The 57671-nt window shown below is 77.1% G+C and carries 55 protein-coding genes (1 of these 55 running past the window's edge); 8 read left to right on the top strand and 47 right to left on the bottom strand.

The annotated features are described in order from the left end of the window. Positions 1-812, top strand: the end of a protein-coding gene (locus WDZ17_RS02155) for a glycoside hydrolase family 35 protein (protein ID WP_339573491.1). It extends 952 nt beyond the left edge of the window; 812 of the gene's 1764 nt are visible here — the last part of the coding sequence; the start codon falls outside the window, past its left edge; it ends in the stop codon at positions 810-812. A 150-nt stretch (positions 813-962) separates the two neighbouring features. Continuing rightward, positions 963-3962: a glycoside hydrolase gene (locus WDZ17_RS02150; RefSeq protein WP_339573490.1), complete on the top strand. Its 3000-nt coding sequence runs from the start codon at positions 963-965 to the stop codon at positions 3960-3962. Positions 3963-4065: 103 nt separating this feature from the next. Here WDZ17_RS02150 and WDZ17_RS02145 read toward each other — a convergent pair whose 3' ends face one another. Then, positions 4066-5136 (bottom strand): iron-siderophore ABC transporter substrate-binding protein, encoded by a 1071-nt coding sequence (locus WDZ17_RS02145; protein WP_339573489.1) that lies wholly within the window; start codon positions 5134-5136, stop codon positions 4066-4068. Between the two features lie 172 nt (positions 5137-5308). Between WDZ17_RS02145 and WDZ17_RS02140 the strand changes: the two genes are divergently transcribed. Beyond that, on the top strand, positions 5309-6304 hold the full coding sequence (locus WDZ17_RS02140; RefSeq protein WP_339573488.1) for a pyridoxal-phosphate dependent enzyme: 996 nt from the start codon (positions 5309-5311) through the stop codon (positions 6302-6304). Positions 6305-6569: 265 nt separating this feature from the next. After that, the gene (locus WDZ17_RS02135) at positions 6570-6869 is read left to right on the top strand and encodes a hypothetical protein (RefSeq protein WP_339573487.1); all 300 of its coding nucleotides are present in this window, start codon (positions 6570-6572) and stop codon (positions 6867-6869) included. 15 nt (positions 6870-6884) lie between these two features. Here the strand turns inward: WDZ17_RS02135 and WDZ17_RS02130 are convergent, their stop codons facing one another. The 13 genes from WDZ17_RS02130 to WDZ17_RS02070 form a co-directional block, all read right to left on the bottom strand. Then, the gene (locus tag WDZ17_RS02130) at positions 6885-7907 is read right to left on the bottom strand and encodes an NHL repeat-containing protein (RefSeq protein WP_339573512.1); all 1023 of its coding nucleotides are present in this window, start codon (positions 7905-7907) and stop codon (positions 6885-6887) included. A 116-nt stretch (positions 7908-8023) separates the two neighbouring features. Next, positions 8024-8881, bottom strand: a complete 858-nt coding sequence (locus tag WDZ17_RS02125) for a thioredoxin-like domain-containing protein (protein ID WP_339573486.1) — start codon at positions 8879-8881, stop codon at positions 8024-8026. A 42-nt stretch (positions 8882-8923) separates the two neighbouring features. Continuing rightward, positions 8924-11104, bottom strand: a complete 2181-nt coding sequence (locus WDZ17_RS02120; protein ID WP_339573485.1) for a S9 family peptidase — start codon at positions 11102-11104, stop codon at positions 8924-8926. 383 nt (positions 11105-11487) lie between these two features. Further along, the gene (locus tag WDZ17_RS02115; protein ID WP_339573484.1) at positions 11488-13560 is read right to left on the bottom strand and encodes a bifunctional copper resistance protein CopD/cytochrome c oxidase assembly protein; all 2073 of its coding nucleotides are present in this window, start codon (positions 13558-13560) and stop codon (positions 11488-11490) included. A 59-nt stretch (positions 13561-13619) separates the two neighbouring features. Further along, the gene (locus tag WDZ17_RS02110; protein WP_339573483.1) at positions 13620-14423 is read right to left on the bottom strand and encodes a nitrilase-related carbon-nitrogen hydrolase; all 804 of its coding nucleotides are present in this window, start codon (positions 14421-14423) and stop codon (positions 13620-13622) included. Positions 14424-14511: 88 nt separating this feature from the next. Next, on the bottom strand, positions 14512-15891 hold the full coding sequence (locus WDZ17_RS02105) for a dihydrolipoamide acetyltransferase family protein (protein WP_339573482.1): 1380 nt from the start codon (positions 15889-15891) through the stop codon (positions 14512-14514). A 119-nt stretch (positions 15892-16010) separates the two neighbouring features. Beyond that, positions 16011-16985, bottom strand: a complete 975-nt coding sequence (locus WDZ17_RS02100; protein WP_422631786.1) for an alpha-ketoacid dehydrogenase subunit beta — start codon at positions 16983-16985, stop codon at positions 16011-16013. A gap of 32 nt (positions 16986-17017) precedes the next feature. Continuing rightward, positions 17018-18244 carry a pyruvate dehydrogenase (acetyl-transferring) E1 component subunit alpha gene (gene pdhA, locus WDZ17_RS02095; RefSeq protein ID WP_339573480.1) on the bottom strand — a complete coding sequence of 409 codons (1227 nt, stop codon included), beginning with the start codon at positions 18242-18244 and terminating at the stop codon, positions 17018-17020. A gap of 176 nt (positions 18245-18420) precedes the next feature. After that, a complete protein-coding gene (locus WDZ17_RS02090) occupies positions 18421-19503 on the bottom strand; it encodes a histidinol-phosphate transaminase (RefSeq protein WP_339573479.1) in 1083 nt (360 codons plus the stop codon). A 69-nt stretch (positions 19504-19572) separates the two neighbouring features. Further along, a complete protein-coding gene (gene galE, locus WDZ17_RS02085) occupies positions 19573-20562 on the bottom strand; it encodes a UDP-glucose 4-epimerase GalE (protein WP_339573478.1) in 990 nt (329 codons plus the stop codon). Between the two features lie 137 nt (positions 20563-20699). Next, positions 20700-22460 carry a hypothetical protein gene (locus WDZ17_RS02080; protein WP_339573477.1) on the bottom strand — a complete coding sequence of 587 codons (1761 nt, stop codon included), beginning with the start codon at positions 22458-22460 and terminating at the stop codon, positions 20700-20702. Next, positions 22457-23026 (bottom strand): hypothetical protein, encoded by a 570-nt coding sequence (locus WDZ17_RS02075; RefSeq protein ID WP_339573476.1) that lies wholly within the window; start codon positions 23024-23026, stop codon positions 22457-22459. The genes WDZ17_RS02080 and WDZ17_RS02075 overlap by 4 nt, the downstream gene beginning before the upstream one ends. A 232-nt stretch (positions 23027-23258) precedes the next feature. Continuing rightward, complete coding sequence (locus WDZ17_RS02070) at positions 23259-23528, bottom strand: hypothetical protein (RefSeq protein WP_339573475.1); 270 nt, start codon at positions 23526-23528, stop codon at positions 23259-23261. 88 nt (positions 23529-23616) lie between these two features. On the opposite strand from WDZ17_RS02070, the gene WDZ17_RS02065 reads away from it, so the two are divergent. Next, positions 23617-24261, top strand: a complete 645-nt coding sequence (locus WDZ17_RS02065) for a molybdenum cofactor biosysynthesis protein (RefSeq protein ID WP_339573474.1) — start codon at positions 23617-23619, stop codon at positions 24259-24261. Positions 24262-24271: 10 nt separating this feature from the next. On the opposite strand, the gene WDZ17_RS02060 is transcribed toward WDZ17_RS02065, so the two are convergent. Beyond that, positions 24272-24454, bottom strand: coding sequence for a hypothetical protein (locus tag WDZ17_RS02060; protein ID WP_339573473.1), 183 nt, complete (start codon positions 24452-24454; stop codon positions 24272-24274). A 322-nt stretch (positions 24455-24776) separates the two neighbouring features. On the opposite strand from WDZ17_RS02060, the gene WDZ17_RS02055 reads away from it, so the two are divergent. After that, complete coding sequence (locus WDZ17_RS02055; RefSeq protein WP_339573472.1) at positions 24777-25823, top strand: NAD(P)-dependent alcohol dehydrogenase; 1047 nt, start codon at positions 24777-24779, stop codon at positions 25821-25823. 122 nt (positions 25824-25945) lie between these two features. On the opposite strand, the gene csrA is transcribed toward WDZ17_RS02055, so the two are convergent. The 19 genes from csrA to WDZ17_RS01960 all read right to left on the bottom strand — a co-directional run bounded on the left by csrA (position 25946) and on the right by WDZ17_RS01960 (position 42499). After that, positions 25946-26227 (bottom strand): carbon storage regulator CsrA, encoded by a 282-nt coding sequence (gene csrA, locus WDZ17_RS02050; protein ID WP_339573471.1) that lies wholly within the window; start codon positions 26225-26227, stop codon positions 25946-25948. Positions 26228-26251: 24 nt separating this feature from the next. Next, positions 26252-26536 carry a hypothetical protein gene (locus tag WDZ17_RS02045; protein WP_339573470.1) on the bottom strand — a complete coding sequence of 95 codons (285 nt, stop codon included), beginning with the start codon at positions 26534-26536 and terminating at the stop codon, positions 26252-26254. Next, entirely contained in the window at positions 26533-28302 is a 1770-nt protein-coding gene (locus tag WDZ17_RS02040; protein WP_339573469.1) for a hypothetical protein, read from the bottom strand. The genes WDZ17_RS02045 and WDZ17_RS02040 overlap by 4 nt, the downstream gene beginning before the upstream one ends. Before the next feature lie 4 nt (positions 28303-28306). Further along, positions 28307-30379, bottom strand: a complete 2073-nt coding sequence (gene flhA / locus WDZ17_RS02035) for a flagellar biosynthesis protein FlhA (protein WP_339573468.1) — start codon at positions 30377-30379, stop codon at positions 28307-28309. 225 nt (positions 30380-30604) lie between these two features. Next, on the bottom strand, positions 30605-31483 hold the full coding sequence (locus WDZ17_RS02030) for an SDR family oxidoreductase (protein WP_339573467.1): 879 nt from the start codon (positions 31481-31483) through the stop codon (positions 30605-30607). Positions 31484-31595: 112 nt separating this feature from the next. Next, positions 31596-32780, bottom strand: a complete 1185-nt coding sequence (locus WDZ17_RS02025; RefSeq protein WP_339573466.1) for a glycosyltransferase — start codon at positions 32778-32780, stop codon at positions 31596-31598. A gap of 44 nt (positions 32781-32824) precedes the next feature. Beyond that, on the bottom strand, positions 32825-33913 hold the full coding sequence (locus WDZ17_RS02020; protein ID WP_339573465.1) for an EscU/YscU/HrcU family type III secretion system export apparatus switch protein: 1089 nt from the start codon (positions 33911-33913) through the stop codon (positions 32825-32827). A 42-nt stretch (positions 33914-33955) separates the two neighbouring features. Next, positions 33956-34735, bottom strand: coding sequence for a flagellar biosynthetic protein FliR (locus tag WDZ17_RS02015; RefSeq protein ID WP_339573464.1), 780 nt, complete (start codon positions 34733-34735; stop codon positions 33956-33958). 4 nt (positions 34736-34739) lie between these two features. Continuing rightward, the gene (locus WDZ17_RS02010; RefSeq protein WP_339573463.1) at positions 34740-35018 is read right to left on the bottom strand and encodes a flagellar biosynthetic protein FliQ; all 279 of its coding nucleotides are present in this window, start codon (positions 35016-35018) and stop codon (positions 34740-34742) included. Beyond that, the gene (fliP, locus tag WDZ17_RS02005; protein ID WP_339573462.1) at positions 35018-35866 is read right to left on the bottom strand and encodes a flagellar type III secretion system pore protein FliP; all 849 of its coding nucleotides are present in this window, start codon (positions 35864-35866) and stop codon (positions 35018-35020) included. Before fliP ends, WDZ17_RS02010 begins: the two co-directional genes overlap by 1 nt. Further along, positions 35863-36375, bottom strand: a complete 513-nt coding sequence (locus WDZ17_RS02000) for a FliO/MopB family protein (RefSeq protein ID WP_339573461.1) — start codon at positions 36373-36375, stop codon at positions 35863-35865. The genes fliP and WDZ17_RS02000 overlap by 4 nt, the downstream gene beginning before the upstream one ends. 184 nt (positions 36376-36559) lie before the next feature. After that, entirely contained in the window at positions 36560-37282 is a 723-nt protein-coding gene (gene fliN / locus WDZ17_RS01995) for a flagellar motor switch protein FliN (protein WP_339573460.1), read from the bottom strand. Beyond that, on the bottom strand, positions 37279-38223 hold the full coding sequence (locus WDZ17_RS01990; protein WP_339573459.1) for a flagellar motor switch protein FliM: 945 nt from the start codon (positions 38221-38223) through the stop codon (positions 37279-37281). Before WDZ17_RS01990 ends, fliN begins: the two co-directional genes overlap by 4 nt. 99 nt (positions 38224-38322) lie before the next feature. Continuing rightward, positions 38323-38778 (bottom strand): flagellar basal body-associated FliL family protein, encoded by a 456-nt coding sequence (locus tag WDZ17_RS01985; protein ID WP_339573458.1) that lies wholly within the window; start codon positions 38776-38778, stop codon positions 38323-38325. A gap of 67 nt (positions 38779-38845) precedes the next feature. Then, complete coding sequence (locus tag WDZ17_RS01980) at positions 38846-39847, bottom strand: flagellar motor protein MotB (protein ID WP_339573457.1); 1002 nt, start codon at positions 39845-39847, stop codon at positions 38846-38848. Then, complete coding sequence (locus WDZ17_RS01975) at positions 39844-40614, bottom strand: motility protein A (protein WP_339573456.1); 771 nt, start codon at positions 40612-40614, stop codon at positions 39844-39846. The genes WDZ17_RS01980 and WDZ17_RS01975 overlap by 4 nt, the downstream gene beginning before the upstream one ends. Beyond that, positions 40614-40925, bottom strand: a complete 312-nt coding sequence (locus WDZ17_RS01970) for a flagellar FlbD family protein (protein ID WP_339573455.1) — start codon at positions 40923-40925, stop codon at positions 40614-40616. The genes WDZ17_RS01975 and WDZ17_RS01970 overlap by 1 nt, the downstream gene beginning before the upstream one ends. 156 nt (positions 40926-41081) lie before the next feature. Continuing rightward, positions 41082-41957, bottom strand: a complete 876-nt coding sequence (locus WDZ17_RS01965) for a flagellar hook-basal body complex protein (RefSeq protein WP_339573454.1) — start codon at positions 41955-41957, stop codon at positions 41082-41084. Positions 41958-42022: 65 nt separating this feature from the next. After that, positions 42023-42499: a flagellar hook assembly protein FlgD gene (locus WDZ17_RS01960; protein WP_339573453.1), complete on the bottom strand. Its 477-nt coding sequence runs from the start codon at positions 42497-42499 to the stop codon at positions 42023-42025. A 303-nt stretch (positions 42500-42802) separates the two neighbouring features. Between WDZ17_RS01960 and WDZ17_RS01955 the strand changes: the two genes are divergently transcribed. After that, a complete protein-coding gene (locus WDZ17_RS01955; RefSeq protein ID WP_339573452.1) occupies positions 42803-43885 on the top strand; it encodes a GGDEF domain-containing protein in 1083 nt (360 codons plus the stop codon). A gap of 264 nt (positions 43886-44149) precedes the next feature. Here WDZ17_RS01955 and WDZ17_RS01950 read toward each other — a convergent pair whose 3' ends face one another. Further along, on the bottom strand, positions 44150-44665 hold the full coding sequence (locus WDZ17_RS01950; RefSeq protein ID WP_339573451.1) for a flagellar hook-length control protein FliK: 516 nt from the start codon (positions 44663-44665) through the stop codon (positions 44150-44152). Positions 44666-44972: 307 nt separating this feature from the next. Between WDZ17_RS01950 and WDZ17_RS01945 the strand changes: the two genes are divergently transcribed. Next, on the top strand, positions 44973-46784 hold the full coding sequence (locus tag WDZ17_RS01945; protein ID WP_339573450.1) for a hypothetical protein: 1812 nt from the start codon (positions 44973-44975) through the stop codon (positions 46782-46784). Positions 46785-46941: 157 nt separating this feature from the next. Here the strand turns inward: WDZ17_RS01945 and WDZ17_RS01940 are convergent, their stop codons facing one another. The 12 genes from WDZ17_RS01940 to fliD form a co-directional block, all read right to left on the bottom strand. Next, complete coding sequence (locus WDZ17_RS01940) at positions 46942-48090, bottom strand: transglycosylase SLT domain-containing protein (RefSeq protein WP_339573449.1); 1149 nt, start codon at positions 48088-48090, stop codon at positions 46942-46944. Next, positions 48087-48527: a flagellar FliJ family protein gene (locus tag WDZ17_RS01935; protein ID WP_339573448.1), complete on the bottom strand. Its 441-nt coding sequence runs from the start codon at positions 48525-48527 to the stop codon at positions 48087-48089. Before WDZ17_RS01935 ends, WDZ17_RS01940 begins: the two co-directional genes overlap by 4 nt. Beyond that, a complete protein-coding gene (locus WDZ17_RS01930) occupies positions 48524-49885 on the bottom strand; it encodes a FliI/YscN family ATPase (RefSeq protein ID WP_422631785.1) in 1362 nt (453 codons plus the stop codon). Before WDZ17_RS01930 ends, WDZ17_RS01935 begins: the two co-directional genes overlap by 4 nt. Before the next feature lie 245 nt (positions 49886-50130). Further along, positions 50131-50787: a FliH/SctL family protein gene (locus tag WDZ17_RS01925; RefSeq protein WP_339573446.1), complete on the bottom strand. Its 657-nt coding sequence runs from the start codon at positions 50785-50787 to the stop codon at positions 50131-50133. Continuing rightward, the gene (gene fliG / locus WDZ17_RS01920) at positions 50771-51805 is read right to left on the bottom strand and encodes a flagellar motor switch protein FliG (RefSeq protein WP_339573445.1); all 1035 of its coding nucleotides are present in this window, start codon (positions 51803-51805) and stop codon (positions 50771-50773) included. The genes WDZ17_RS01925 and fliG overlap by 17 nt, the downstream gene beginning before the upstream one ends. Next, positions 51802-53445: a flagellar basal-body MS-ring/collar protein FliF gene (fliF, locus tag WDZ17_RS01915; protein ID WP_339573444.1), complete on the bottom strand. Its 1644-nt coding sequence runs from the start codon at positions 53443-53445 to the stop codon at positions 51802-51804. Before fliF ends, fliG begins: the two co-directional genes overlap by 4 nt. Continuing rightward, positions 53445-53795: a flagellar hook-basal body complex protein FliE gene (fliE, locus tag WDZ17_RS01910; RefSeq protein WP_339573443.1), complete on the bottom strand. Its 351-nt coding sequence runs from the start codon at positions 53793-53795 to the stop codon at positions 53445-53447. Before fliE ends, fliF begins: the two co-directional genes overlap by 1 nt. Then, a complete protein-coding gene (locus WDZ17_RS01905) occupies positions 53792-54202 on the bottom strand; it encodes a flagellar basal body rod protein FlgC (RefSeq protein ID WP_339573442.1) in 411 nt (136 codons plus the stop codon). The genes fliE and WDZ17_RS01905 overlap by 4 nt, the downstream gene beginning before the upstream one ends. Next, positions 54199-54552 (bottom strand): flagellar basal body rod protein FlgB, encoded by a 354-nt coding sequence (locus WDZ17_RS01900; protein ID WP_339573441.1) that lies wholly within the window; start codon positions 54550-54552, stop codon positions 54199-54201. Before WDZ17_RS01900 ends, WDZ17_RS01905 begins: the two co-directional genes overlap by 4 nt. Positions 54553-54967: 415 nt before the next feature. Then, positions 54968-55321, bottom strand: coding sequence for a hypothetical protein (locus WDZ17_RS01895; protein ID WP_339573440.1), 354 nt, complete (start codon positions 55319-55321; stop codon positions 54968-54970). 190 nt (positions 55322-55511) lie between these two features. Next, positions 55512-55967 carry a flagellar export chaperone FliS gene (gene fliS, locus WDZ17_RS01890; protein ID WP_339573439.1) on the bottom strand — a complete coding sequence of 152 codons (456 nt, stop codon included), beginning with the start codon at positions 55965-55967 and terminating at the stop codon, positions 55512-55514. 66 nt (positions 55968-56033) lie between these two features. Then, entirely contained in the window at positions 56034-57407 is a 1374-nt protein-coding gene (fliD, locus tag WDZ17_RS01885; protein ID WP_339573438.1) for a flagellar filament capping protein FliD, read from the bottom strand. Positions 57408-57671 lie beyond the last annotated feature (264 nt).

The following is a 57671-nucleotide window of genomic DNA, read 5'->3' as shown; positions in this document are numbered from 1 at the left end:
TCCGGGAGGTCGTCTCACGGTACGCACCGGTCCCCGCGGACCTCCCGCCGGAGCGGCGGCCCGCGCCGGCGCTCGACGTCGCCCTCGACCGGCGCCTCGACGCGACCTCGGCCACCAGTGTCCTGGGGCCGTGGAAGGAGTGGGACCACCTGCCGACGACCGACGAGGCGGAGCAGTGGACCGGTCTCGTCGCCTACCGCACCGACGTCACCGCCGACGACGGCGTGCTCGTGCTCGACGAGGTCCGCGACCACGTGGTCGCCCGCCTGGACGGCCGCCCGATCGGCGTCCTCGACCGCTCCCGCGGCGACCGCGTGCTGCCGCTGCCGGCCGCGGACGGGGTCCTCGAGCTGCTCGTGGAGGACCAGGGCCGCGTCAACTACGGGCCACGGATCGGCGAGCCGAAGGGGCTGCTCGGCCCGGCGCGGACGACCGCGCGCGAGGTGACCTCCTGGCGCACCGCGCCCCTGCTGCTCGACGACGTGACCGCGCTCGCGGAGGAGGTGCGCGAGCAGCCCGACCAGGACCCCGCCGCCCCCGTGGCCGGCCCCGCCTTCTGCGCCGGGACCTTCGCGAGCGAGCCCGGCGCCGACCACTTCCTCGCCCTGACGGGATGGGGCAAGGGCCTTGTGTGGGTGAACGGCTGGTGCCTCGGTCGCTACTGGTCCGCCGGACCGACCCGGACCCTCTACGTGCCCGGGCCGCTCGTACGGGAGGGCGCCAACGACCTCCTCGTGCTCGAGCTGCACGGCGCGGCGCAGGCCCGGGCGGGCTTCGTCGCCGCACCGGACCTGGGGCACACCGAGGACTGACCGCAGCCGCGCGCCCGACGGGGCGGCACGCAGGAAAGGGGGTACGGGGACCGGCCGGCAGAGGCCGGTCGGGCACGCACCACCGCAGCCACGCCGCCGGTCCAGGACGGCCGGGGCGGACGCGACGACGACGACGCGAGAGGACCGGACGTGGACGACACCCGCGCACGGCAGGAGGGGCCGAGCAGGCCCGGAGCAGGACGACGGACGACGGCCAGCAGGGCGACCCGCGCGGTGCTGGGCGCAGGACTGGTGCTGGCGCTCGGCGCCGGCGCGGTCCCCGCCGGTGCCGCGACGGCGACGGCGACGGCGACGAGGGCCCTGCCCTCGGTGACCGTCCGCCTCGACCCCGCCTACCAGGGCCAGGAGTTCGAGGGCTGGGGGACGAGCCTCGTCTGGTTCGCCAACGCCACCGGCGACTACCCCGACGAGATCCGCGACCGTCTCGCCGACCTGCTGTTCGGCCAGGACGGCCTGCGCCTGAACATCGCCCGCTACAACATCGGCGGCGGCAACGCCCCGGACGTGCCCGACTACCTGCGCCCCGGGGGTGCCGTCGAGGGCTGGTGGGAGGCCCCCGAGGGGACCACGCGCGAGGACGTCGACTGGTGGGACCCCGAGGACCCGGAGGACTGGGACCCGGACGCCGACGCCACGCAGCGGTGGTGGGTCGAGCGCATCAAGGACGACGTCACGCACTGGGAGACCTTCAGCAACTCGCCGCCGTGGTTCCAGACCGTCAGCGGCTACACCTCCGGCGGCTTCGACAGCTCGGCCGACCAGATCCGCGCCGACCGGGTCGACGACTTCGCCGCCTACGTCGTCGGCGCCACCGAGCGGCTCGAGGACGCCACGGGCATCGACGTCGACACGATCGACCCGTTGAACGAGCCGAACACCCCGTACTGGGGCACCCAGCTCGGCCCGGACGGGAACCCGACCGGTGGGCGGCAGGAGGGCGCGCACGCGGGTCCCGCGCTGCAAGGGCAGGTGATCTCCGCGCTGGACGACGCGCTCGAGGGCGCCGACACCGACGCCGTGGTCTCGGCCATGGACGAGACCAACCCCGGCACCTTCGCGACGAACTGGTACGCCTACCCGCCCGAGGTCCGCGAGGTCGTCGACCAGCTCAACGTCCACACCTACGGCACCGGGCAGCGGCCCGTCGTCCGCGACATCGCCAAGGGCTTCGACAAGCCGCTGTGGATGAGCGAGGTCGGCGGGTCCTGGGGCGACGGGCAGGACTTCGAGTCCATGGAGCCGGGCCTCGGCATCGCCGACCGCATCGTCGACGACCTGCGCGAGCTCGAGCCCACGGCCTGGGTGTTCTGGCAGCCGGTCGAGGACTACGACAACATGAAGCCGGGCGGCGAGAGTGCCGCGGGGGCGAACTGGGGCAGCATCCAGCTCCCGTTCGACTGCACCGCCGAGGACACCCTCGAGACGTGCCCGATCTACACCAACACGAAGTTCGGCACGGTGCGGAACTTCACGCACTACATCGCGCCGGGTGACCACCTCATCGCTACGGACGACGCCTCGACCGTGGCGTCGGTCAGCCGTCGTGGCCCGCAGGCGTCGGTCGTCCACGTGAACGAGTCGGACGCCGCGCGCGCGGTCGACCTCGACCTCTCCGGGTTCCGCCTCGTGCAGCGCGGCGCCACCGTGACGCCGGTCGTCACCGACGCGTCCGGTGCCCTGCAGGAGGGCGACCCCGTGGCGGTCACGGACGACCACGCCCGGCTCGTCGTCCCCGCCGAGTCCGTCACCACCTTCGTCGTCGACGGCGTGAGGGGTGCCGACGCCGGCGAGGCGAGCATCCAGGACGGCCACGTCTACGCGCTCGACGGGGTGCAGAGCGACCGGGTGCTGGCCGCCGCCGCCGACGGCGCGGTCCTCGGCGCCGACGACGTCACCGCCGAGGACGAGCTCTGGCGCCTGGACGCCGTGCACGGCAGGGGCAACCGGACGGCGTACACGGTCTCGAGCGTGGTCGACGGCCGTGTCCTCACGGACACCGGGGACACCGTCCGCCTGGCCGAGAAGACCGCGGACGTGCCGCTCGCGGCGCAGTGGGTCGGCTCGACCACGGGCGACGGCGTCTGGACCCTCGTCAACCGTGGGACGACGAGGCTCCTCGAGGTGGGCGGCCAGGCGACCACCGAGGGTGCTCCCGTCGGCGCCTACCGGGCGAACGGCGGCGCGAACCAGCGGTGGGAGCTCGCCGACCGGACCGTGGAAGGGGCTCAGGAGGTGCAGGTCTTCACCGAGGTGGGGACGGCACCCGATCTTCCCGAGACGGTGAGCAGCACCGTCTCGGACGGGACCGGCTACGCGATGCCGGCGACGTGGCGCCTGCCCCAGGGCGATCACGCCTGGAGCCGCCCCCGGGAGGTCGTCGTGCGCGGCACCGCGACGGACCTCACGGGCACGACCCACCGGGTCACCGCGACCGTCGTCGTGGACCGCCTGACCACGACCGAGCCGGTGCGGGTGCGCACCGTCCCGGGCGAGGTCCCGGAGCTCCCCGCCACGGTGACCGCCACCGGGCAGCTCGACGTGGCCGTCCAGGTGCCCGTCACCTGGGCGGAGGTGAGTCCCGAGGACGTCGCCGCGGTCGGCACGACGACCGTGGCCGGCACGGCGGTCACCGCGGCCGGCCGGACGCTGCCCGCCACGGCGCAGGTCGAGGTGGTGCCGGGTGAGCCCGGCGTCGTCTCCGAGGACGAGGGCGTGAGCATCTCCGCGTCCTTCACCGAGCCGGGCTACTCCACCGCCGGGCTCAACGACGGCGACCTCACCGACAAGGCCTGGTCGACGTGGGTGCCGGGCGACAAGCGGCCCGGGGACTCGCTCGTCGTGGACCTGCCGGGAGCGCGGTCGGTGACGGGTGTCCGCGCCGAGGTCTACCAGGAGGACGACACGTCGCCGCGGACCGCGCAGCTCCAGGTCCGTGGTGCGGACGGCGCCTGGGTCGACGCCTCGGCCGTCCTCGACGTGCCCGCGGGCAGCGAGGTCGTGGAGCTCGACGTCGCCGACGGTCCTGTGCGGACCGACGGCGTGCGCCTCGTCCTGCAGGCGCGGCAGGGCGGCTACCTCGTGATGAGCGAGCTGCAGGTGCTCGCGCTCGTCCCGGGCGAGGAGGGGTGAGACGTCCCGACGCGTGAGGTGGACGCACGAGGCCCCCGAGCACCGCGGTGCTCGGGGGCCTCGTGCGTCGATGACCTCGTGCGTCCGGCCGGGCCGGGCGACGTCAGCTCGCGGGCACGGCCTCGGCCAGCAGCGGCGTGATGTTCTCGGCCGCGTACTCGGTGCCCAGCGCGCTCGCGCTGGAGAAGGCGTTGAGCAGCGTCGTGTCCTCCAGGACGACGGACCGCCCGTCCTGGACGGACGGGATCGCCTGGTACAGCGGGTTGTCGGTGATCTCCGCGGCCTCGACGAAGATCGGGAAGACGACGGTGAGGTCGGCGTCGAGGAGGTTCAGCTGCTCGTCCGAGACCGGCACGTAGAAGCTGTCGCCGCCGAGCTCCTCGACCTGGGGGCTCTGCTCGAAGCCTAGCGACTCCATGAGCTGCACGCGGCTGTCGCCCTCGGTGTAGGCGCCCCACTCCTCCGCCGTACGGGCGCCGACGGCCACGGTCTTGCCCTCGAACTGCGGGTTCGCCGCGGCGGCGTCGTCGAGCGTCTGCTCCACCTCGTCCTCGAGCTGGTCGGCCTCGTCCTCCCGGCCGAGCGCCTCCCCGACGAGGTCGAGCTGCTCCTCCCACGTCGTCGTGTAGCTCTCGGCGCCCTCGGGGATGCCGACGGTGGTGGCGATCTGGCTCAGGGCGTCGTAGCGCTCCTGCGTGCCGTCCGAGCGCGTGTCGAGGATGAGGTCGGGCTGCAGGGCGGCGATCTGCTCGAGCTCCGGCTCGAGGGTGCTGATGATGGTCGGCGACTCGTCGTAGAGCCCCTCGGCCCACGGGCCGACGCCGTCGCCGCCGAAGCCCAGCCAGTCGCTGGCCCCGACCGGCTGGATGCCGAGGGCGAGCGCCGTCTCGGCGTCGGACCACCCGAGGGCGACGACGCGCTGCGGCTCCTCGGGGATCTCGATCTCGCCGAAGGCGGTGTCGACGGTGACGGGGAAGGCCGCCGAGGAGCCCGCGCCGGTCGTGGAGCCCGCGTCGTCCGTGGAGCCGGGACTGCTCGCCGACGCGGCACCGCCGGAGGGCTCCGCGTCCGGCGTCCCGCCGGACGGGGCGTCGGAGCCGCAGCCCGCGGCGAGGAGGGACAGCGACAGGGCGACGGGCAGGACGGCGACGCGGCCGAGGAGGGTCGTGCGCACGGGGACCTCGTGGTCTCTCGGAGGGGCAGGAGAGGGGAGCCTAACCTGACTCGGCACCCCTCGGGCTCGGCATCGGTCCGGCCCAGCACCGCCCCCGGTCGGTGCGACGGCCGTGGTCGTCGGGGGCAACGCCCGCCTCCCGCCTCCGGCCGTCCGCCGTAGCGTGCGGTCCGTGACGACGCCGCAGGCCGACGCCCCGCTGCTGCGCCTCGGCACCTGGCCGACGCCGGTCGAGCCCGCGCCCCGGCTCGCCGAGCACCTCGGCCTGGGCCGGGACGACCTCCTGCTCAAGCGCGACGACCTCTGCGGCCTGGGCGGGGGCGGCAACAAGGTCCGCAAGCTCGAGCGCACCGTCGGTCGGGCGCTCGCCGAGGGCGCCGACGTCCTCGTGACGACGGGCGCGGCGCAGAGCAACCACGCCCGCGCCACCGCGGCCGCCGCACGGCGCGCGGGCCTGGGCTGCGTGCTCGTGCTCGCCGGCTCGGCCCCGGGACGCGCCGCGGGCAACCTCGTCCTCGACGAGCTGCTCGGCGCGCAGCTGGAGTGGGTCGGCGACGTCGCGCTCGGCGACCTCGACGCCGCGGCCGAGCAGGTGTGCGCCCGGTTGCGAGCCGAGGGCTCGCGCCCCTCCCGTGTCCCCTACGGCGGCTCCGACGCCCTCGGCGTGCTGGGCTACGTCGAGGCGGCCGCCGAGATCGCGGCGCAGGTCCCTGACGTCGCGCACGTCGTGACCGCCGTCGGCTCCGGCGGGACGATGGCCGGGCTCGTCGCGGGCCTGGGGCCCGCACGCGTGCTGGGCGTCGACGTCGGTGCGGTGCCCGACCCGGTCGAGCGGGTGGTGGGGCTCGTGCGCGGCGTCGCGGCCGCGCAGCCGGACGCCCTCCCCGACGCCGCCGCGGCGTCCACGGTCCGAGCCGGGGACCTGCGCCTGCGCCGCGACGAGGTCGGCGAGGGCTACGGGGTCCCGACGCCCGGCAGCACCGCTGCGCTGGAGGCCGCGGCGCGCACCGAGGGCGTCGTCCTGGACCCCGTCTACACCGCGAAGGCGCTGGCCGGCCTGGCGTCCGCCGTCCGCCGCGGCGAGGTGCGCCCGGGCGGTCGGACGGTCCTCGTCCACACCGGCGGGCTGCCGGGGCTCTTCGGGCACCCCTCGGTCACCGGGGCCTGAGCGCGACGGCCCCGCGCCCGCGCCGTGAGGGCCATGCTCGGCCCGTGGGCAGGAGCTCGGTGGAGGACGTCGCGGATGCGGGCCTCGACGACTGGCGGCTGCGTCGTGGACGACACGCAGGCCCCGGCCTTCCCCGTCCTGGCCGACGCCGAGGGCCGCGCCTGCGTGTGCACGGCGCTCGGGCGCTGAGCCGTCGCGGGGTGCCGCTCCGGTGCGGGGAAGCGGCTCCGCAGCGGACCGGTGGCGCCGCGGCTAGCGTCGGCGCATGAGCGCTGACGCCGTCGGTCCCGACCGCGGGACCGTGGTCCCGGACGTCCCCGGCCCGCTGGGCTGGTGCTCGCCGTGCCTGGGCGCCCGCACCCGGACCCCGGCCGCCGTCCTCCTCGAGGGCACCGGCGTCTGCGAGGACCACCACGGCGAGCTCCTCGCCGGCCGCGCGCAGCAGGGCGACCAGATGGCCGCCGCGGCCGCCCAGGCGCAGGAGCAGCTGCGGGCCCTCGTGGGCGGGACGCTCGGCGGCGCGCCGGGCGCGGACCCGGGCGGCCCTCGTCGGGCGGGCTTCTGACCGACGAGGGCGACCTCAGACCTCGCGAAGGTCGAGGACCAGCTCCGAGGGGCCGTCCTCGGTCACCACGACGGGGATGCCCCAGTCCTGCTGGTAGAGGTGGCAGGCGGCGTGCTCCGGCACCTCGCCGTCCGCCGGTGACGGGGCGTCGCAGGCCGCGGCCTGCGCCGAGACGTGCAGGACGCCCGCCTCCCCCGCCGCGCCGCGCAGGACCAGCGGACGCCCGAGCGCGGTCCGCGTGCCGGCGCCCTCGGCGAGCAGGCTCGCCGGCGTGGACGAGACGACGACCCGGACCGGCGAGCCGAAGCGGTCGTCGAGGTGCTGGCCGGCCGGCGGCGAGAAGCGCACGCGCAGGTCGACGAGACCGGCGGCGAGGGCGGTCGCCGGCCGCTCGACCCGCCCCGTGGCGCTCCCGAGGGCACGACCCGCCGTGAGCGGCAGTCGCAGCACCCGGTGCGCCCGGGACTCGACGACGAGCAGCTCCGCGGCCGCGCCCGAGCCGACGACCGCCACGCCGGTCGGCTCGGCCAGGTCGGCGACCAGGGTCGTGACCGCCGGCACCCCGGCCGGCGCCGCGGGGTCGTACCGCCGCACCGCCCCGTTGTAGGTGTCGGCGACGGCGACGGAGCCGTCGGGCAGCACGGCGGCGCCGAGGGGGTGCTGCAGCAGCGCCTCGGCCGCCCCGCCGTCCCGGTCCCCGAAGTCGAACAGCCCTGACCCCACGAGCGTCTCGACCCGGTAGCCGGGTGCGGCGACGGGCGCCGCGTTGGCCAGGCGGGTGTCCTCGACCACCGGGACCGAGCGGTCGGCGGCGGCGCCGGTGCGGACCAGCCGCCGCAGCGCCGAGGTCTCGGCGTCCACGACCCACAACGCCCCGCCGTCGACGGACGGCACGAGGCGCGACGTCTGCGCGAACCACGCCTGCTCGGCGTCGCCGTCGCGCAGGCCCTCGGCCGAGGTGCCGGCCAGCACGCGGACGACGCCGTCCCCCGGGTCCGCGGCCGGCTCCAGCGCCCACAGCTGGTGCACGCCCGCCATGGCCACGACGACCTGGTCGTCCCACCAGGCGACGTCCCACGGCGTCGAGAGGTGCTGACGCAGCGCCGGCCCGCCGCCCTCGCGACGGCGCAGCTGCTCGCCCGTGCCCGCCAGGGTCACCACGCGGGCGGCGCCGCCCCCGAGCCGGACGCCGCGGACGGCGTGGTTCGCGCTGTCCGCGACGACGACGTCGACACCCAGGCGCGCGGCCACGTCGTCGGGCAGCAGGCACAGGCCCTGCGGCTCCGCGAAGGACGCGGTCGCGGCGTCGCCGTCGACGAGGCCGCGGGCCCCCGAGCCGACGGTCCGCAGCACGGCGAGGTCGTCGTCGAGCACCGCGAGGCGGTGGTGCCCGGTGTCCGTGACGAGGACCCCGCCGCCGAGGCGCTCGGGCAGGACGAGAGCGCTGCTGGGGTAACGCAGGCCGTCGTCCGTCGCCGCCTCGGCAGCGGGGTGAACAGCCGCTCGCCGCGCACGAGCGTGCCGCGCTCGTCGTGCTCGGCGACGAGCTCGGTGAGCAGCGCGTCGAGCCCGTGCGCGTGCCCCTCCCCCGAGAGCGACGCGACGACGTACCCGGTGGGGTCGACGAGCACCAACGTCGGCCAGGCCCGCGCCGCGTACGCCTGCCACGTCGCCATGTCGGCGTCGTCGAGGACGGGGTGGTGCACCTCGTAGCGGCGGACGGCGTCGTCGAGGACGTCCGGCTCGGCCTCGTGCGGGAACTTCGGCGAGTGCACGCCGACGACGACGAGCTCGGCGGCCCACCGCTCCTCGAGGTCGCGCAGCTCGGACAGGACGTGGAGGCAGTTGACGCAGCAGCTCGTCCAGAAGTCGAGAAGCACGAAGCGGCCGCGCAGGTCCGCCAGCCGCAGCACCCGCCCGTCGGTGCCGACCCACCGCCGGCCGACGAGCTCGGGGGCGCGGGTGCGGGGGGTCCTCGCGCTGCGGGCGGTACCGGCGGTGCGCGTGCTCACGGGTCGATAGTCGCACCGGCGTGGCGGGACTCCGGCAGCGCCTCAGCCCAGGTGGTCGGGCTGCACCCATCCCTTCCCGAGCACGTGCTGGTCGAGGTAGCCCAGCACCGACTGGTACCAGACGACGACGCCGCCGGGCGAGAGCACCCAGTGGTTCTCGTCGGGGAAGTACAGGAAGCGGTGCGGCGTCGAGCCGTCCTCGGCGGTGCTGCGCGAGAGCAGGTCCCACCACAGGCGCAGGCCCTCGCCGACCGGCACGCGGTAGTCCTTGTCCCCGTGGACGACGAGCACCGGCGTCGTGATGGCGTCGGCGCTGCGGTGCGGGCTGTTCTCCTGCGCCATCGCGGGCGTCATCTCCCGCCCCCAGAAGTACGCCGCGTCGGTCGTCGGGCCGAACTGGTCCAGCGCCCACAGGCTCGCGTGCGTGACGACGGCGTCGAAGCGGTCGGTGTGCCCGGCGATCCAGTTGGCCATGTAGCCGCCGAAGGAGCCGCCCATCGCGGCGGTGCGGGTCTCGTCGACGTCCTCGCGCGCCTCGGCGGCGTCCGTGGCGGCCATGAGGTCGGTGAAGGACGCGGCACCCCAGGCGCCCCAGCCGCGCTGGACGAAGTCCTGGCCGTAGCCGGTGGACAGCGCGGGGTCGGGCAGGAGGACGGCGTAGCCCCGGGAGACGGCCAACCACGGGTTCCAGCGCCACGACCAGGCGTTCCACGAGCCGAGCGGCCCGCCGTGGACCCACAGCAGGAGCGGCGCGGGCGCGTCGGGCGACGCGCCGTCCGGCAGGCAGAGCCAGCTGCGGACCTCGGTGCCGTCCGCGGCGGTCGTGCGCAGGTCCTCCAGCCGGCCCGGCAGGGACAGCGGCGCGACCGGTGAGGGCAGGTGCTCGACGTCGCCGTCCCGGAGGCGGACGCGGACGGGCGCCGGCGCGGCGTCGTAGGCCGAGCGCAGCGCGTACGCCCAGCCGTCGGGCGAGACCTGGACGCCGGCGTAGGCGCCGTGGTCGGCGGTGAGGCGGCGGACGTCGCCGGAGGCGGCGTCGACGAGGAAGAGCGGGGCCGCGCCGCCCTCGTCCGCCTCGACGACGAGCGAGCGCCCGTCGCGCGTCCAGGACACGGCGGACGGCCACCGGTCCCAGCCGGCGGTGAGGTCGCGCCGCTCGCCCGCGCCGACGACGCCGCCGGAGGCGTCCCGCTCGAGGTCGACGAGGGCCAACCAGGACCGCGGCGCCCGCTCGGGGGTCGAGACACGCGTCGCGACGAACGCCGCGGTGGCGCCGTCGGGCGAGAGCACCGCCCCCTCGTGCTCGAGGCCGGGGTCGTCCAGCAGCACCGTGCGGTGCCCCGTCGCCACGTCGACGGCGACGAGCTGCAGGGACTGCTCGCCGTGGGCCCGCAGCACCGTCCAGGTACCGACGGCGGTGCGGCCGTCGTCGGAGAGGTCCCAGGCCGCCCCGTGCAGCGCGGGGCCGACGTGGCCGGTGAGGTCGCGCAGCGTGTACCGCGAGTCGGGCGTCCCGGCGGTGCCGGCGACGTCGTCGAGCGCGTCGGCGGCGAGCAGGCGGTCGCGGTCGGGCCCGAGGTCGTGGTCCCAGAACCGCACGGGGTAGGAGTCGTGGAGGACGGCGGTCACGCCGGCCTCCGTGCGCGCGCGCCGGACGGAGGCGTCGTCGCCGTCCTGCGGCGCCGACGGCATCGTCGGCGACGTCGCGAGCAGGGCCCCGGTGCCGCGGGCGACGGCGGCGACCTGCAGGCCGCCCGGCCGCGAGGCGACCGGCCGTGGCTCGCCGGTCCCGCCGGGCAGGCACCACAGCGCGGGCGGTGCGTCGTCCCCGGTGCGACCGCCCACGCCGGGCTGCCCCGGCTCCCCCGCCGGGCCGGGCTGCGCACCGGGCCGGGGGCGCCCCCTCGCGGAGGACGCGGGCGGCTCCGGCCGCTTCGCGGTGAAGAGCAGGTCACCCGCCGGTGTCCACACCGGCGCGGCCTCGCCCGTCGTGCCACGGGTGAGCCGGCGGCACGCACCGCCGTCGAGGGGTGACTCCCACAGGCTCGTCACGTACCCGGTGCCCTCGCCGTCGAGGCCGGCGACCGCGAGCGCGAGGCGCCGTCCGTCCGGGCTCAGCGCGAGCCCGGTCACCCGGGGCTGCGCGGCGTAGGCGTCCAGGTCCCCGAGCGGGTCGCCGGAGGAGCTGTGGTCGGGGCGGGCGTCGTCGCCGTTCGTCGTCACGGCTCCGTGCTACCACGCCCGCCCGCCGACCCGCGCCCGGCAGTCACGTCCTGCCCTCCGAGCACGACGTCGTCGACGTGCGCGCGAGACGGCACCGCGAACGCACGAAGTCGTCGAAGTGTTCGCGAAACGGCACCTTGAGCGCAGGAAGTCGTCGAAGTGCTCATGAAAGGGCGCCCTCGGCGCGAGAAGTCGTCGAAGTGCGATAGATGCGGCCCCCTGAGCGCACGAAGTCGTCGAAGTGCATGAGATGGGGCCCTCCGAGCGCACGAAGTCGTCGAAGTGCGCGAGATGCGGCACCCTGAGCGCAGGAAGTCGTCGAAGTGCGAAGACGCGGCACCCCGGGGGGGCTGGACGTCGTCGACGTGCCGGGGGTGGGGCGGTCAGGGACGGCGGGCGGGGTCCTGCCGGCCGCGCTCGGCGAGCATCGCGTTGTACGCGGCGAGCTGGGCGTCGCCGTCGCGGTCCGCGGCGCGGTCGGTGCGGCGTGCCTCGCGGTCGTCGCTGCGCGACCACTGGACGGCGACGACGACGAGCAGCAGCAGCGTGGGGATCTCGCCGATGCCCCAGGCGATGCCGCCGCCCACCTTCTGGTCGGCCAGCGCGTCGATCCCCCAGCCGGTCGAGGAGAACCAGCTGTTCGCGAGCAGCGCCTCGCTCGACATGACCCAGATGCCGAAGAACGCGTGGAAGGCCATCGTCGCCAGCAGCAGCACCAGCCGCAGGGGGTACGACGGCCGGTTCGGGCCGGGGTCGACGCCGACGAGCGTGTTCGCGAAGAGGTACCCGACGGCGAGGAAGTGCACCATCATCAGCTCGTGGCCCACGTGGGTCGACAGCGCGAGCTCGAACAGCGGCGAGTAGTAGAAGACGACGAGGCTGCCGGCGAACAGCACCGCCGCGACGACGGGCTGCGAGACGACGCGCAGCCAGCGCGACTCCGTCAGGGCGACGAGCCACTCCCGCGGGCCCCGCGACCCGTCCTTGCGCCGCGGCAGGGAGCGCAGCGCCAGCGTGATCGGCGCCCCGAGCACGAGCAGCACGGGGATCCCCATGCTGAGGACCATGTGCTGGATCATGTGGGCGCTGAAGACCGTGCGGCCGTACGCCGCCGGCGCCCCGCTCGTGATGTAGACGAGGGCGAGCAGGCCCAGCGCCCACGAGACCGTCCGCCCCACGGGCCACCGGTCCCCCCGGCGGTGCAGCCGCACCACGCCGCGGGCGTAGGCGACGGCCAGCCCCGCCGCGATGGCCACCCACAGGACGTCCGTCTGCCACTGCGTGACGATGCTGGCGGTGCTGAACGGCTCCGGCAGCGCCTCGCCGGTGAGGATCTCCGCGGGCGTCGGCGCGGGGGGCAGCTCCTGCGGGACCGGCGGCGGCGTGAGGGAGAGCGCGGCCGCGACGCCGGACACCGCGCCGAGCAGGACGACCTCGCCGCCCACGAGGCGCCAGAACGGGCCGCGGGCACCGGCGCCGGTCGCGGTCCGGACGTCGATGCCGGCGAGCAGGCGGCGGCGGTGCAGGTACCCCGCGAGGCCGAGGACCACGCTCGCGCCGGCCTTCGCCAGCACGAGCTGCCCGTAGGCGGTGCCGACGAGGTCGCCGACCCCCGCGACCCGCAACGACGCGTTGGCGACGCCCGAGGTGACGACGAGCACGAAGCCGACGAGCGCCAGCGCCGAGTACCGGCGGGCCACGACGGGGAGCTCGGCGCCCGTGCGGCGGGCGATCGCCACGAGGGCCATCAGCCCGCCGAACCACACGGCGACGCCGAGGACGTGCAGCCCCCACGAGCTGACCGCCGTCTCGTGCCCGCTCGTGCCCGTGGAGTGGGCGTTCAGCGCGAGCGGCACCAGCGCGAGGCAGGCGACGACGGCGGTCCACCCCGCGCCCGCCGGCGTCCGGACCCCCACCGCCGCGGTGGCGACGAGCGCGACGACCGCGGCGGAGACGAGCAGCGCCTGGCCCTGCGTGATCTGCGTCGCGACGGTGGCGAGCTGACCGCCGAAGGCCGGGTCGGACAGCGCCGTGCCGGAGAGGTTCGCCGCCGTCAGCACGAGGACGGCGAGGCTCGCGACCGTCCAGACGCCGGACGCCACCGCCCCGGTCCGGGCCGCGACCGACCACGACGGCGCCCGCGCGGGCACCACGCCGGCGGCCAGGACCAGGGACCCGAGCGTGAGGGCGAGCGACAGGTCCCGGACGAGCGTCGCGAAGGGCAGCCCGTAGCGGACGAGCGCGCCGGGGTCGCGCACCAGCTCGGGGGCCGCGGCCCCTCCGGTGGCCAGGGCCCACGCCGTCCCGAGGAGGACGGCGACCGGCGTCAGCGCGAGGACGACGAGCCACCACACCGGTGCGACGTCCGCCGCCGCGCCCCCGCCCCGCACGGGCGGCCGGGTCGCGGAGGCGCCCTCGCCCGTCGCTCGCGCCCTCGGCGCCGTCCCTGCGCTCACCCCCCGAGGGTAGGCGCCCGGGGAGGCCGGTCCGGCGCCGCCCGGCGACGGACCACCCGTCAGAGCCGGCGGTCGGCGAGGACGGGGAAGGCGACCCGGGCGTCCTCGACGACGCCCGGGTCCACGTCGACGACGAGGACCTCCTCGTCCGCCCCCGCCTCGGCCAGGACGACGCCGTCCGGGCCGACGACGGCGCTGGCCCCGGCCATCGGGGTCCGCGCGTGCGTCCCGGCGGTGCCGCACGCGGCGAGCAGCACCTGGTCCTCCAGCGCGCGGGCCCGCACGAGCAGGCGCCAGTGGTCGGCGCGCGCCGCCGGCCACGCCGCCGGGAGGAGCACCAGCCGGGCCCCGCCGTCGAGCAGGCGGCGGAACAGCTCGGGGAAGCGCAGGTCGTAGCAGGTGGCGAGCCCGGTCGGCAGCACGGTCCCGTCGCGCAGCGGCACGTCGGCGACGACGACCTCCTGCCCCGGCGTCATGAGCTCGGACTCGCCGCGGCCGTGGCCGAAGCGGTGCACCTTGCGGTAGCGCGCGAGCAGGGCGCCGTCCGGCCGCAGGACCAGCGACGTGTTGTGCAGCCGGTCCGGCCCGCCGGCGGTCCCGGGCACCCGCTCGACGACCGACCCGCCGTGCACGACCGCCCCGCACGCGCGGGCCGCGTCGGCCAGGGCGCGCGCCGTCGGCCCGTCGAGCGCCTCGGCGCGCTCGCCCCACGTCCCCGACGCGAACCCCCCGTGCGCCCACAGCTCCGGCAGGACGACGACGTCGGCACCCTCCTGCGCCGCCACCAGGGCGGCGACGCGGTCGCGGCGCGCGGCCACCGGCTCGTCGTCGCCGTACCCGACCTGCAGCAGGTGCAGCCTCACCCGCGCGCCCCCCGCACCAGCACCGGGTCCACGACCACCGGGCCCACGACCACCGGGCCCACGACCACCGGGCCCACAACCACGGGGCTCACGACCACACGAGGGCCTGGGACGGCCGCTCCAGGACGGCGGCGACGTCGGCGAGGAAGCCGCCGGCCTGGGCGCCGTCGACGACGCGGTGGTCGACGGTCAGCGAGAGCGTCGTCGTCCACCGCGGGCGGACGCGGTCGCGGTGGACCCAGGGCCTCCGCGCGACCGACCCGACGCCGAGGATGCCGGTCTCGCCGGGGTTGAGGATCGGGGCGCCGGACTCGATGCCGAGGGCCCCGATGTTGGTGACGGTGAAGGTCCCGCCCGTGAGCGCGGAGGGCGGCGTCCGCCCCTCGCGGGCCGTCGTCGCGAGCTCGGTGATGGCGGCCGCCAGGTCGTGCAGGCCGAGCGCCTGGGCGTCCCGGACCACGGGGACGACCAGCCCGCGGGGGGTCGCGGCGGCGATGCCGAGGTGGACGTGCCCGGGCACGACGAGCTCGCCGGCCGCACCGTCCCAGCGCGCGCCCATCTCGGGCGTGCGGGCGAGGGCGAGGACGACGGCGCGCGCGGCGACGAGCAGCGGCGAGACGCGGACGTCCCCGAAGCCGGTGTCCTGCTTGAGCCGCTGGACGAGCCTGACCGTCCGCGTGACGTCGAGCGTGTGGAAGAGGGTCGCCTGCGGGGCCTCGGTCGTGCTGCGGACCATCGCCTCCGCCATGGCGCGGCGGACGCCGCGGACGGGGACGCGCACCTCGCCGTCGGCGGCGGGCGCCGGGGCGTCCCCCGCGCCGGTCTCCTCGTGCGCGAGCACGTCGCGGCGCGTGACGTTGCCCCGCGGGCCGCTCGGCACGACCTCCGCGAGGTCGACCCCGCGGTCGCGGGCGAGCTTGCGGACGGGGGGCGTGGCGAGCGGGCGTGAGGAGGCGCCGTCCTGCGCCGCCGCGGCGCTGCCGTCCTCCGCCCCGGCGCCGGCGTCCCCCGCCGCGGGGCTCGTGCCGGGCGAGCCCGCTGCGTCCGCCGGCGGCCGGCGGCGGGAGGCGCGGCGCCCCGGCCCGTACCCCACGAGGACGTCGCGGCGGTCGTCGGCGCCGTCGGGGTCGACGACGTCCCCACCGCGCGCGCCCCCGCCGGGCCCGTGGTCCGGGCCCGAGGCGTCGACGTCGCGGCCCTCCGCCCTCCCGTCGGACCCCTGGGCGCCCGTCACCTCGACCGCGACGATCGGCGTGCCCACCTCGACCGTCAGCCCCTCGTCGACGAGGAGCTCCCGCACGACGCCGGCGAAGGGCGACGGGAGCTCGACGAGCGACTTGGCCGTCTCGATCTCGACGAGGACGGCGTTGACGTCGACGCGGTCGCCGACGGCGACCCGCCAGGCGACGACCTCGGCCTCGGTCAGCCCCTCGCCGACGTCGGGGAGCCGGAACTGCTGCAGCGCCACGGCGGGCCTCCTGGGGGTGTCTCGGCGCGTCGGCCGGTCGGGTCGTCGGTGCGGCGGGGGCGCCGGGTGTCTCGGCGCGGCAGGTCGGTGGTGCGGCGGGTGGGTCCTGAGGGCGTACGTCAGTGGTCGAGGACCCGGTCGACCGCCTCCAGCAGCCGGTCGGCGTCGGGCAGGTACTCCTCCTCGATCCGGGCCGCCGGGTAGGGCACGGAGAAGCCGCCGACGCGCAGCACGGGCGCCTCGAGGGAGTAGAAGCACGACTCGGCCACCCGCGCGGCGACCTCGGCCCCGATCCCGAGGAAGACCGGCGCCTCGTGCGCGACGACGAGGCGTCCCGTCCGGCGCACCGACTCCTCCACCGGCCCGAGGTCGAGCGGGGAGATGGTGCGGAGGTCGATCACCTCGAGGCTGCGGCCCTCGGACGCCGCCGCCTGCGCGGCCCGCAGCGCCACGGGCACGCTGGGACCGTGCGCGACGACCGTCACGTCGGTGCCCGTGCGGACGACGCGCGAGCGGTGCAGCGGGTAGGGCTCGGCGTCGAGGTCCACCTCGGCCTTGTCCCAGTAGTGCCGCTTGGGCTCGAAGACGACGACCGGGTCGGGCGAGGCGACGGCCTGCTGGATCATCCAGTAGGCGTCGACGGCGTTGGACACGCTGACGCAGCGCAGGCCGGTGACGTGGGCGAAGAGCGTCTCGGGCGACTCGCTGTGGTGCTCGACGGCCCCGATGCCCCCGCCGGACGGGATGCGGATGACGACCGGCATGGGGGTCGCCCCCCGGGTGCGGTGCGTCATCTTGGCGAGCTGGGTGACGATCTGGTCGTAGGCGGGGAACACGAAGCCGTCGAACTGGATCTCGCAGACGGGCCGGTAGCCCCGCATCGCGAGGCCGATCGCCGTGCCGATGATCCCGGCCTCCGCCAGCGGGGTGTCGACCACGCGGTCCTCGCCGAAGTCCTTGGCCAGCCCCTCGGTGACGCGGAAGACGCCGCCGAGGGCCCCGACGTCCTCGCCCATGACGAGGACGCGCGGCTCGGCGTCCATGGCGGCGCGCAGGCCGAGGTTGAGCGCCTTGGCGACGCTGAGCCGCTGCACCCGGTCCACCGCGCCGTCCGGCGCCGACGGGCTCACCGCGCGCCCCCGTCGGCGTCGCCCTGGCCGCCGTGCAGGCCCGCCGTGTACTGCGCGTACCAGGCGCGCTCCGCCTCGACCTGCGGGTGCTCGGCCGCGTAGGCGTGGTCGAACATCGAGCCGGGCTCCGGGTCGGGCATCTCGAGGACGCCGCGGCGCAGCCGGGAGGCCAGGGCGTCGCCCTCGCGGGCGAGATCGGCGAAGGCCTCGTCGCCGACGCCGTGGTCACGTCGCAGGTGGGCCTCCAGCCGGGCGATCGGGTCGCGGGCGCGCCACTGGTCCACCTCGACCGACGGCCGGTAGCGCCCCGGGTCGTCCGACGTCGTGTGCGCGCCCATCCGGTAGGTGAAGGCCTCGACCAGCGTCGGTCCCTGGCCGGAGCGGGCCCGCTCGAGCGCCGCGCGGACGACGGCGTAGCAGGCGAGGACGTCGTTGCCGTCGACGCGGACGCCGGGGAAGCCGAAGCCGCTGGCGCGCTGGGCGATCGGCACGCGCGTCTGGCGCTCGGCGGGGACCGAGATCGCCCACTGGTTGTTCTGGCAGAAGAAGACGACGGGCGCGGTGAAGGTGGCGGCGAAGACGAAGGCCTCGTTGACGTCGCCCTGGCTGCTCGCACCGTCCCCGAAGCAGGCGAGGACCGCGGTGTCGCGGGCCGGGTCGCCCGTGCCGACGGCGCCGTCGCGCTGGACGCCCATGGCGTAGCCGGTGGCGTGCAGCGTCTGGCTGCCGATGACGAGCGTGTAGGGGCTCACCCCGGTCTCGGCCGGGTCCCAGCCCCCGCGGTCGACGCCGCGGAACAGGGACAGGACGTGGAGCGGGTCGACGCCGCGCACGAGCGCGAGCGCGTGCTCGCGGTAGGTGGGGAACAGCCGGTCCTGCGGAGCCGTGGCCCGGGCCGCGCCGACCTGCGCGGCCTCCTGGCCGAGCAGGCTCGCCCAGAGCCCGAGCTCGCCCTGGCGCTGCAGCGCCGTGGCCTCGGTGTCGACCCGTCGCGCCAGCACCATGTCGCGGTGCATGCCCCGCAGGTCGTCGGTGGTGAGCGCCTCGGCGAGCGCGACGACCTCGGGGTCCTCGCCCTCCTCGACGCGGCGGCCGTCGGGCGTCAGCAGCTGGACGGAGCGCAGGGGGCCGGACCCGGCGCCGGCCGCCGGGACGGGCGCCTGACCCGACGCCGGCGGCCGCTCCGCGGTCGCCGCACCTCGCCCGGTCGTCGTCGGCGTCACGGAACCTCCTCGGACGGCCCCTGGGGGAGCCGGTGCGTCACGGTCCCCGGGGTGGCTTCCCGGGAGTCGGCCCGGGAGTCAGCGAGGGGCGACTGGACGGGCACGGTACTCGCCCGGAGGACCCGTGCCCGGCCGCCGCCCAGCGCGCCGCGGCAGCGGTCGGGGCGGACCCGTCGTCAGGACCGCAGGAAGCGGGCGGCCACCTCGAGGAACCGGTCGTCGGCCTCCGGCTCGGCGACGGTGACGCGCACGCCGTCCCCGGGGAAGGCGCGCACCGACAGCCCCACCGCCCCGCAGGCCTCGGCCAGCTCGGTCGCGCGCTCCCCCACCGGCATCCAGACGAAGTTGGCCTCCGTCGCGGGCAGGTCCCAGCCCTGCCCGACGAGCGCCGCGACGACGCGCTCGCGCTCGTCCACGATGGCCCGGACCCGCTCGAGCAGCTCGTCCTCGGCCTCCAGGGAGGCGACGGCCGCGGCCTGCGCCACCGTGCTGACGCCGAAGGGGATCGCCGTCTTGCGCAGCGCGTCGGCGACGGCGGGGTGCGCGAGCCCGTAGCCGACGCGCAGGCCGGCGAGCCCGTAGGCCTTCGAGAACGTCCGCAGCACGACGAGGTTCGGGTGCGCGAGGTGCAGGGCCACGGCGTCCGGCGCGCCGGCCTCCGGGCGGACGAACTCCCGGTAGGCCTCGTCGAGGACGACGACGACGTCGTCCGGGACCGCGGAGAGGAAGGCGTCCACCTCCTCGGCCGTGACGACCGGGCCGGTGGGGTTGTTCGGGCTGCAGACGAGGACGAGCCGGGTCCGGCCGGTGACGGCCGCCGCCATCGCCGGCAGGTCGTGCCGCCCGTCCGGCCGCAGGGGGACGGCCACCGACCGCGCGCCGGAGAGCCGCACGACGATCGGGTAGGCCTCGAAGGAGCGCCAGGCGTGGACGACCTCGTCGCCGTCGCCGGCCGTCGCCGTGAGGACCTGGGAGAGGACGCCGACGCTGCCGGGCCCGGCGACGACGTGCTCCGCCGGGACGCCGTCGTGCGCGGCGACCGCCGCGGTCAGCTCGGTGCTCAGCAGGTCCGGGTAGCGGTTGGCCTCCTGCGAGGCGCGCGCGACGACCTCGAGCACCGACGGCAGCGGCGGGTACGGGTTCTCGTTGCTCGCGAGCTTGTACGGCGTGACGCCCTCGAGCACGGCCGGCCGACGGCCGGGGACGTAGGAGGGCACGTCCGCCAGCACGTCGCGCAGGCGGGGGCTCGGCGAGGTCATGCCCGGCAGGGTAGGACCGTCGCCGCGGACGCCGCCGCCCCGCCGCCCGCCGTCCGGCCGTGCGCGGGGTCAGCCCGCAGCGCCCTCCTGGGCGCTCTCCCGGGCACGCTTCTCGGCCGCCCAGGCGCCCGCGACCATGTCGTCCAGGTCGTGCCGCATCGCCCAGTCGAGGTCCCGGGCGGCGAGGTCGCCGCGGGCGACGATGCGGGCCGGGTCGCCGGGGCGGCGCTCCGCCTCCTCCGGCGTGAAGTCGACGCCGGTCACCCGGGCGACCGCGTCCATGATCTCGCGGACCGAGACGCCGTCGCCGCTGCCGAGGTTGTAGACGGGCTCGACGTCCTCGCCGGCCTCCAGGCGCCGGGCCGCCGCCACGTGGCTGCGGGCCAGGTCGGCGACGTGGACGTAGTCGCGCACGCACGTGCCGTCCGGCGTCGGGTAGTCCGTGCCGTTGATGCGCGGCGTGCGGCCCTCGGACAGGGCGGACAGCACGAGGGGGAACAGGTTGTGCGGGCTGGCGTCGTAGAGCTCGGGTCGGCCGGAGCCGACGACGTTGAAGTAGCGCAGCGCGGTGCCGCGCAGGTCGCCCGCGCGCTCGACGTCGCGCAGCAGCCACTCGCCGACGAGCTTGCTCTCGCCGTAGGGCGACTCCGGCCCGGTGGGCGTCTGCTCGGTGACGACGTCTCCGGGCGGGGTGCCGTAGACCGCTGCGCTGGAGGAGAAGACGAGGCGGTCGACGCCGACCTCACCCATCGCCCGCAGCAGGCCGACCATCGCGGTGACGTTCTGCGAGTACGTGTGCAGCGGCCGCTGCACCGACACCCCGGCGTACTTGAAGCCGGCCAGGTGCACGACGCCCGTGACCTCGTGCTCGCGCAGGGTCCGCTCCACCGCGACGGTGTCGAGGAGGTCGGCCCGCACGAAGGGCACGTCGTCGGGCACGAACTCCGCGATCCCGCTCGAGAGGTCGTCGAGGACGACGCAGGGGAGGTCCGCCGCGCGGAACGCGTCGACGACGTGCGCCCCGATGTAGCCCGCTCCCCCGGTGACCAGCCAGCTCATGCGCCCCGCTCCTCGTCCTCCGCCGTGCTCCCCGCAGCCGCTGCGCCGCGCTCGTCCCGGTGATCCTGCCAGCGGGGCGCCCGGGAGACCGCCGACCGGAGCGTCGCCGGACGGGCGCCGCCCCGGCCACCGGCCTCTCATCCGGCGGGCACGCGCTCGGCGAGGAAGGTCTGCCTCGTCGCGGTCGTGCCCTCGGCGTCGAGGTAGGGCGCGACCCGCTCGCGCCAGGCGACCAGGGAGGGGTCCTCGGAGGCGTCGACGAGCGCCGCCGTCTCGGTGTACCGCGAGAGGTCGTGCCCCGACATGCCGTCCCGGCGCAGGTCGGCCCCGGTGAGGTCTCCCGCGTCCGTGAGGTCGCGGGAGACCGTCGTGCGCCCCGGCGTGGCCGGGCTGCGCTCGCCGTCGAGCCGGTGGATCCAGTCCTCCTCGTGCTCGAGGGACAGGACCGCGACGTCGTCCGGCACGTCGTAGCCGCCCGAGGGGGCACCGGCGGTGAGGACGGCGTCCACGCGCGCGACCGAGCGCAGGTGCGGGTCGGCCGCGAGCTGGGCGGCGACGATCCCGCCCTGGCTGTAGCCGACGAGCAGCAGCGGGTCACCGGGGCGGGCGCCCGCCTCCTCGAGGGCTCGGACCGCGGCCCGCGAGGCCGCTGACGGGACGTGGCCGACGGCCCGCAGGTCCGAGCCGAGGTCGGCGGGGTTCGTGGTCGCGGAGGACCGCGGGTCGGCGGTCGTCTGCGTCGGGGGAAGGACGAGGACCCACCGCCGCGTCCCCGCCGCGTCGACGACGCCCTCGACCAGGACGGGCGCCGCGCTGCGCCCCCGGCCGCCGGGGCTCAGCGCCCCACCTCCCGCCAGCGGGGCGGCGCGCGCGAGCAGGTCGGCCACGCCGGTCGCCGGGGCCACCGCGGCGGGCGGGCCCGCCGGTCGCACGCGCACGCGCGTCGGGCGCAGCGCCCCGTCCTGCGTCGCGAGGACCGAGACGGCCGCCGACAGGTCCGCGACGTCGGCGGGCGGCCAGACGAGCCGGTCCCCACCGGGGAGGTCGGCGCGGACCGCCCGCCGGGCCGTCGGCCCCCCGGCGACGCCGACGGCCGCCGCGAGCCCGACCGGCAGTCCGCCGACGAGGGCCTCGAGCAGGAGGGGGTGCTGCGCCGCGGCACCGGAGAGCCCCGCGGCGGCCGACGCCCCGGCCGCGGCCAGGTCCGCCCCGGCCAGCGCCTCCAGCCGCACGGGCACGTCGCGGACCGCGTCGGCGACGAGGCCCCGCTCGCGGACGTCGAGCCGGCCGTCCGCCAGGTCGGCCACGAGGTCGTCGCCCACCTCGCCCACGAGCCCGCCGCCGCGGACGGCGACCCACACGAGACCCCCCGCCGTCACGGCCGCCAGCACCGCGGCCGCGCCGGGCACGACGACCTCGGGGCTGCGCACGAGACCGCCGACCGCTCCTCCGGCCGCCCGCGCCACGGCGTCGCGGGCGCCGTCGCCCGCACGGGCGGCGACCTCCTCGGCGTGGGCGTACGCGAGCCCGGCCGCCGTCAGGAGCGCCGAGAGACGGGCGCAGCCGGTCGCGGTGCGCGCGAGCCGGGCGAGCGCCACGACGGTCGCCTGCTGCACCCCGGCGGCGCCCGCGGGGTCGAGGACGGCGGCCGCGGGGCCGCCCGCCGCGCCGGCGGTCGCGGTGGCCGCGGTCACGACCAGGAGGCCCTCGCCCGTGCGCGCGAGCGACCGGGCGGCGTCCTGCATCGCCGTCCCCTCGACGACGAGACCGCCCGCGCCCCCCCGCACCCGGAGCCCTCCCCCGGCCTCGCGACCGGCACCGAGGACCTCGTCCAGCGCACCGGGCAGCAGCGCACCGGCCCCCCTGCCTCCGGGCGCGGCCGACGCCTCCCCGGTCACCGGACGGACCCGTCCCGCACCGCGGCGACGGACGACGCCGCACCGATTGGAACGACCTCGCGCAGGGCGCGCTCGCCCGCAGCGGCGAGGGCGGCCACCTCGTCGGCGGCCGCGGACACCGCCCGGGCCGGACCGCCGGCGCGCACGAGCTCCGCGCCGCGCCCGAGCACGTGCGCCCCCAGCGCGAGCGCGCTCCCGGCCGCGTCCTGCAGGGCGGCGGCGCGCACCTCGACCTGCGCGGCGTGCCGCCGCAGCGCCGCCGCGAGGGCGGACAGGGCGGCGGCGTCGACGTCCACCTCGTGCGCCAGCGCGTCCAGCCGCAGGCGGTAGAGCTCCGCCGCGCGCGAGCGCCACGCCGCTGCCCGGGCGGCCCGCAGCACCCGGGCGCGCCCGCGCACCTCCTGCGCCAGCTCCTCGGCTGTCCTCGCGGCCCGGCGCACCTCGACGGCCGCCGCGACGCCCCCGGCCGCCAGGGGCAGCAGGACCCCCGAGGCGACGGCCTCGACCTCCTCGACCGTGCGCCGCGCACGCGCGAGCGGCTCCGCCACCGAGGACGGCGGCGTCACCGCCGACCCCCCCGCCCATCCCCCCGCCGACGATCCCCCCGCCGCCGATCTCCTGGCTCCCACCGGCCGCGCCTCCCGTCCGGGACCCCTCGGTCCCACGGGCTCGGACGCTAGGGACGCCCGTCGCCGCGGCCGCGGTGGCGGGGCGGACCTGGGGAGCAGCGGCCGCACCGGGCACCTGTGGACGCCGCCCCGACACCGGTCGGCTCCCCCGGCGGGCCGGCGAGGCCGCTCAGGCCGGGCCGAGGTCCTCGACGTCCTCGACGGCGAGCGGCGGACCCTGCTGCGCCGTCGTCATCACCCCGAGCCGCTCGGCGGCGACGAGGCGCACGCGGTGGCCGAGCAGCTCGCGGCACGCCCGACCCACGAGCCAGGTCCCTCCGTCGTCCTCGCGGAGCACGACGGCGCCGGCCTCGACGCCCTCCTCGACGACGCCCTCGAGGCGTCGACGCGGTCCCCGTCGCCCGTCCCGGTCCGTGCGGAGTCCTGAGTGGTCGGCCATCCCGACTGCCTACCACCACGGTGCCCGGACCGAGACCGAGACCGAGACCGAGACCGAGACCGAGACCGGGGCGGCGCACCATGGGCGCGTGAGCGAGCGCACCGACGACGACCCCGAGGACCTCGAGGACCTCGAGGACCTCCCCGAGCGCACCCCCGTCGAGGTCGTGCTCCTGCTGGCCTCGCCGGAGCACCACTACTTCGGCCGTCCGCGGGACGGGTCGCCGCACCCGCCGTCGCCCGCCCTGCCGCGCGTCGACGTCGTCGCCGGCAAGGGCGTCGTCGGGGACCGCTTCTTCGGCCGGGCCGCCCACATGGACGCGGCGGTGACGCTCATGGCCGTCGAGCAGCTGGAGGCGGTGGCCGCGGGGCTCGGCCTCGCCACCGACGCCGACCCGCTCGGCGGTCTCGACCCGCGGCGCGCCCCCCGCAACGTGGTCCTGCGGGGTGCTCCCGTCGACGCGCTCGTCGGCCGGGACCTCGCCCTCGACACGCGCGCGGGAGGCGGCGACGTCGTGCGCCTCGCGGGACGTCGTCCCGCCGCGCCCTGCGCCTGGATGGACGCGGTCCTCGCCCCGGGGGCCCACGCCGCGATGCGCGGCCGGGGCGGCCTCCGGTGCGTCCCGACGACGAGCGGGGCGCTGGTGCCCGGCCCGGCGGTGCTGCGCACGGCCGAGCCCGTGGACGTGCGAGAGGCGGGTGTCCCCGTGCTGCGGCGCGGCCGGCTGCCCTAGCCGGCCGACGTCAGCGCGGGCGGCGCCCCGGTCGGTGGCGGACCTGGGGGGACGGGGAACGGTCCGCGCGCCGGCGCCTGTCGCGCCGGTCGGCGGCGGCGTCCGAGGTCCCGCCGTCGACGGCTCCGTCCTCCTGGGCCTCGTCGACGTGCTCGTCGCCGAGGTCGCGGTCGTCCGGGGCCGGGACGTCCACGGCACCACCTCCCGACCTCCGCCACGACGCCGCGACGACGTGACCGGCCGCCCCCTGCGACCTCCGGGCCCCATGCGATCACGCTGCGTGCGCTGCGGCGACGACCAGGAGGGTCACACCCTCAGACGGACTACGCAGCGTCACCCTTCGGGTCAAGGACGACGTCGCTCGGGACGTCCGTCCGGCTCGGCCGGCGGCCGGCCGGCGGCCGCGACGGAACATCGGCGACGACGACGTGGTTGCCGCCGACCGTGCCGACGGGACCCCGCCACGGGTGCCCCGTCGAGCGGACGCCGACCAGCGACGAACAGGAGCACCGACCGTGCAGACCGTGAACGCCCGTTCCACCGCCGGCCCCGGCCAGCCCTTCCAGGCCACGACGATCGAGCGCCGCGACGTCGGCCCGGCCGAGGTCCTCATCGACATCGCCTACGCCGGCATCTGCCACTCCGACATCCACACCGCCCGCGGCGAGTGGGGCGAGACCCTCTTCCCGCTCGTCCCGGGCCACGAGATCGCCGGTGTCGTCTCCGAGGTCGGCAGCGACGTGACCAAGTACGCGGTCGGCGACCGCGTCGGCGTCGGCTGCTTCGTCGACTCCTGCCGCGAGTGCGAGAACTGCCGCGCCGGCGAGGAGCAGTACTGCCTCAAGGGCGAGACCGGCACCTACAACGCGATCGGCAAGGACGGCCGGCCCACCGACGGCGGGTACAGCGAGAAGGTCGTCGTCGACGAGAACTACGTGATGGGCATCCCCGAGGGGATCGACCTCGACGTCGCCGCCCCCCTGCTGTGCGCCGGCATCACGCTCTACAGCCCGCTCAAGCACTGGGGCGCGGGCCCCGGCAAGAAGGTCGCGATCGTGGGCCTCGGCGGCCTCGGCCACATGGGCGTCAAGATCGCCAAGGCCCTCGGCGCCGAGGTGACCGTGCTCTCCCAGTCGCTGAAGAAGCAGGAGGACGGCCTGCGGCTCGGGGCCGACCACTACTACGCGACGGGCGACGAGGGCACCTTCGAGTCCCTCGCGGGCAGCTTCGACCTCATCGTCAGCACCATCTCGGCCAACGTGGACTTCAACGCCTACCTCGGGCTGCTGAAGCTCGACGGTGCTCTCGTCCAGGTCGGCGCCCCCGAGAAGCCGCTCGACATCGCGGCCTTCTCCCTGATCCAGGGCCGCAAGACGCTGGCCGGGTCGAAGATCGGCGGCATCCGCCAGACGCAGGAGATGCTCGACTTCTGCGCCGAGCACGGCATCGGCGCCGAGGTCGAGGTCATCGGCGGCGACCAGATCGACGAGGCCTACGAGCGCGTCGTCGCGAGCGACGTCCGCTACCGCTTCGTCATCGACACGGCGCGGCTGGCCGGCTGACGCAGGCTCTCGTCCACGACGCCCTCTCCCGCTCGGCGGGAGGGGGCGTCGTCGCGTCCGGGGAGCTCGCACGCGACGGACCCCTCGTGGCCGAGGAGCGGGCCGAGGCGGGCGTCTGCTCCTCAGCCGGCGGGCGGGGCGTCGTCCTGAGCGGCACCGTCCGCGGCGGGGCGCCGCGCGCTGCCGAGGCCGGCGGCGAGCGCCGCCACGGCGTCGTCGGTGACGGCGGCCGCGGTCCGGTTGGCCTCCACGACGGCGCGGTAGACCTCCTCGCGGTGCACCTGGACGCTGCGGGGGGCGTCGATCCCGAGGCGCACGACGTCGCCACGCACCTCGACCACCGTCACGACGACGTCGTCGCCGATGACGATGCTCTCTCCCGCACGGCGGGTCAGGACCAGCACGCGGGCGAGCATAGGTGGCGTCCGTCAGGAACCGGGCGACCTCAGCCGCTCGGCGACGTCCCCGGGCAGCACCTGCGGCGTCGCGGACGACGCGGGGCCGCGCTGCCGCGGGACGGCGGGGCTGTCGCCGACGTCGTCGGGCGCCGGCGCGAGGAGCCGCCGCAGCACCCCCTCGGCGACCATCGCGGCCAGCAGCGCGGCGAGCAGGCGCAGGGCCGCGCCGAGGGGGGACGTCGCGCCGGTGACGAGGCCCAGGACCGCGGGCACGGCCAGCAGCACCGTGAGGGCGGCGACGGCGCCGACGTTCACCGGGGACCGGGGGCGCAGGCCCGGCGCCGCCGGGTGCGGACGGGCGCGTCGACCGGCGGCGCGACGGGCTCGCGCAGCAGCAGCCCCACCCAGGCGTCGGGGCCCGCCGGGCCCCCGTCGACCCCCGCGACGGGCAGGTCCAGACCGAGCACGGTGCCCGGGTCGGCGCTGCCGGCCGCACGGACGACGTGCACGGCGTCCGGGTCGCCGGCGAGGACGGCGTCGAACCAGCGGTCGGTGTCGGTGGGCTTGCGGGTCGCGTCGACGACGGCGTGCACCTGGTCGGCGCGCAGGGCGGTCACGACGTGGCGCGCCCAGCGGACGTCGTCGGGGTCGTGGTCGGCCTGGACGACGACGACGCCGGGGGCGTCGCCGAGGCGGACGGTCGCCGCGGCACGGCGTGCGGCCGCGGCGTCGCGGACGACCTCGCCGCGCAGGACCCCGCCACCCGGTCGGGCGGCGACGACGACGCCGTCCGGGCCGAGACCGAGCCGGCTCGCGACCGAGCGCGCCACGACGAGCGCGTCCCGCGGCGCGCCGACGACGACGACGAGGTCCCCGTCGCCGTCGGGCAGCGCGGGCACGGCGGGCAGGGCCGCCAGCACCTCCCGCAGGTCGCTCGCGCCGGCGCCGGCGGGCAGCGCGTCGAGCAGGTGGGGAGGCAGCCCGGCGGCAGCGGCGCGGGGGCGCACGCCCTCGTCGTCCCCGGCCGGGGTCGAGCCCGACGCGGCGACGACAGGGGTGGCGGCGGGGGTGGCGGCGACGGGGGTCGCGGCGACGGGCGCGGGTCCGTCCGCGGCCTCCTGCGGTGCGGCGCCCGCGCCCTGCTCCGTCGCGGGCTCCTCGGGTCCCGGCTCGTCACGGTCGGGCTCGTCGTGCGAGGGGTCCGCCGACGGCGGCTGGTCCGGCGACGCCCCGCCGGCGCGCGCCGCGGCGTGCCGGGCGGCGAGCAGGCCCATGAGCTCGGCCACGGCGGCGCCCGCCGGCACCGGGTCGGGGCCGGCCGCAGGGCCGACGTCGTCACCGCCGCCCCGGGCGGCGCCGCCCGCGGGGGCGCCTGCGTCGTGCGGCACCGGCGCCTCGGCCGCCCTCTCGTCCACCCGGTCGGCCGCCCGCTCGTCCGTGCGTCCGCGCAGGCCGGCGTCGGGCTCGGCGGCGTCCCGCACGGCGTCCAGCACGGCGGCGAAGGCGGCGCTCTCGGTCGAGACGGGGCGGCCGGGCTCGAGCGGCTGCGACGGGACGGCGTGCCGCCCGGACCCGGCCACCGGCGTCGGGCCGGGGCGGTGCGCGTCCTCGGCGTCGGCGGCGTCGAGCAGGGCACCCATGCCGCCGGACGCGGGGGCGCCGGCGGACGCGGCCCGGGGAGCGCCGTCCGGCGCCCGGCCCGCCCTCTCCGCCGCGTCGGCCGGCGGCACCGCGTCGTCGAGCACCTGGGCGCGCACGAGCGCGCGGGCGATGGGCGAGTCGAAGAGGTCCTCGAGCACCTCCTCGCGACGGGCGTCCGCTCCCGCCCCGTCCTGCTGCCGTGCGCGCACGTCGTCCTCCTCCTCGTCGGCCGCGTCGGCGGCCGGCCCCTCGTCCTCGTGCCCGGCCGCGTCGTCGTCGACCTCGACGACCACCTCGAAGCGTTGGCGCGCGAAGAAGCCGGCGACCCCGCCGACGCGCACCTTCTCGGCGCGCACCACGCGCGCCTGCGGGCCGTGCTCGCTGCTCACCCGCGCGAGCAGCTCGTCGATCTCGTCGCCCTCGAGCACCACGGTCGTCATCGGGTCATCCCCCCAGCGCGCCGGCCGGCACCGGGGCGGCGCCCGTCACCGTCCCGACGGTCTCGATGCGGGGCCCCGCGGCGCCGCCGCCGCCCGCCTCCGCGTAGGACAGCACGGGCAGGCGCGGCACGGCCAGCCCCACGAGCCGGCGCAGCGGCGCCCGCAGCACCGGTGCGCACACGAGCACGGGCGACCAGCCGAGGTCCTCGGCCTGCCGCAGCGCCGAGTCGGCCTGCTCGACGACGGCCTCCGCGCGCCGCGGGTCGAGCGACAGGGTCGCGCCCTCCTCGCCCGGCCGGACCGACTCCGCGAGCTGGTGCTCCAGGAGCGGGTCGAGCGTGATGACGCGCAGGACGCCGTCCCGCGCGGCGCTGGCGGCGATGGCGGGCCCCAGCGCGGCGCGGGCGGCCTCGACGAGCGCGTCCAGGTCGGCGCCGCCGCGGCCCCGCGTGGACAGCGCCTCGAAGATGCGGGGCAGGTCCCGGATGGCGACGCCCTCCTCCAGCAGCGCCCGCAGCACGCGCTGCACCTCCCCCAGCGTCATGACGCCGGGGACGAGCTCCTCGACGACCGCGGGGTCGTCCACCTTGACGGCGTCCACGAGGGCGCGCACGTCCTCGCGGGAGAGCAGCCGGGCCGCGTGCGTGCGCACCACCTCGGCGAGGTGGGTGACGAGCACGGACGCCCGGTCGACGACGGTGGCGCCGGTCATCTCCGCCTGGTGCTGCAGCTCGGCGGGCACCCACCGGCCGGCGAGGCCGAAGACCGGCTCGCTCGTCGGCGTGCCCGGGAGGTGCTCGAGGTCGTCGCCGAGCGCCAGGACGCGACCGGGCGGGGCCTGCCCGCGCCCGACCTCGACCCCGGAGATGCGGATGGCGTAGGAGGACATCGGCAGGTCGATGCTGTCGCGGGTCCGGACGGGCGGGACGACGAGCCCCAGCTCGAGCGCGGTCTTGCGGCGCAGCCCCCGGACACGGTCCAGCAGGTCGCCGCCCGCGCCGGTGTCGACGAGGTCGACGAGGTCGGGGGCGAGGACGACCTCGAGCGGGTCGACGCGCATCTGCTGGAGCAGGCCCTCGGGGCTGTCCGGCGTCGGGCCGGCGGGCAGCTCGGGGGCGGCCGCCGCGGCGACCTCCTCGGCCGCCTGCGCCTTGCCGGCCCGCTGGGCGGCGAGCAGGACGCCCGCGCCCAGCAGCATGAACGGGAGCTTGGGCATGCCCGGGACGAGGGCGATGACGATGATCCCGGCGCCGGCGATCTGCAGGGCCGGCTTCTGGCGCAGCAGCTGCGTGGCGGCGTCGGTGCCCATGTCGCCCTGCGTCGTCGCGCGGGTGACGACGAGGCCGGTCGCGACCGAGAGCAGCAGCGCGGGGATCTGGGAGACGAGGCCGTCCCCGACGGTCAGCAGGCTGTAGGTCTCGAGCGACTCGCCGGGCGACATGCCCTTCTGGACCATGCCGATGACGAAGCCGCCGACGAGGTTGATGACCGTGATGATGATGCCGGCGATCGCGTCGCCCTTGACGAACTTCGACCCGCCGTCCATCGCGCCGTAGAAGTCCGCCTCCGCCGTGACGTCGGCGCGGCGCTGCCGCGCGGTCGCCTCGTCGATGAGCCCGGCGTTGAGGTCGGCGTCGATGGCCATCTGCTTGCCGGGCATCGCGTCGAGGGTGAAGCGCGCGCCGACCTCGGCGACGCGGCCGGCGCCGTTGGTGATGACGACGAACTGGATGATCACGAGGATCACGAAGATCACGAGGCCGATGACGAGCGACCCCGAGATGACGAAGTGGCCGAAGGCCTCGATGACCTTGCCGGCGTGCGCGTCGGCGAGCACGAGCCGGGTCGAGGCCACGTTGAGGCCGAGCCGGAACAGCGTCAGCACGAGCAGCAGCGCGGGGAAGATCGAGAAGTCCAGCGGACGGCGCACGTACATCGCCGTGAGCAGCACGACGAGCGAGATCGTGATGTTCGTCGCGATGAGCAGGTCGATCAGCGGCGCCGGGACGGGCACGACGAGGAGCAGGACGATGCCGACGACGCCGACGGGGACGGCCAGGCGGGAGATGCGGCCCACGACGTCCTTCCCCCGGGCTCGCACGACGACCCCGGTGATGCGCCCCGGTGGTGCCCGGGGACTTCTCGCTGCGGATCCGTCCGCCCTGCGCGCCGTCCTGGCACGGGTGTCCTCGGCAGCGGCGCGCGAGACCTTGAGCCGGACGGGTGCCCGGGCGTGTCGTGGCGTGTCGTGGCGTGTCTGGCGTGTCGGGCGTGTCGCGGCGTGTCGACGGGCGCGTCCCCCTCAGCCCGCGCTCAGCACCTCGGCCAGGCTCCTCGGCGCCCGGCCGGTGAGGTCGGCGACGGCCGTGCTGACGCGGGCGACCTCCCCGGCGGCGACGGCCGTGTACGTGGAGACCCAGGCGTCGACGAGCCAGTCCGGGGCGCCGTAGGGGGCGCGGGAGGCGCGCGCCTCCTCGGGCGTCTCGTCGCGGTAGGTGACCTCCCGACCGGTCGCCGCGGCGACGGCCTGCGCGACCTCGGTGAGCGTGAGGGCCTGCGGACCCGTGACGTCGTAGGTCGCCCCGGCGTGCGGCGCCGGGTCGCGCAGCACCGCGGCGGCCGCGGCGGCGACGTCGTCCTGGGACACCGCCGCGACGCGCCCGTCACCGGCCGGGCCGCGCAGGACGCCGTCGTCGCCGACCATCGCGACGAGCGCCTCGGCGTAGAAGCTGTCGCGCAGGAAGGTGTGCCGCGTCCCCGAGGCCCGCACGTGCTCCTCGGTGGCCCAGTGGTCGCGCGCCAGGGTGAAGACGGCGTCGGGCGCCGCGCCCTGGAAGGAGGTGTAGACGAGGTGCTCCACCCCGGCCGCGGCCGCGGCGTCGACGAAGGTGCGGTGCTGCGCGAGCCGGTCGGGGTGCTCGGCCGCCGAGACCATGAGCACGGCCTCGACGCCGGCGAGCGCCCGGCGGACGGCCTCGCCGTCCTCGAAGGAGGCGGTGGCCGTGCTCGCCCCGGGCAGCCGAGGTGCGCGTGCGGGGTCGCGCACGAGCAGGCGCTGGCGGACCCCCGCGTCCGCGAGCAGCCGCGCGACGCGTCCGCCCACGGCGCCCGTCGCGCCCGTCACGGCCACCGTCGCGCCGTCCGCGCCGGCGTCCTGACCGGTCCCGGTCCCTGTGCTCACGTGGTCCTCCTCGTCGCGGTCGGCGCCGGTCGGCGTGCCGGGTCAGCACCGGAGGGACCGGGGTGCTTCCCCGAGCAGGGCCTTGCCGGGCGCCGCCTCGGGCGGGCACCCGTCAGCGCCGGGCGAGGCGCGCGGCTCCCCGGCGCACGGCGTCGGCGTAGACGTCCTCGACGAGCCGGCGGGTCGCGCAGGCCCAGTCGTCCGTCGGCCGGGCGGCGGCCGCGCGGACGGCCGTGCGCCCGGGCGAGCCCGCGCCCCGTGCGTCGCCCGCCCGCCGCGCGGCGTCGGAGGCGGCGTGGACGGCGGTGTTCCAGGCCCCCGGAGGAGCGGCACGGGCCACGAAGGTCGCGGGCCCGTACCCGGCGAGCGTCGCCCGCGACGTCGGGCTGTCGAGCGCGACGACGGGAAGACCGCTGGCCATGGCCTCGAGCAGGACGAGGCCGAGCGTGTCCGTCGTCGAGGCGAAGACCAGTGCGTCCGCCGCCGCGTAGGCGTCGGCGAGGTCGTCACCGCGCAGCAGGCCGGTGAAGGTGACCTGCCGGCCCGCGAGCTCGGTCTCCAGGCGCCGGCGGTCCGGTCCGTCCCCCACGAGCGCGAGGTGCACCGGGGGCTCCGCCGACGCCAGCCGGGCGAGGCGGTCGGTGCCCTTCTCGGTCGCGACGCGGCCGACGTGGAGCGCCACCGGCACGTCGTCGTCCCCGGCGACCGGCCGGACGGGGGCACGCAGGCGCGCGCGCAGGGCCGAGCCGTCCCGCCCGGGGCGGAAGGCCGCCAGGTCGACGCCCCGGGCCCACAGCCGCACGTCGTCGATCCCGATCTCGGCCAGGTGCTCCCGCCCCACCGACGACGTCGCGAGGCGGACGTCGGCGGGCCGGTACGCCTGCCGCATCGACCGGTGGACGACCCCCTCGAAGATCCCCAGGTGGTAGTGGCCGGCGTAGGTGGCGACGTCCGTGTGGTAGCTGACGACGACCGGGTACCGCGGCAGGGCCCAGCGCGCACCGACGACGCCCATGAGCACGGGGTTGACGACGTGGACGACGTCGGGGACGAAGGCGCGCAGCGCCCGGGCGACGACGCCGTCGGGCAGCGCCCAGCGCCGCCCCCCGTACAGGAAGGGCAGCCGCAGCCCCCGCGTGCGGGTCTCCAGGACCCCCGGCACGGCGGTCCCGGCCGTGGGGGCGACGACGAGCACCTCGTGCCCGTCGGCCCGCAGCGCCTCGACCGTGCGCTCCAGCCGGGTCACCAGCCCGTCGACCTCGGGGGCCCACACCTCGGAGACGAAAGCGACCCGCACGGCGACATCATGGCGGCCGCGCCGCCGCCCGGGGCCGTCGTCGGTCAGGCCGCCTGCGGCATCCGGTGGCGCCCGGCGGCGACGCCGCGCGTGCGCAGCCGCATGACGAAGGCGAGCACGCGCGCGACGGCCGTGTAGAGGTCCGCCGGCACCTCCTGCCCGAGCCGGCACGCGTCGTGCAGCGCGCGGGCGAGCGGGACGTCCTCGACCATCGGCACCCGGTGCTCCGCGGCCCGCTCGCGGATCTTCGCCGCGATGGTGCCGGCGCCCTTCGCGACGACGCGGGGCGCCCCCTTCCCCGGCTCGTAGCGCAGCGCGACGGCGACGTGCGTGGGGTTCAGCAGGACGACGTCCGCCGTCGCGACCTCCGCCATCATCCGGTTGCGGCTCATCGCCATCTGCTTGGAGCGGATGGCGCCCTTCAGCTGCGGGTCGCCCTCGGACTGCTTGTGCTCGTCCATGACCTCCTTGCGGGTCATCCGCACCCCCTTCATGGTCCGCCGCCGGACCACGAGGTAGTCCGCGAGCGCGAGGACCAGACCGGCGACGACGGCGGTGCGGACGAGCGTCGCCGTGCCGCCGCGTACCGCCTCGACCGTGGCACCGAGCGGCAGCGCGCCGGCGCCGACGAGCAGCGGCAGGAGGGCCTTCACCGCGAGCCAGAGGACGGTGCCGAGGACCGCCGACTTGAGGAGGATCTTGGCCGCCTCCCACAGGGCCTGGGGCCCGAGGATGCGCTTGAGCCCCTGCTTCGGGCTGAGCTTGGAGAACTGGGGCTTGAAGTTCTTCGTCGCGGGGTGCAGGCCGCCCTGGGCGGCGGCCGCAGCGATCGCGACGACGACCGTGACGGCCGCCAGCGGCGCCATGACGAGCGCGACGGCCCGCAGCCCCTCCGAGAGCGCGGCGACCGCGAGCTCGGGGTCGGGGGTCTGCGCGACGTCGCGGACGTGCTGCAGCGAGGTCTGCGCGGCCACCCACCCGCGCGAGACGGTGAGCGGCAGGAGGACGCCGGCGGCGGCCATGCCGAGCCAGGCGCCGACGTCGGCCGAGCGCGCGACCCGCCCCTCCTTGCGCGACTCCTTGAGCCGCTTCTCGGTGGGCTGCTCGGTCTTCTCCCCGGAGTCACCGGCCACGACGGACCTTCCCCGTCGACGACGCGGCCGCGCGTCCGGCGCTCACGCGCCCGCGCTCGCGCGGGCGGTGCCCATGACGGTCTCCGCCATCTGCTCGGCGAGGCCGCGCACGACGTCGGGGAGCAGGGTCGCGGTGAGGCCCACGAGCACGAGCGTGACGAGGATCTTCAGCGGGAAGCCGAGGGCGAAGGCGTTGAGCTGCGGCGCCACGCGGGTGAGCAGGCCGAGCCCGACGTCGGTGAGGAAGAGGACGGCGATCAGCGGTCCCGCGATCTGCAGCGCCGCGAGCATGAGGCCGGCGACACCCTCGGTCGCCACCCGCGCGACCGTGGACAGGTCGATGCTCTGGCCCACGGGCAGGACCTCGAAGGTGCGCAGCAGCCCGCGCAGCACGACCAGGTGCCCGCCGCTGGCGAAGAGCAGCGCCAGCGCGAGCAGCTGGTAGATCCGCCCGAGCACCGAGGACCCGCTCTGCATGAGCGGGTCGTAGCCCTGGGCCAGCTGGAAGCCGCCGAAGACGTCGAGGAGGTCGCCGGCGCTCTGCACCGCGGCGAAGACGAGGTAGCAGAGCCACCCGAGCGTCGTGCCGACGAGGATCTCCTGCAGGGCCGCGAGCAGGATGCTCCCCGCGCCGAGACCACCCTCGACCAGGGCCGAGACGTCGGGCTGCACCACGAGCGCGAGCGCCAGGGCCAGCAGCGCCTTCACCGGGCCGGGGAAGCCCTTGTAGGAGAACGGCGGCGCCAGGAGCAGCCAGCCGAGCACCCGCAGGCTCGCCAGGGACAGCCCGACCACCTGCTCCAGCGGGAGCGAGACCTCCACGCCGTCAGCCGGTCCCGGTGACGAGGCCGGGGATCTGGCCGTACAGCTCGGTGGTGAAGCTCACCATCTCGATGATCATCCAGCGGCCGCAGACGACCAGCGCGATGCCGACGGCGATGGCCTTCGGCACGAAGCTCAGCGTCACCTCCTGGATCTGGGTGACCGACTGGAACAGCGAGATGACGAAGCCCACGCACAGCGCCGTCAGCAGGATGGGCGCGGAGATCTTCGCCGCGACGGTCATCGCCTGGACGGCGACCTGCAGGACCGCGATGTCGTCCATCAGCCGCTGCCCCCGTAGCTGCCGATGACGGCGGTGATGACGAGGCCCCAGCCGTCCACGAGGACGAAGAGCAGGAGCTTGAAGGGCAGGGAGACCGTCACCGGCGGCAGCATCATCATGCCCATCGACATCAGCGCCGCCGAGACGACGAGGTCGATGACGAGGAACGGCACGTAGATGACGAAGCCGATGATGAAGGCGGCGCGCAGCTCGGAGAGCACGAACGCCGGCACCAGCGTCAGCAGCGGTGTCGCGGCGCGCGTCTCGGGGTTCGGCCGGTCGGCGGCGCGCGTGATGAGCGCGAGGTCGTCGGAGCGGACGTGCTCCAGCATGAACGTCTTCAGGGGCGCGACGCCCGCCTGCAGGGCCTGCGTCTGGTCCAGGTCGCCCGCCAGGAACGGCTGGACGCCGGCGTCGTTGACCTGCGAGAGCACCGGGGCCATGACGAAGAGGCTGAGGAAGAGCGCCAGGCCGGCGAGGACCTGGTTGGGGGGCGCGGCGGTGAGCCCCAGCGCGTTCCGCGTGATCGACAGGACGACGAAGATCTTCGTGAAGCTCGTCATCATCAGCAGCAGCGCCGGCGCCACGGAGAGCACCGTGATGCCGAGCAGGACGACGAGCGCGCTGCTGGGCTTGCCGTCGACGCCCTCGACCTGGACCGAGACGCCGGGTCCGCCGGCGCCCCCCTCGGTGAGGGAGTCGAGGCCGTCCGGCGCGGTGGCCGCCGAGGCCGCCGTCGCCCCGAGGAGCCAGAGCGCCGCGACGGCGAGGAGCACGGCGCCGACCAGGAGGGCGAGGCGACGGCGGCGCGGGCTCCGGACGGCGCCGGGGGCCGGGAGGTCGCTCACCGGCGGGCCGTCCGGCCGCGGACGACGTCCACGGCCTGCGCCCACGTCGCCGGCGAGAGCGCGGAGCCGGCGAGCGGCCCGGCGGTCTCCTGCGCGGAGGCGGCCGCGTCGGCGGGACGGCGCTGGGCGGGGACGACCGACGTCGTCGCGGAGGCAGGCAGCACGACCGGCTCGCGGCGGACGACGCGCGAGCGCGCCGGACGGGACGGCGCGGGCGCCGGCTCCGCCGGCCGGGCGAGGAGCTCGTCGACGGGGCGCTGCGCGAGCACCGCGACCGAGGAGTCGCTCACGCCGAGCACGAGGCCCGTGGACCCGACCTGGACGAGCACGACGCTGGTGCGGCCCGAGAGCTGCTGGCGGGCCAGCACGGAGATGCTCCCGACGGCGGCGCGGGCGCGGCTGCCCCCGGAACGGAGCATCCCGCGTCGGACCATCCACACGAGGCCGACGACGGCGACGAGGGAGCCCGCCACGCGCAGCAGCAGCCCGAGGGCGTCCGGGGTGTCCATGCCAGTCCTCTCGGCACGTCGGGGCTCGAGGTTGAGCCGGTCGGGTGGGCCTTCGGGTGGTCAGGGCGAGACGCCTCAGCCCGCTCGCCCCCCGAGGACGTCGTCGCCGACGTCGAGACAGGCGCCCCACCCAGGCCGACGTCGTCGCCGACGTCGGACGGAGCGCGCCGAGGGGCCGCCGGGGTCAGGAGGGGTCGGCGCCGACGATCTCGGTGATGCGCAGGCCGAAGTCCTCGTCGACGACGACGACCTCGCCGCGGGCGACGAGACGGCCGTTGACGAGCAGGTCGGCGGGGGCGCCGGCGGCGCGGTCGAGCTCGACGACGCGACCCGGGGCGAGCGTGAGCAGCTCGCGCACCGTCATCCGGGCGCGGCCGATCTCCACCGACAGGGTCATCTCGACGTCGCGCAGCAGGTGCAGGCCCGCGGCGCCGCCGAGGGCGGTCGCGGCGGCGGGCGCCCCCGTGTCCCCCGTCGCGACGAGGGACACCCAGGCGCCGGGTCGTCCGGCCGCGAGCAGCGCGACGACGGGCGCCGCGGCGAGCTCGGCCTCGCCGGCGGTCGTGGCCCGCACGGGGCCGAGCGCGACGGGCCCGAGGGTGCCCGCCGCCGCCTCGAGCGCCGGGCGCAGCGCCTCGGCGAGGTCGCCGTCCGCCATGCCCGCCGGGTCGGCCTGCAGCGCAGCGCTCGTCGCGCCGTCGAGGACGAGGACGACGGCCCCGCTGCGGGCGCCGGAGAAGGTCGCGGTGACGGCGGGCGCCGACGGGTCCGGCCAGGTGGACGGGGCGCCGTCCGCGGCGGGGTCGACGACGAGCGCGGCGGGGGCGGGCACGAGCCCGGCCGAGGCCGCCGCCGCGGCGACGACCTCGTCGAGGGCGAAGACGGGGGCGTCGGTGGTGGTGCTCATCGCGGGTCCTCCTCGGTGGACACGACCATGCAGGCGAGACGGGTGGCGGAGGCCGTGGGCACGGCGCGGGCGACGACCAGCCCGGCGACGACGACCTCGAGGGGGCGGTGCGTGGGATGGCCCAGCGGGACGACGTCGCCGACCGAGAGGGCCAGCACGCGGTCGGACGTCGTGCGGGCGGGCGTGAGCCGCAGGCCGACGTCGACGGGCACCTCGGGCATGGCGCCCGCGACGGCGGCCTGGGCGCGGGCCTCGGCGGCGAGCTCCTCGCTCGAGCGCGACGTCGGCGCGCTGCCGGCGCCGAGCCGGGCCTGCAGCGGGGCGAGGACGAGCGCCAGGGTCGCCTCGGCCGTCGTCGGGCCGACGGTCACGCCGAGGTGGGCGACGACGACCTGGTCGGAGGCCTGGGCGGCCTGGGCGAGCTGGGGGATCTGCTCGGTCCCGGTGCGGTGCGCACCGAGCGGCGTGATGGTGGCGAAGGCGTACTCGAGCGCCGTCATCGCCTTGTCGCCGAGGTCGCGCAGCACGCCGACCTCGAGCTCGGTGAGCTCGCGTGGCTCCTGGTGGCCGCCCGGACCGCCGAGCCCGTGGTCGACGACGGCGAGGACGAGCTCGGCCGGGATGTGGAGCAGCCCGGCGGCGCCGACGTCCGTCCCGAGGACGACCAGCGGTGACGGCACGGGCAGCGTGCCCGCGTGCTCGTCGTAGGTCGTCTGCTCGACGGCGCGCAGCTCGACGCCGACGTCGACGCGCAGGCGCGTGACCATCTGCGTCGTCCACTGCCGGGCGAGGGTCTCGAAGGCGAGCTCGAGCACCCGCAGGTGCTCGCGCGCCATGCGGCCGGAGGCGCGGAAGTCCCAGGGGACCACCGCGCCCCGGCGCCGGGCGCGGGCGCTGCCGGGGCGCGGCGGCGCCGGCTGCGCTGTTCGGGTGGTGGGCACGAGCACGTCATCGGCCGCGCCGCCGCGGTCCTTGAGCGCGACACGCCGGGCTCCTCGCGAGCCCGGCGCGCCGCGCGCCCCCACCGCCGTGGGCGGGGCCTACTGGGTGACGAACTCGGTGAAGTACAGGTCCATGACCTCGTCGTGGTAGGCGTGCTCGACCTGCTCCAGGAGCTGGTGCTTGAGCTCGTCGCGGACCTCCGGCTTCGCCAGCTCCTCCACCGTGCGGCCGGAGAACGTGGTGATCGCGAGGTCCAGCGCCTCGCTGCCGTCGGCCTCGTGGGCGGCGTCGGCGGTCTGCTGGAGCGCGAGGCCGAGGCGGAGGTAGGAGCCGTCCGCGAGGTTCACGGAGACCGGCTCGAGCGTGACGACCTCCCCCTTCTCGGGCTCCGGCTCCTCCGCGGCGGCCTCGGCGTCGGCCGGGGCCCGGAGCACGAAGAACCACACCGCGGCGGCGACGACGAGCAGGAGCACGACGGCCCCCAGCAGGAGGGGCTTCTTCGACTTCTTCGCGGGCGCCTCGCTCTCGGCGGGGGCGGCGGTCTTGCTGGCCATGGTCTTCTCCGGGGAGGACGTCGGGGTGGCGGTGGTGCGGGCGGTGACGGGGCGGGCGGGCGGCATCTCAGTGCCCGTCCGCGGCGGCGGTGTCGGCGGCGGAGGCCTCGACCGCGGGGGCGACGGCGACCGGCTGGGGGGCGACGTCGACCGCGGGCGGGGCCGCGCCGGCGTCGAGCTCGGCCTGCGCCTTCGGCAGCAGGGCCTTGACCTCGGCCGGCTGGTCGGAGACGACGACGAGGTCGACCCGGCGGTTGCCGGTGAGGGCCTTCTCGTCGCCCCCGGGGTACAGGGGGCGCGTCTCGCCGTAGCCGAGCGCCGTCATGCGCTCGGGGGCGATGCCGTCGGCCTGGAGGTACCGGACGACGGCGGCGGCCCGGGCGGCCGACAGCTCCCAGTTGCTGGGGTACACCCCGCCGCGGACGGGCAGGCTGTTGGTGTGGCCCTCGAGGTCCAGGGGCTGCGGGGCGTCCGCGAGCACGGGGGCCATGGCGTCGAGGACGTCCTGGCCGGTCTCCCGGATGACGGCGCTGCTGGACTCGAAGAAGACGTCGTCGGCCACGATCGCGCCGACGAGGCCGCGGTCGGTGACGCGGAAGTCCACCCGGTCCCCCAGGCCGCCGCTCTGCAGCGCCGCGTCGAGCTGCCGCTGCAGGTCGTCCAGGCGCTGCACCTCCTCGCGGGCGGCGTCCATCGCCGGGCCGGCGCTGTCGGCGGCCGACCCCGCCGACGCCCCGGAGGCGCCGGCGGAGACGTCGAGCGACTCGTTCTGCACCGACACCTGCGGCGACGCCGGCGCCGCCACGGACCCGTTGCTCTCGAGCAGGCCGGAGCCGCCGTCGACGGGGATCGTCGCGCTGGCGCCGACACCGTCGGCGAGGCCCTGGCGCAGCTCGAGGAACTTCTGCGCGTCGACCTGGCTGATGGCGAACAGGACGATGAACAGCGCCATGAGCACGGTGATCATGTCGGCGTAGCTGACGAGCCAGCGCTCGTCCGGGCCGTCGTGGCCGCCCTCGTCGTGGCCGCCGCCGCGCCGGGCGCGCCCGTGGGCGCCGCCGGCGCTCACGCCGCCTCCTCCTTCGGCAGCTCGCCCTCCGGCACGAGGCTGGCGAGGCGCTGCTTGACCAGGCGCGGGTTCGAGCCGGCCTGGATGGCGAGCACGCCCTCGACGACGAGGTTCATCTGCGCCGCCTCGACCTCGGCGAGCCGCTTGAGGCGGTTCGAGATCGGCATCCAGAAGACGTTGGCGGAGAGCACTCCCCAGAGCGTCGCGACGAAGGCGCCGGCGATCATGTGGCCGAGACCACCCGGGTCGGAGAGGTTCTCGAGCACGTGGACGAGCGAGATGACGGTGCCGATGATGCCGATGGTCGGCGCGTAGCCGCCCATGTCGCTGAAGAACTTCGCCGAGCGCTTGTCCGCCGCGGCCCGCTGGTCGCTGCGGTCCAGCAGCATCGTGCGCAGGTCCTCGGGGTCGGTGCCGTCGACCGCGGCCTGCAGCCCGTCGCGCAGGAAGTCGTCGTCCACCTCCTTGACGGCGTCCTCGAGGGCCAGGAGCCCCTCGCGGCGCGCCCGCTCGGCGAGGGAGACGATCGTCGCGACCGTCTCGTCCATCTTCTTGGGCGGGGAGAGGAAGGCCTTCTTGAGGCTGCCGACGACGGCCTTGGCGTCCTTGAGCAGGCCGCCGGCGATCGCGACGCCGAAGGTGCCGCCGAAGACCAGGATCATCGGGGGCGGCAGGAAGATCGCCAGCGGGTTGCCGCCCTCCATGATCATCATGGTGAGGATGGCGCCGAGGCAGAGCAGGATGCCGATGATGCTCGCGGGGTCCATCACGACCTCCTGCGGCGGCGCAGCGGCACGGCCGGCGCGAGCTGGGGGGTGACGTCGTCCGGCCAGGCCGCGGAGGCGCTCTCCGGGCTCGCGGAGGCCAGCTCCTGCTGCTCGGCGAGGCGTCGGGCGGTCGCGATGACGGTCGCCCGGTAGTCGGTGACGCGGGCGACGACGTCCTCGACGGGCTCGGCGACGACGTACTTCGTGCCGTCGAGCAGCGTGAGGACCGTGTCGGGGGTGGACTCGACGCGTTCCAGCAGGTCGGGGTTGACCGCGAAGCGCGAGCCCGCGAGGCGGGTCAGGATGATCATGGGTGTCCGTCCGTGGGCGAGCGGCGGGGCGGTGCGCCACCGCCCGGTGGGGGGCCCGTCCGTGGGCCTCGTGCTCCTCATCGGCCGCCGCCGCGCCCTCCTGAGCGAGGGCGGGCGGCGGCCGATGGCCGTGCTGCGGGGCGCCGGTGGGGAGCGTCAGCGCTTGAGGTTGACGAGCTCCTGGAGCAGCTCGTCGGAGGTGGTGATGACGCGGGAGTTCGCCTGGAAGCCGCGCTGGGCGATGATGAGGTTGGTGAACTCCTGGGCGAGGTCGACGTTCGACATCTCCAGCGCGCCGGCCGCCAGGGTGCCGTTGGCGCCCTGGCCCGGGACGTCGATGACGACGGCGCCGGAGTTGACGCTCTCCCGGTAGTTCGAGGCGCCCGCCTTCTCCAGGCCGCCGTTGTTGGTGAAGGTCGCGATCGCGACCTGCCCGACGCTGCGCTGGGTGACGGCACCGTTGGGTCCGTCCGCCTTGAAGACGCCGGTGATGACGCCGTCGGAGCCGATCTTGTAGGCGGTCAGCGACTCGCCCGGGCCCGTCGCCGCGGCGAGGGAGATGGGGCCCATGGCGCCGGCGTCCCCGGCACCGGCGATGGCGCCGCCCGGGCCGGCCTGCCAGCCCTGCACGGGGTTGCCCTCGGGCGTCACGAGGGTCCCGTCGCGGTCGAAGTTGAAGGAGCCGGCGCGCGTGTACATCTGCTCGCCGCCGGCGTTGACGACGAAGAAGCCCTCGCCGCCGATGCTGAGGTCGGTGTTGCGGCCGGTCACCTGCGTGGAGCCCTGCCCGTAGTTCGTGCTCATGCCGGCGACGCGGACGCCGAGGCCCACCTGCGAGGGGTTCGTGCCGCCCTGGTTGGCGTTCTGGGGAGCGGCCGCCCCCTCGAGCAGCTGGCTGAAGGTGTCCTGGAACGTCACCTGCGAGCCCTTGAAGCCCGTCGTGTTGACGTTGGCGATGTTGTTGCCGGTGACGTCCATCATCATCTGGTGGGCCCGCAGGCCGCTGATGCCGGTGAACAGGGAACGGAGCACGAGGCGCCTCCTCAGGCGGGTGGTGCTGGGTCTGGGTCGGGTGGGACGGGTCGGGCGCTGGTGGGTCAGGCGGCCGCCGGCGCGGTGACGCCGGTGACGGAGGAGAGCGGGACGTCCGCCTGGCCGACGCGCAGGACGGGCCCGTCGGCGGTGAAGGCGACGGCGGAGACGGAGCCGGTGCCGGTCGCGTCGGTCGCGGGGTCACGCCAGGCGACGGTCCGGCCGACGAGCGCCGAGGACGACAGCTGCTGCTGCGAGGCGAAGGCCGCCTGGCTCGAGGTGACGAGCGCGGTGAGCTGCTCGACGGTCGTCAGCTGCGACGTCTGCGCCATCATCTGCGAGGTGTCCATGGGCGAGCTGGGGTCCTGGTAGCGCATCTGCGTCACCAGCAGCTTCATGAACGCGTCCTTGTCGAGGGTCTGCGTCGGCTCCCGCACCGGCTGGCCGAAGGCGTCGGTCGGCCCGGAGGCGGTCGTCGTCCCGGTCGTCGTCGCCGGGGTCACGGCGGCGAAGCCGCTCGGGACGGAGCCGATGCTCGTCACAGGTGTCCTCCTCGGGTCGGCCGCCGGGCGGCCGTGCGTGGCTCGTGCCCGGGCGCCCTGCGACGCCGGTCCTCCACGAGCCCTTCCGGGTGGCTCTCGGCACGTGCGGCTCCGGTCTGGACCTCCGGGGCCCGGCTCGAGCGCTCGCCGGGCCCCCGCGCTGCGCCGGTCGGGTGACGCGGCCCCGCGGAGGGTCCGGGACGCCGCCCCTCGGCCGCCGGTGACCGGGGACGCTGCGCCGGGGCGCCGCCGTCCGGGCGACCTCGCTCAGCCCCCGCCCGCGGGCAGCCGATCCGCTGCTGTGTGAGCACAGCCGGCCCCGCGCGCAGGGCACCCCGCCACCGGTCGGTCGACCCGACGGCGCTCGTGGCCCTGCCGGTGACCGCGACGGACCGCTCGAGCGCGCAGCAGGTGGCCCTGCTCTTCGCCGCGTGGGCCGGCCTGGGGCTGCTCGTGTGCCTGCTGCCGGGGCAGGGCGTCGACGTGCCGCTCATGCTCGCCGTCGGGACGGGCTTCGGCGTCGTCGCGGCCGTCGTGGCCGCCACCCGCCGCCTCCGGCGCTGGCAGCTGCACACCTGCCTGCTCCTGGCCTCGGCCGTCGCCGCCCTCGTCGTCCTCGACGCCCGCGGCTCCCCCCTGGCCCTCGCGTACTCGTGCGGCTTCCTCACGCTCACGATCGTGGCGATCAGCACGTGCTCCTGGGCGGGAGCGTCCCCGCACGTGCTGCTCGCGCTCGTCGGTCCCCTCCTGCCCGCGATCACCGGCGACGGGGACGCGTGGGCGAGCGCGACGATCGTGTCGGGCCTCATCGCCCTCACGACGCTGTACGCCGGGTTCATGGTGCGGGCCGCCGCCCGCGCCGAGGTCGACGCGCTCACGGGCGTCCCCAACCGCCGCGGCGCAGACCGCCGCCTCGACCAGCTCTCCGCGCTGGCCACCACGGGAAGCCCTGCGGCCGTGGCGCTCGTGGACCTCGACCACTTCAAGCAGGTCAACGACTCGCGCGGCCACGCGGCCGGCGACGCGTTGCTGCGGGCGGTGGCGCGGGGCCTGCGCGCGGGCGTCCCCGCCCCGGGCTGCGTGACGCGGTGGGGCGGGGACGAGTTCCTCGTCCTCGCCGCCACGGCACCGGAGCGGCTCGCCGACCACCTGGAGGTCGCGCGACGTCTGCTGCCCGACGGCGCCTCGTTCTCCGCGGGCGTCACCGGCCTGGTCCCCGGCGAGGGCCCGAGCGCCACGACCTCCCGCGCCGACGCCGCCCTCTACGCGGTCAAGCGCTCGCGGCGCGGGACGACCGAGGTCGCGAGCGTCCGTGAGACGGGGGCGCTGGTGCTGACGGGGCCGGAGACGGCGGGTCACGACGCGACGAGGCAGCAGGGGCCGTGACAGGAGGGGCCGTGACAGGAGGGCCGGGGCAGGACGCTCCCGGTCAGGACCTCACGCCCGCCGGCCCATGGCGCCGGTCACGCGTGCCGGTCGCCCCGCCGAGGCGGGCGCGGTCCACGGGCGCCGACGCCGGGGACGGCTGAGACGGCCTGCAGCGGTGCGCGTGCCGCCCCGCGACGCGGCGCGTCCCGGGTGGTCACGGAGCTCCTCGCCCGTCGTCGCAAGGGGAACGCGGCGCCGGCGCCGTGCCGTCGGCGCGGAGGGTCAGACCACGAGGTCGAGCAGGCCGCTGCCGTCCGCCCGCGGGGACGTCCGGACGGCGTCGGCGGGCCGGGTGGCGGGCGACCCGTCCACCCAGGCCGGGCGCGGTGCCCCCGGTACGGGTGCGCCTTGCCGGCCCCAGGGACGGCCGTCCGAGGAGCCGTCGCCCCCGCGTCCGAGGTCGGGGCCGACGTCGACGCTGGCCCCGCCGGCGGCGTCGGCCATGTCGCGACGCAGCTCGGGCAGCGCCTGGCGCAGGGCGTCGCGCCCCACCTCGGTCGTGGCGTGGAGCTGGACGGACAGGGCTCCGCCGACGACCTCCGCCACGACCCGGACGGGCCCGAGGGCCTCGGGCTGGAGGCGGACGACGACGCGGTGCACCCCGTCGCCGAGGCGCCGCAGGGCCGCCGCACGGGGGACCAGCTGGTCGGGCAGGGCGGCGTGCAGCGGAGTCTGCGCCGCGGCCGCGGCGACCCAGGCGGCGGGCGCGGACGGCGTCGGCGAGCCGACGGCGGCCACCGCAGGCGCCGTGGGGGCGCTCGCCGCCGGCGAGGCCGGGGCGGGCACGGTCGGCGCGGCCTGTACACCGGCCGTGGGAGCACCGGCCGTGGGAGCACCGGCCGTGGGCGCACCGGCCGACGTGCCCGTGGGCGGCGCGGCGGGGCTCGGCCCGGCGGTGCCCGCAGCGGTCGCGGCGGCGTCAGGGGCACCCGTGGGCGTGGGACCCGACGTCGCCTCCGTCCCCGGTGAGGTCGGTGTGGCGCCGTCGGCCGCGGACTGCGGCGTCGCAGCCGCCGCGGTCGCTGCCGCGGGGGGCGGGACCGGCGTGCCCGCAGGGACCGTGCCCGACGACGTCGCGCTCGGCACGGTCCCGGCCACCGGTGGTACACCCGCGGCGGGGGTCGGTGCCGTCGTCGTCGACGCGGTGGCGGTCGCGGCCGTCGCGGACGCGGCCGTCGCGGACGCGGCCGTCGCGGACGCGGCCGTCGCGGACGCGGCCGTCGCGGACGCGGCCGTCGCGGACGCGGCCGTCGCGGACGCGGCCGTCGCGGACGCGGCCGTCGCGGACGCGGCCGTCGCGGACGCGGCCGTCGCGGACGCGGCCGTCGCGGACGCGGCCGTCGCGGACGCGGCCGTCGCGGACGCGGCCGTCGCGGACGCGGCCGTCGCGGACGCGGCCGTCGCGGACGCGGCCGTCGCGGACGCGGCCGTCGCGGACGCGGCCGTCGCGGACGCGGCCGTCGCGGACGCGGCCGTCGCGGACGCGGCCGTCGCGGACGCGGCCGTCGCGGACGCGGCCGTCGCGGACGCGGCCGTCGCGGACGCGGCCGTCGCGGACGCGGCCGTCGCGGACGCGGCCGTCGCGGACGCGGCCGTCGCGGACGCGGCCGTCGCGGACGCGGCCGTCGCGGACGCGGCCGTCGCGGACGCGGCCGTCGCGGACGCGGCCGTCGCGGACGCGGCCGTCGCGGACGCGGCCGTCGCGGACGCGGCCGTCGCGGACGCGGCCGTCGCGGACGCGGCCGTCGCGGACGCGGCCGTCGCGGACGCGGCCGTCGCGGACGCGGCCGTCGCGGACGCGGCCGTCGCGGACGCGGCCGTCGCGGACGCGGCCGTCGCGGACGCGGCCGTCGCGGACGCGGCCGTCGCGGACGCGGCCGTCGCGGACGCGGCCGTCGCGGACGCGGCCGTCGCGGACGCGGCCGTCGCGGACGCGGCCGTCGCGGACGCGGCCGTCGCGGACGGGGACGTCGCGGTCGGGACCGACCGAGAGCTCGCAGTCCCCGGGGCCGCGAGGGCGGGCACCGCGGTGACGGGGACGGGCGGGGAGGACGGGACCGGTGCCGGTCCCTGCTCCCCCGCGTCGACGACCACGCCGGCCGCGACGGGCTCGGGGGCCTGCGGGCTCCTCCCCGCCCCGCCACGCCCGGGCTCCGACGTCACGGCCCCGGGAGCCCCCGGCACCGATGCGGGAGCACGGTCGGTCGTCGGGGTCGTCGGGGTCGTCGGGGTCGGGGCGGCCGCAGGCGTCGTGGGCGGCAGCCCGGCTGCCCCGTCCGCCGGGGACGAGGGCGCGAGGGCGACCACGTCGTCGGCGACGGCGCCGGTGGCCTGCGCCCCGGTCGCACGCGCCTCGGCCGTCTGCGCCTCGATCGTCTGTGCCTCGATCGTCTGTGCCGGGGCCGTCTGCGAGTCGCTGCTCTGCACCCCGGCTGCTGCGGGCACGGAGGCACCGGTCGCGCCCGGCAGCGACGCCGCGCCGTCCGCGGGGAGCGGCGCGGACGGGTCCGGCCGGCGGCCGGGGACGCGCAGCGCTGCGGGGCAGGGCGTCGGACGAGGCTGCGCGTCCCCGGTCGCCGGGCTCGCCGTCGCGCTGCCCTCCGCGGCGGTGGGACCGGCGGCGGCCACCGGCACGGCGGAGGTCGTCGACGGCACGGCGTCCTCGCCGGTGCCGTCCACGGCGTCGCGGCGCACGGGCTCGAGCGACCACGGGCGGTCGGCGGCGCCCGCGCGGGCGAGGACGTCGCGGCCCCGGCGGACCGCCGCCGACCCGGCGTCGACGCGCTCCTGCCCGCCCGGGGGCCGGGACGGCGCCGATGGCCGGTCCGCGCGTCCGGACGGAGCAGGCGCCACCTGACCGGCGAGGACGTCGTCGAAGGAGCCGCCCGGCGTCGCACCGCCGCTGCGCCCGCCCCGCCGCGGCAGCTCGCCCGACGGGCCCGGCAGGGTGCACGAGGGCCCCGGCAGGGTCCTCGAGGAGGTCGGCGCGGGGCGCCCCCCGAGGGCGGGGGCGCTCACGCGGCGATCCCGAGGGCGCCGGTGATCTTCCGCACGTACTGCTGCGTCTCGCGGTACGGCGGGACCCCGTCGTACCGGTCCACCGCACCCGGACCGGCGTTGTAGGCGGCGAGCGCCAGCGGCACCGAGCCGTCGTAGCGGCGCAGGTGCTGGGCGAGCAGGCGGGCCGCCCCGTCCACGGCCTGCGCCGGGTCCAGCGGGTCGACGCCGAGCCCGCGGGCCGTCGCCGGCATGATCTGCATGAGGCCCCGGGCGCCGGCGGGCGAGACCGCCGACGCGTCCCCGCCCGACTCCTGCTGCGCGACGGCGGCGAGCAGCCCGGCCGGGAGGTCGTACTTCTGCGTGGCGGCGGCGAAGAGCGGCTCGTGGCGCCGGACCGCGGCGCTGACGTCGCTGCGGATCGCCCCGGTCAACGAGCTCGGCCGGGCCGCGCTCGCGTCCAGGGTGCTCGCGCGTGCCGTCCCGGGGCCCTGCGCCGCCTCGGTGCCCAGCACACGCCGGATCGACGTGGGCGTCTCCCAGACGGTCGAGATCTTGACCACGTCCCCGCGGTGCGGCGCGTGGAGCATCTTCCCGCCGCCGACGTAGATGCCGATGTGGCTGCCGCCGTCCATGACGACGAGGTCGCCGGGTCGGGCCGCCGCAAGGTCCGGGACCTTCTCGCCCAGCCTCCCCTGGTCCTTCGCGACGCGGGGGACGTCGACACCGAGGTCCTTGAAGGCCCGCTGGACGAGCCCGGAGCAGTCCAGCCCGGTCGCCGGGTCGGTGCCGCCCCAGCGGTAGGGCACCCCGAGGTAGTCCTTCGCGGCGGCGACCAGCTGCTCACCCGTGGGGCCGTCCGCGGCGCGGGCTCCCTCGGCCGCGCCCGTCGTCCGACCGGTACGGGCGGCCGCCGGGGCCGCGCCACCCTCCACGAGGCCGGCGAGGAGCTCGGAGAACCCCTGCGACGACGCGCGGGCCGTCGTGGTGCTCGACAGCGCCGACGACGAGCTCGGGGCGGCGGTCGACCCCGTGGGCCCTGCGGCGGTACGGGTCGAGGTCCCGGCTGCGGCTGCCGCCGAGGGCAGGGCGCTCGGCGGGGCGAGCTGCGCCAGGCGGGACTGGATGTCCGCCAGGCGGGACTGGACCGCGGCGATGCCGCTCACGGGCGGTGCTCCTCGTCGTCCTGGGCGGTGGGGCCGAGCGGCCCCCTCCTGGTGTCATCGATCCGTCGCTGCTCCGCCTTGAGCGCGGCGCGCGCGTCCTCCGCGGCACGGCGTGCCTCCAGCTGCTCCAGCGCCTTCGTGCGGGCGCGGGCCGCGGCCCACGCACGCTCGGCCTCGCCGACGCGCTCGGCGGCCAGCGCGGCCTCGCCCTGGGCCTCCTGCAGCCCTGCCCGCAACGCGGACCGGGCCGCGACGGCGGCCGCCCAGCCGGCGGCCCCTCCCCCGCCGAGCTCGTGGGCGCCCAGGACGGCGCGGGCGTCGTCGCGCAGGCGCCCCGCGGTGCGCGAGGACGCGGCGGCGCGGGCGCTCTCCCCGGCGGCGAGCTTCTCCTGCGTGCGGCGCACGCGCAGCAGCCCGGCCAGGCGGAAGCCGCTCACGCGGCGCCCGGCCCGGCAGGAGCGGCGGTGGTGTCGGGGTCGAGCATCCGCGCGAGGCCGGACAGCGCGGCCCACGACGTCGCGACGTCCGCGACGTCGTCGACGGCCTGGGTGAGGAAGGCGCGCGTGGACGGCGCCGCGGCCAGCGCGGCGTCGACGAGCGGGTCGGCGCCCGGCACGTAGGCGCCGACGTCGACGAGGTCCTGCGCGTCCCGGCGGGCGGCGAGCGCCCTGCGCACCGTGGTGGCGTCGGCACGCTGCTGCGGCGTGGTGACCCGGGTCGCCACGCGGGAGACGGAGCCGAGGACGTCGATGCTGGGGAAGTGGCCGGCCGTGGCGAGCCTGCGGTCGAGGACGACGTGCCCGTCCAGGATGGAGCGGGCGGCGTCGGCGACCGGCTCGTCGTGGTCGTCGCCGTCGACGAGCACCGTGTAGATGCCCGTGATCGAGCCCACGACACCGGGTCCCGCGCGCTCCAGCAGCCGCGGCAGCATCGCGAAGACCGACGGGGGGAAGCCCCGCGTGGCCGGCGGCTCCCCGACGGACAGGCCGATCTCGCGCTGGGCGGTGGCCACGCGCGTCAGCGAGTCCATCATCAGCACGACCGACAGGCCCTGGTCGCGGAAGTGCTCGGCGACGGCGGTCGCGGTGGCCGCGGCCCGCAGGCGCACGAGCGGCGGCTCGTCGCTCGTCGCGACGACGACGACGCTGCGCGCCAGCCCCTCGGGGCCGAGGTCGTCCTCGAGGAACTCGCGCACCTCCCGGCCGCGCTCGCCCACGAGCGCGAGGACGACGACGTCGGCGTGCGTGCCCCTCGCCACCATGGACAGCAGGCTCGACTTGCCGACGCCGGAGCCGGCGAAGAGACCGAACCGCTGCCCGCGGCCGGCGGGGACGAGCGTGTCGAGCGCCCGGACGCCGAGCGGCAGCGGCTCGCTGACGCGCCGGCGGTCCAGCGCCGGCGGCGGCGGGGCGTCCAGGGGGACCTCGACGAGGCCCGCGGGCAGCGGGCGGCCGTCGAGCGGACGTCCGAGCCCGTCGAGCACACGCCCGAGGAGCCCCTCGCCCACGCGGGCGGTGAGACGACGGGCCACCCGGCGGACGGGGTCGCCGGCGGCCAGGCCGTCCGCCGTGCCCAGCGGCATGCAGGCCAGGACACCCGCGCGGACGCCGACCACCTCGGCGCGCACGCCCGCGCCCTCGGGCCCGATCTCCAGCACCTCGCCGACCCCGGCGACGAGGCCGACGACGTCGACGGCGAGCCCGCTCACGGAGCGGACGCTGCCGAGCTCGCGCGGGGCGGCGGCGCGGACGGCGTCCGCGAGGAGGTCGCGCAGCGCGCCGGCACCCGCGGGCAGCCCCGGGACGAGGACGGGGGTCGCCGTCCGCGGCAGCGGCACGGGGCTAGTGAGGGCCGGCGCGGCGCCCCGGAGGGGTCCGCCGTCCTCGGCCGGCCCGTGCTGGTGCGGACGGCGCTGCACCGGCGCGGTCCAGCGGTGCCCGAGCGGGGTCGCGGGTCGCTCGCCCCCGGCCCGGTCCTGCTCGTCGGCGCGGACGGCGTCGTCGAGGACGGCGGTGGCGACGGACGGGCCGGCCGGGGCGCTCACGCGGCGTCCCCGAGCAGGGCGGCGCGGGCGCGGTCGAGCGCCGTGCGCAGCCGCGCGTCGACGCTGCCGCCGGGGTGCTCGGCGACGGCGTCGCCCCGGCCGAGCGCGGGGTCGGCGACGAGCGTGACGCGCTCGGGCACCTCCCCCGCGCTGCGGACCTCGACGAGGTCGACGGGGTGCAGGCGCACGGTGAGGGCTCCCGTGGGCGGGCAGGGCGCGAGCGCGCGCAGCAGCGCCGCGCGCGCTCCGGCACCGCCGCGCACCTCGGCGCCGACGACGGCGGCGGCCAGGTCCAGCCCGGTCCGCGCCAGGGCGTCGGTGCAGTCGGCGACCACGGGCGCCTCGCGGGCCTCGAGGTCGGCCGCGGCCCCGAGCAGGGCCGCGAGCGCGCTGCGCACCTGGGCGTGGTCGCGGTCGCGCTCGGCCCGCAGCCGGGACAGCTCGGCCTCCAGCGCCGCCTGCGCGCGCTCGGCGGCCGCAGTGGCTCCCGTGGCCCAGCCGGCCGCGTACCCCGCGGCGTAGCCGGCGGCCCGCCCGGCGCCGTGGGCGGCGCCGGCGGCCACGGGTCCGGGGACGCGCCAGGGGGCCGGTCGGGCCTGCGGCGGCGCCGTCGTCACCCCTCCCGCGAGCAGGGCCTCAGGAGACGTACTCATCGGCGCCCTCTCGTCGCAGCACGATCTCGCCGGACGCCTCGAGGCCGCGGATGACCGCGACGACGGAGCCGCGGGCCTCCTCGACGTCGGACAGGCGGACGGCGCCGAGCAGGTCGATCTCCTCGACGAGGTTCTCCCGCGCCCGCTCGGAGACGTTGGACAGGACCTTGTCCCGCGTGGCGTCGGCCGTGCCCTTGAGCGCGAGCGCGAGGACCGACGTCTCGACCTGGCGGGCGAGCAGCTGGACCGCCTTGTCCTCCAGGCCCGTGATGTCGTCGAAGACGAACATCTTCTGCCGCACCGCCTCGGCGAGCTCGGCGTCCCGCGCGTCGAGGCCCTCGAGCACGGTCTTCTCGGTGGCCGGGTCGGCGCGGGCGAGGAGGTCGACGAGCGGCTGGAGACCACCGACCGGCGCGCTGGACGCGGCCGCCGGGATGATCGTCGAGCTGCGGCGCGAGAGGTCCTCCGCGACCAGGTTGACGAGGTCGGGGTCGGGGCGGTCCATGACGGCGATGCGGTGGGCGACGTCCGTCTGGACGGGCGCCGGCAGACCCGCCAGCACGGTGGAGGCCTGGGGCGGCGCGAGGTGCGCGAGCACCAGCGCCGTCGTCTGCGGGTGCTCGCCGGCCAGGAAGCTGAGGATCTGGCGCGGGTCCATGTCGAGCAGGAACTCGAACACCTTGCCCGGCGTGGCGATCGCCACGCGCTCGAGGACGTCGTCGGCGCGCGAGCTGCCGAGCGTCGCCTCGAGGATGCCGCGGGCGACGGCGACGCCGCCGCGGGTGACGTGCGGGCCGCCGGTGCGCGCGAGGTCGCGGAACTCGGCGATGACGTCGTCGGCCGTCCCCGGGTCGAGGGAGCCGAGCTGGGCGATCTCCGCGGCCAGCTCCTCGACCTCCACGGCCCCCATCCGCTCGAGCACGCGGGCGGCCTGCTCGCGGCCGAGCTGGACGAGGACGACGGCGGCCTTCTGGCTGCCCGTGAGCGCGCCGGGCTCGCGGACGGCGAGGGCGCTCATCGCTTGTCCGCCGTGAGCCAGCCGCGGAGGAGCTCGGCCACGTCGTCCGGCGAGCGCTCGGCGAGCTCCATGACCTGGTCGCGGGCGACCGCCGCGGCGTCCTTGGGCGCCGGCTCGAGGGCCTGCCGGGGGGCCGGGACGGCGGCGAGCGCGTCCGTGGCCGGGGCCGGGGCGGGGACCGCCTCCAGGGCACCGAGGTCGAGCGCCTCCGCCTGCTCGGCCGCGAGGGCGGCGGCCCGGCGCCTGCGGCGCCACGCCGCGACGGCGGCGACGAGCAGGAGCAGGAGCACCACGACGAGGACCGCGGCGGTCTGCAGGAGCGTGGTGCGCGCCTGCGCGGCCTCGGCCGCGTCCGCGGCGGCGGCCGCCTCGGCGGCGGCGTCGGCCCCGCTCGTGTCGAACGGCATCTGGGCGACGCTGACGACGTCGCCGCGGGCCGGGTCGATGCCGGCGGCCGTGGCGACCGCCTGCTCCAGCTGCGCCATGTCGACGGCGCGGGAGGCCTCGGTGTCGACGACGACCGACACGGACTGGCGCGCGACGCCGCCGGGAGCGCCCTGCGTCGTCGTCGTCGTCTTGTTGACGCCGTTCGTGCGGTCGGTGCTGCTGCTCGTGTACCCGCCGGTCGTCCCGTCGGTGCCCTGCGTCGTCGCGTTCGGCACCGCGATGTTGTCCGGGCCCAGGATCCCCGTGCCGCCGAGCTGCCCGCCGACCGCGGCTCCGCCGGCGCCGGTGTACTCCTCCTTCTGCCCGCTCTCGGTGAGCGCCAGGGGGCCGCCCTCGGGCTGGGTGAACTCCTCGGCGGTGCTCGTGACGTCGTCGAAGTCCAGGTCGGCGGTCACGGTGGCGACCGCCTTGCCCGGGCCGACCACGCGGTCGAGCACCTGCTGGAGGTCGCCGGTGACGCGGCTCTCGTAGTCGGCCGTCTGCTGGTCGCGTATCCCGCCGGCGGCGCCCGCGCCGGCGCCGGCCGCGGACAGCAGCGTGCCCGCGCCGTCGACGACGGTGACGTCCTCGGGGCTCATCCCCTCCACGCTGGAGGAGACGAGGTTGAGGATCGACTGCACCTGCGCGTCCGAGACCTCCTGCCCCGGACGGGTCGTCACCAGCACCGAGGCCGTCGGGGTGCCGGCCGTGTCGGCGAAGACGTCGTCCTCGGGGATGGCCAGCTGCACGCGGGCGCTCTCGACGCTGGCGATGGAGCCGATGGTGGTGGCGAGCTCGCCCTCCAGGGCCCGCTGCCAGGTGGTCCGCTGCTGGAACTGCGAGGCGGTGACGCCCTGCTCGTCGAGCAGCGCGTACCCGGTGCCGGCGTCGCCGGGCAGCCCGGCGGCGGAGGCGTCCAGGCGCAGGCCGTAGACCTGGTCCTGGGGGACCAGGATGGTCGCGCCGCCGTCGACGAGCTCGTAGGGCGTGCCCGCGGCGTCGAGCTGCTCGGTGATGGCGCTCGCGTCGCTCATCGCGAGGTTCGAGAAGAGCGGCGTCATCGTCGGCTCGCTGGCCCAGCGCCAGAACACCGCGCCGCCGAGGACGAGCCCGGCGATGCCGAGGACGGCGATGAGCTTCTGCGCGGCGGTGAAGGACCCGAAGGTCGTCCCGACCTTCTTCAGCGGACCGAGGACTCCTGCTGCGGCACCCATCAGGCCTGCAACCTCATGATCTCGGAGAAGGCCTCGACGGCCTTATTGCGGACGGCGACCGTGAGCTCGGTGGCGAGCTTCGCCTGGTTCGCCGCGATGACGTAGTCGTGGACGTCGGTGAGGTCACCGGTCGCCGCCTGCACGGCCTTGCTGTCGGCCGTGGCCTCCAGCCCCTCGACGCTCTGCAGGCCGCGGGCCAGGGCCGCGCCGAAGGCGTTGGTGACGTCGCCGCTCGAGGCCGGCTGCTCGACCAGCCCGGCCGGGGCGACCGATCCGGTGGGCAGCGACGGCAGGCTGGGCGCGACGCCGCGGGTGGCGCCGCCGAGGGCCTCGATCCCCATGACGCTCATCCGCCGGAGCCGATCCGCAGGGCCGCGAGGTAGGTCTCGCGGGCACGGTCGACGACGGCGAGGTTCGCCTGGTAGCCGCGCTGAGCCATGATCATCTGCGACATCTGGCTGCCGAGGTCGACGTCGGGGTAGCGCACGTAGCCCTCGGCGTCGGCGAGGGCGTTGTCCGGCTCGTAGACCATGCGGCCCTCGGGCGACGACGCGGCGGTGACGCCGGCGACGCGGACCCCGCTCGTTCCGGCGCCGTAGTCGACGGCTTCCACCTGGACGCGCTTCTCCTGGTAGGCGGCCTCGCTCGTCGGCTTCGCCGTGTTGATGTTCGCGATGTTGTCGCTGATGGCGTCGAGCCACTTGCGGTGCACGGTCGCCCCGGTGCCCGCGACGCCGATGGCCTGGAAGATGGTCACGAGGTCCTCATCGCGGTGCGCAGCAGGGACATCCGGTCGGTGACGGCCTGCGTGACCAGCTGGTAGCGCAGCACGGTGTCCGTGGCCGAGATCGACTCGGTGTCGAGGTTGACGTTGTTGCCGTCCTCGCGCGTCGGCTCCAGGGAGCGGGCCGTCGTCGGGCCGGTGGCGCCGATGCGGCGGGTGTCCCCCGAGCGGACGGCGTCGCGCAGCGAGTCCTCGAACTCGACGCGGCCGGCGAGGAAACCCGGGGTGTCGATGTTGGCGACGTTGTCCGCGCCGGCCCGCTGGCGGGCGGAGAGCCCGCTCAGGGCGACGCGGAGCGCCGTGCTGGTGACGTCTGAGAACACCGGCGTGTCCTGCCTCGGCTTCGTGGCCCCCGCAGTGCGGGGGCGGGTACGTGGCCGGTCCGTGGCCGTGGGGCGAGCTGTCCGTGCTCACAGGAGGCTTCGGCCGCACGGGTGGATCCCTTGAGCGGCGTCCGAGAGGGTGACCCCGCGCTGCGCCGTCGGGGTGAGGCCCCGGCGTGTCGCGGTGCGCCGCGCCGATCCGCGGCGCCGCGGTCGGAGGCCGGCGGGGTCGCGCGCGACCCCGATCTGCGGCCACGTCGGGGGTGAGCACGTCCACGAGAGCCCGATCTGCGGCCACGTCGGGCCCGAGCAGTCGTGCTGACCCCGTCATGGCCACACGTCGGGGCGGGGACGTGGCCCGCGGCCCCCGCGAAGTCCGGAGGCCGGCTCCACCGGAGCGTCGGTGCGCGCGCTCCTACAGGGCGACGTCGAGGTAGACGGCGCCGTCGCCGCCCGTTCGAGCCCTGCGGGCGTCGACGAGGGAGTCGACGGCGCGGGCCTGGCGGCGGTTGAGCACGAGGGCGCGGCCGAGGGCGTCGGCGGCGCGGGCCTGGCGGTCGGCGAGAGCACGGGCGCGGTCCGCCAGCGGCAGCGGCAGCGGCCCGAGGCCGGACGGCGGGGTCCAGGGCCGGCGGAGGGCGGCGGCCGGCAGCTCGGCGTGCCGGTGCAGGCGCGCGAGCAGCTCCTCGGCGGCGTCGACCTCGACCTCGAGGTCGGCGAGCGCGGCCTCCCAGCTCTCGGTGAAGGAGGGCCCGCCGGGATCGGGCACCGACCGCTCCGCCGCGGCCGCAGGACCGGCCGAGCGTGCGCGCCGGCTGTCCTCCCGCAGCCGACCCGCCGCGGGAGCAGGGCGACGGGCCGGGGTCTGGTCGCCGCGGCGGGGAGCGGGGACGCCGGCTCCACCGAGCGGGGCGGTGGGGGTCGCGGACCGCTCCCCCGCGCTCGTCGTCACCGCGCGCTCACGCGCTGACGGACAGCAGGCCGCCGACGGGCGCGGACGAGGCGGCGCGCTGCGCCGGGACGGCGGACGACGGGGTCGCCGTCTGCTGGGCCGCGGCGTGCCAGGCATCCCGCAGCGGCTCGACGATCGCACGGCACGACGCCGTGCGCGCCGGGTCGCCGGTGACGTTGGCCTCGACGAGCTCGGAGGCGAGGAACGTGTACAGCCCGGCGAGCCCCGCCGCGCCGGCCCAGGTGCCCGACGTGTCGAGCGAGCTGTGCAGCTCGGTGACGACGTCCTGGGCGTGCTGCAGCTGGCTGTTCGCGACGGCCCGGTCGCCGGCCTCCTGCGCGCGCTCGGCGCGGGACAGGTCGAGGACCAGCCGGTCGTAGAGCATCGTCAGCAGCTTGGCCGGCGAGGCCGTGGCGACGGCGTCGGCCAGGAAGCGGGCGCGCGCGGCGGCGGCGTTCTGCACGGGGGTCCCTCTCGTCGGTGGCGGCCCCGGTACGGGACTCGGTGGTGCGGTCGGTGGACCCGAGGGTCAGCTGCTCCAGCTCGGGAGCCCGGCGATCTGGCCCGCGAGGTAGGTCGACTGCGCCTGGAGGTTCGCGAGCGCCGGTTCGAGCGCGGCGAACTGCCGCTCGAGGGTGGCGCGCCGCAGCTCGAGGCGGGTGTCCCAGCGGTCGACCTGCTCGCCGAGGTCCTTGACGGTGCTCCGGCGACCCGTGATCGCGGTGGTGACCGCACCGCTGACGGGGTCGCTCGTCGCCTTGGCGACGGCGGACAACCGCTCGGCGAGACCGGTGACGAGCGCCTGCGCCCTGGCCGGGTCCTCGGCCGAGAGCTTCGCGAAGGCGGCCTCGTCGAAGGCGAGGGTGCCCTCACGGGTCAGCTGGACGCCGGCGGGTGCGGTCGAGACCCCACCGCCCGTCACGGCGGAGAGCAGGCTCTGGATGGTCCCGCGGACGACGGCGTCCCCGGCGAGGGGCCCCTTGGTGCTCGTGCCGCCGCTCGTCGTGGCGGGTGTCGCCGCGCTCTGGCTGCGCATCTCGGCCAGCGCGGTGTTCACCGACTCGACGAGGTTCTTGGCCGCGGTCGTCGCCGCGGTCGCGTCCTTGGTGACGGTGACGGTGACCGCCTCGGGGCTCGCCGTCGTCGGGCGGATCGAGACGCCGGGGAGCAGGTCGTCGAAGCTGCCGGTGGCCGAACGCAGCCGGAAGCCGCCACCCAGGTCGATCTCGGCGTCGTCCCCGGCGACGAGGAGGACCTCCTCCCCCAGCGCGTCCTCGAGGCCCGTCAGCTCGAACTGGCCTGCGGAGCCGGTCGTGCTGCTGGAGACCTGGAGCCGGTACTGCCCCGGGGAGACCTGGAGCACCGTGGCCCGCATGCCCAGGTCCGCGTCACCGTTGATGGCGGCGGCGACGTCCCGGATGGTGCCGTTGCCGCCGACCATGAGCCGGACGGCGTCGGTCCCGGCGTTCGGGAACTCGATCGAGACCTCGTAGGGCGGACCGCTGACCACCGTCGCGTCGGCGGCGACGTCGCTGCCGCTGACGACCGAGTGCGCCGCGGCGACCTGCAGCACCTCGAAGCGCACCGCGCCGGGACGGGCGTCAGCAGAGGCGACGGCCGTGGCGGTCACCGAAGGTGAGCTGCTCGTCGCCGTCGTCGCCGTCCAGGCCGTCCCCGGCGTCGAGACGCCGAGACTCGTCGTGGGCAGCACCTTGGCGGCGGCCGCGGTGATGGAGCTGAACCGCGTGTTGATGGACTGCAGCGCCGAGATCTGCTTCTCGAATGCCGTCACCTGGCTCTTGAGGCGCGTCTGCGACAACGCCTCGACCGACATCAGCTGGCTGATGATGGTCTTGGTGTCGAGACCGCTCGAGAGGCCCGAGATCGAGAGCCCTCCGGCCATGACGTCCTCCTGGTGTTGCTGCGTGAGCTGCGCCGGCACTGTCCGCCGGCGTGCGCGGTCCGCCTCCACGGGCGGGTCTGCTGGGTCCATCGGTGCCACGGGCGCAGAACTGAACGCCCGCGCGGTCGGCGCCGCCGACCGGGTGAGCCCCGCTCGTTGAGGAGCCGCTCGACCCTGGACGCAGTGGTGGCGGGCCGTCCCGGGGGACGACCCGCCACCGGCGGTGGGGGGGGGGGGGGGGGGGGGGGGGGGGGGGGGGGGGGG

Source organism: Pseudokineococcus basanitobsidens (assembly GCF_037482545.1).
Taxonomy (GTDB): Bacteria; Actinomycetota; Actinomycetes; order Actinomycetales; family Quadrisphaeraceae; genus Pseudokineococcus; species Pseudokineococcus basanitobsidens.
Note: the sequence above shows the minus strand (reverse complement) of the source record. Positions and strands in the feature narration are given on the sequence as shown.

What these genes read in the sequence shown, in the direction of transcription:
- WDZ17_RS02000 (WP_339573461.1), bottom strand. Translation starts at nt 36,375, where the DNA reads ATGGACACCCCGGACGCCCTCGGGCTGCTGCTGCGCGTGGCGGGCTCC.
- WDZ17_RS02040 (WP_339573469.1), bottom strand. Translation starts at nt 28,302, where the DNA reads ATGACGACCGTGGTGCTCGAGGGCGACGAGATCGACGAGCTGCTCGCG.
- WDZ17_RS01985 (WP_339573458.1), bottom strand. Translation starts at nt 38,778, where the DNA reads ATGGCCAGCAAGACCGCCGCCCCCGCCGAGAGCGAGGCGCCCGCGAAG.
- fliG (WP_339573445.1), bottom strand. Translation starts at nt 51,805, where the DNA reads ATGAGCGCCCTCGCCGTCCGCGAGCCCGGCGCGCTCACGGGCAGCCAG.
- WDZ17_RS02135 (WP_339573487.1), top strand. Translation starts at nt 6,570, where the DNA reads ATGAGCGCTGACGCCGTCGGTCCCGACCGCGGGACCGTGGTCCCGGAC.
- WDZ17_RS02090 (WP_339573479.1), bottom strand. Translation starts at nt 19,503, where the DNA reads ATGACCTCGCCGAGCCCCCGCCTGCGCGACGTGCTGGCGGACGTGCCC.
- fliN (WP_339573460.1), bottom strand. Translation starts at nt 37,282, where the DNA reads ATGAGCACCACCACCGACGCCCCCGTCTTCGCCCTCGACGAGGTCGTC.
- WDZ17_RS01975 (WP_339573456.1), bottom strand. Translation starts at nt 40,614, where the DNA reads ATGGACCCCGCGAGCATCATCGGCATCCTGCTCTGCCTCGGCGCCATC.
- WDZ17_RS02010 (WP_339573463.1), bottom strand. Translation starts at nt 35,018, where the DNA reads ATGGACGACATCGCGGTCCTGCAGGTCGCCGTCCAGGCGATGACCGTC.
- WDZ17_RS02130 (WP_339573512.1), bottom strand. Translation starts at nt 7,907, where the DNA reads ATGGCGGGCGTGCACCAGCTGTGGGCGCTGGAGCCGGCCGCGGACCCG.
- fliE (WP_339573443.1), bottom strand. Translation starts at nt 53,795, where the DNA reads ATGAGCGTCATGGGGATCGAGGCCCTCGGCGGCGCCACCCGCGGCGTC.
- fliD (WP_339573438.1), bottom strand. Translation starts at nt 57,407, where the DNA reads ATGGCCGGAGGGCTCTCGATCTCGGGCCTCTCGAGCGGTCTCGACACC.
- fliF (WP_339573444.1), bottom strand. Translation starts at nt 53,445, where the DNA reads ATGGGTGCCGCAGCAGGAGTCCTCGGTCCGCTGAAGAAGGTCGGGACG.
- WDZ17_RS02070 (WP_339573475.1), bottom strand. Translation starts at nt 23,528, where the DNA reads ATGGCCGACCACTCAGGACTCCGCACGGACCGGGACGGGCGACGGGGA.
- WDZ17_RS01970 (WP_339573455.1), bottom strand. Translation starts at nt 40,925, where the DNA reads ATGATCATCCTGACCCGCCTCGCGGGCTCGCGCTTCGCGGTCAACCCC.
- galE (WP_339573478.1), bottom strand. Translation starts at nt 20,562, where the DNA reads ATGAGCTGGCTGGTCACCGGGGGAGCGGGCTACATCGGGGCGCACGTC.
- WDZ17_RS01925 (WP_339573446.1), bottom strand. Translation starts at nt 50,787, where the DNA reads ATGAGTACGTCTCCTGAGGCCCTGCTCGCGGGAGGGGTGACGACGGCG.